59 protein-coding genes and 1 pseudogene (1 of these 60 running past the window's edge) are annotated in these 57,671 nt (G+C 47.2%); 26 read left to right on the forward strand and 34 right to left on the reverse strand.

Features of this window, described 5'->3' with window-relative positions; all coding sequences use genetic code 11:
- Positions 1-302: 302 nt before the first annotated feature.
- From B3K42_RS13265 to B3K42_RS13275, 3 genes are all read right to left on the reverse strand, one after another.
- Positions 303-686: a hypothetical protein gene (locus B3K42_RS13265; RefSeq protein WP_110989690.1), complete on the reverse strand. Its 384-nt coding sequence runs from the start codon at positions 684-686 to the stop codon at positions 303-305.
- A gap of 148 nt (positions 687-834) precedes the next feature.
- Entirely contained in the window at positions 835-1,023 is a 189-nt protein-coding gene (locus tag B3K42_RS13270; RefSeq protein ID WP_258367081.1) for a hypothetical protein, read from the reverse strand.
- A 3-nt stretch (positions 1,024-1,026) separates the two neighbouring features.
- On the reverse strand, positions 1,027-1,269 hold the full coding sequence (locus B3K42_RS13275; RefSeq protein ID WP_258367080.1) for a hypothetical protein: 243 nt from the start codon (positions 1,267-1,269) through the stop codon (positions 1,027-1,029).
- 1,391 nt (positions 1,270-2,660) lie between these two features.
- On the opposite strand from B3K42_RS13275, the gene B3K42_RS13280 reads away from it, so the two are divergent.
- The 7 genes from B3K42_RS13280 (at position 2,661) to B3K42_RS13310 (ending at position 9,140) form a co-directional block, all read left to right on the forward strand.
- On the forward strand, positions 2,661-3,731 hold the full coding sequence (locus B3K42_RS13280; RefSeq protein ID WP_110989688.1) for a LacI family DNA-binding transcriptional regulator: 1,071 nt from the start codon (positions 2,661-2,663) through the stop codon (positions 3,729-3,731).
- Positions 3,732-3,809: 78 nt separating this feature from the next.
- Positions 3,810-4,592 carry a transporter substrate-binding domain-containing protein gene (locus B3K42_RS13285; protein WP_110989687.1) on the forward strand — a complete coding sequence of 261 codons (783 nt, stop codon included), beginning with the start codon at positions 3,810-3,812 and terminating at the stop codon, positions 4,590-4,592.
- Positions 4,593-4,696: 104 nt separating this feature from the next.
- Entirely contained in the window at positions 4,697-5,359 is a 663-nt protein-coding gene (locus B3K42_RS13290) for an amino acid ABC transporter permease (protein ID WP_110989686.1), read from the forward strand.
- A 23-nt stretch (positions 5,360-5,382) separates the two neighbouring features.
- Positions 5,383-6,057, forward strand: coding sequence for an amino acid ABC transporter permease (locus B3K42_RS13295; protein ID WP_110989685.1), 675 nt, complete (start codon positions 5,383-5,385; stop codon positions 6,055-6,057).
- A gap of 11 nt (positions 6,058-6,068) precedes the next feature.
- Positions 6,069-6,788, forward strand: coding sequence for an amino acid ABC transporter ATP-binding protein (locus tag B3K42_RS13300; protein ID WP_110989684.1), 720 nt, complete (start codon positions 6,069-6,071; stop codon positions 6,786-6,788).
- A gap of 41 nt (positions 6,789-6,829) precedes the next feature.
- Entirely contained in the window at positions 6,830-7,717 is an 888-nt protein-coding gene (locus B3K42_RS13305) for an isoaspartyl peptidase/L-asparaginase family protein (RefSeq protein WP_110989683.1), read from the forward strand.
- Positions 7,718-7,745: 28 nt separating this feature from the next.
- On the forward strand, positions 7,746-9,140 hold the full coding sequence (locus B3K42_RS13310; protein WP_110989682.1) for an aminopeptidase P family N-terminal domain-containing protein: 1,395 nt from the start codon (positions 7,746-7,748) through the stop codon (positions 9,138-9,140).
- Positions 9,141-10,041: 901 nt separating this feature from the next.
- On the opposite strand, the gene B3K42_RS13315 is transcribed toward B3K42_RS13310, so the two are convergent.
- From B3K42_RS13315 to B3K42_RS13325, 3 genes are all read right to left on the reverse strand, one after another.
- The gene (locus tag B3K42_RS13315) at positions 10,042-11,574 is read right to left on the reverse strand and encodes a Fic family protein (protein ID WP_181419016.1); all 1,533 of its coding nucleotides are present in this window, start codon (positions 11,572-11,574) and stop codon (positions 10,042-10,044) included.
- 1,061 nt (positions 11,575-12,635) lie between these two features.
- Positions 12,636-12,992 (reverse strand): helix-turn-helix domain-containing protein, encoded by a 357-nt coding sequence (locus B3K42_RS13320; RefSeq protein WP_110989681.1) that lies wholly within the window; start codon positions 12,990-12,992, stop codon positions 12,636-12,638.
- 395 nt (positions 12,993-13,387) lie between these two features.
- Positions 13,388-14,788: an HD domain-containing phosphohydrolase gene (locus tag B3K42_RS13325; protein WP_110989680.1), complete on the reverse strand. Its 1,401-nt coding sequence runs from the start codon at positions 14,786-14,788 to the stop codon at positions 13,388-13,390.
- Positions 14,789-15,016: 228 nt separating this feature from the next.
- On the opposite strand from B3K42_RS13325, the gene B3K42_RS13330 reads away from it, so the two are divergent.
- From B3K42_RS13330 to B3K42_RS13390, 13 genes and pseudogenes are all read left to right on the forward strand, one after another.
- Positions 15,017-17,098: a PAS domain S-box protein gene (locus B3K42_RS13330; RefSeq protein ID WP_110990210.1), complete on the forward strand. Its 2,082-nt coding sequence runs from the start codon at positions 15,017-15,019 to the stop codon at positions 17,096-17,098.
- 35 nt (positions 17,099-17,133) lie between these two features.
- Positions 17,134-17,585, forward strand: a pseudogene (locus B3K42_RS13335) (response regulator).
- A gap of 518 nt (positions 17,586-18,103) precedes the next feature.
- Positions 18,104-19,507: an Asp-tRNA(Asn)/Glu-tRNA(Gln) amidotransferase subunit GatA gene (gene gatA / locus B3K42_RS13340; protein WP_110990209.1), complete on the forward strand. Its 1,404-nt coding sequence runs from the start codon at positions 18,104-18,106 to the stop codon at positions 19,505-19,507.
- Complete coding sequence (gatB, locus tag B3K42_RS13345) at positions 19,504-20,949, forward strand: Asp-tRNA(Asn)/Glu-tRNA(Gln) amidotransferase subunit GatB (RefSeq protein ID WP_181419039.1); 1,446 nt, start codon at positions 19,504-19,506, stop codon at positions 20,947-20,949. The genes gatA and gatB overlap by 4 nt, the downstream gene beginning before the upstream one ends.
- Positions 20,946-21,767: a hypothetical protein gene (locus B3K42_RS13350; protein WP_110990207.1), complete on the forward strand. Its 822-nt coding sequence runs from the start codon at positions 20,946-20,948 to the stop codon at positions 21,765-21,767. Before gatB ends, B3K42_RS13350 begins: the two co-directional genes overlap by 4 nt.
- On the forward strand, positions 21,767-22,906 hold the full coding sequence (gene hemW, locus B3K42_RS13355; RefSeq protein ID WP_110990206.1) for a radical SAM family heme chaperone HemW: 1,140 nt from the start codon (positions 21,767-21,769) through the stop codon (positions 22,904-22,906). Before B3K42_RS13350 ends, hemW begins: the two co-directional genes overlap by 1 nt.
- Positions 22,890-23,339 carry a ferritin family protein gene (locus B3K42_RS13360; RefSeq protein WP_110990205.1) on the forward strand — a complete coding sequence of 150 codons (450 nt, stop codon included), beginning with the start codon at positions 22,890-22,892 and terminating at the stop codon, positions 23,337-23,339. The genes hemW and B3K42_RS13360 overlap by 17 nt, the downstream gene beginning before the upstream one ends.
- Positions 23,339-23,842, forward strand: coding sequence for a deoxycytidylate deaminase (locus B3K42_RS13365; protein ID WP_110990216.1), 504 nt, complete (start codon positions 23,339-23,341; stop codon positions 23,840-23,842). The genes B3K42_RS13360 and B3K42_RS13365 overlap by 1 nt, the downstream gene beginning before the upstream one ends.
- 13 nt (positions 23,843-23,855) lie before the next feature.
- Positions 23,856-24,692, forward strand: coding sequence for a 2-oxoacid:ferredoxin oxidoreductase subunit beta (locus tag B3K42_RS13370; protein ID WP_110990204.1), 837 nt, complete (start codon positions 23,856-23,858; stop codon positions 24,690-24,692).
- A complete protein-coding gene (locus B3K42_RS13375) occupies positions 24,689-25,300 on the forward strand; it encodes a 2-oxoacid:acceptor oxidoreductase family protein (RefSeq protein WP_110990203.1) in 612 nt (203 codons plus the stop codon). The genes B3K42_RS13370 and B3K42_RS13375 overlap by 4 nt, the downstream gene beginning before the upstream one ends.
- The gene (locus B3K42_RS13380; RefSeq protein ID WP_110990202.1) at positions 25,297-25,728 is read left to right on the forward strand and encodes a diacylglycerol kinase family protein; all 432 of its coding nucleotides are present in this window, start codon (positions 25,297-25,299) and stop codon (positions 25,726-25,728) included. Before B3K42_RS13375 ends, B3K42_RS13380 begins: the two co-directional genes overlap by 4 nt.
- Entirely contained in the window at positions 25,725-26,573 is an 849-nt protein-coding gene (locus tag B3K42_RS13385) for a M23 family metallopeptidase (RefSeq protein ID WP_110990201.1), read from the forward strand. Before B3K42_RS13380 ends, B3K42_RS13385 begins: the two co-directional genes overlap by 4 nt.
- Entirely contained in the window at positions 26,570-27,022 is a 453-nt protein-coding gene (locus B3K42_RS13390; RefSeq protein ID WP_110990200.1) for a DUF523 domain-containing protein, read from the forward strand. The genes B3K42_RS13385 and B3K42_RS13390 overlap by 4 nt, the downstream gene beginning before the upstream one ends.
- On the opposite strand, the gene B3K42_RS13395 is transcribed toward B3K42_RS13390, so the two are convergent.
- Genes B3K42_RS13395 through B3K42_RS13425 form a run of 7 tightly spaced genes read right to left on the reverse strand, consistent with a single transcriptional unit; the run spans position 27,006 to position 31,970 of the window.
- On the reverse strand, positions 27,006-27,602 hold the full coding sequence (locus B3K42_RS13395; RefSeq protein WP_110990199.1) for a hypothetical protein: 597 nt from the start codon (positions 27,600-27,602) through the stop codon (positions 27,006-27,008). The two genes, B3K42_RS13390 and B3K42_RS13395, sit on opposite strands and share 17 nt — an antisense overlap.
- 29 nt (positions 27,603-27,631) lie before the next feature.
- Positions 27,632-28,090 (reverse strand): hypothetical protein, encoded by a 459-nt coding sequence (locus B3K42_RS13400; RefSeq protein ID WP_110990198.1) that lies wholly within the window; start codon positions 28,088-28,090, stop codon positions 27,632-27,634.
- Positions 28,091-28,106: 16 nt separating this feature from the next.
- A complete protein-coding gene (locus B3K42_RS13405; RefSeq protein ID WP_110990197.1) occupies positions 28,107-29,207 on the reverse strand; it encodes an NADH:ubiquinone reductase (Na(+)-transporting) subunit F in 1,101 nt (366 codons plus the stop codon).
- Between the two features lie 13 nt (positions 29,208-29,220).
- Complete coding sequence (locus tag B3K42_RS13410; RefSeq protein WP_110990196.1) at positions 29,221-29,814, reverse strand: electron transport complex protein RnfA; 594 nt, start codon at positions 29,812-29,814, stop codon at positions 29,221-29,223.
- Between the two features lie 14 nt (positions 29,815-29,828).
- Complete coding sequence (locus tag B3K42_RS13415; RefSeq protein ID WP_110990195.1) at positions 29,829-30,428, reverse strand: NADH:ubiquinone reductase (Na(+)-transporting) subunit D; 600 nt, start codon at positions 30,426-30,428, stop codon at positions 29,829-29,831.
- Position 30,429: 1 nt separating this feature from the next.
- Positions 30,430-31,050: an FMN-binding protein gene (locus tag B3K42_RS13420; protein ID WP_110990194.1), complete on the reverse strand. Its 621-nt coding sequence runs from the start codon at positions 31,048-31,050 to the stop codon at positions 30,430-30,432.
- A complete protein-coding gene (locus tag B3K42_RS13425; RefSeq protein WP_110990193.1) occupies positions 31,047-31,970 on the reverse strand; it encodes an RnfABCDGE type electron transport complex subunit D in 924 nt (307 codons plus the stop codon). The genes B3K42_RS13420 and B3K42_RS13425 overlap by 4 nt, the downstream gene beginning before the upstream one ends.
- A 64-nt stretch (positions 31,971-32,034) precedes the next feature.
- Between B3K42_RS13425 and B3K42_RS13430 the strand changes: the two genes are divergently transcribed.
- On the forward strand, positions 32,035-32,304 hold the full coding sequence (locus B3K42_RS13430; RefSeq protein WP_292599269.1) for a type II toxin-antitoxin system Phd/YefM family antitoxin: 270 nt from the start codon (positions 32,035-32,037) through the stop codon (positions 32,302-32,304).
- 12 nt (positions 32,305-32,316) lie between these two features.
- Complete coding sequence (locus B3K42_RS13435) at positions 32,317-33,456, forward strand: ABC transporter ATP-binding protein (protein ID WP_110990191.1); 1,140 nt, start codon at positions 32,317-32,319, stop codon at positions 33,454-33,456.
- Positions 33,457-33,515: 59 nt separating this feature from the next.
- Here B3K42_RS13435 and rpsT read toward each other — a convergent pair whose 3' ends face one another.
- From rpsT to speE, 16 genes are all read right to left on the reverse strand, one after another.
- A complete protein-coding gene (gene rpsT, locus B3K42_RS13440; RefSeq protein ID WP_110990190.1) occupies positions 33,516-33,794 on the reverse strand; it encodes a 30S ribosomal protein S20 in 279 nt (92 codons plus the stop codon).
- Between the two features lie 44 nt (positions 33,795-33,838).
- A complete protein-coding gene (metK, locus tag B3K42_RS13445; RefSeq protein ID WP_110990189.1) occupies positions 33,839-35,020 on the reverse strand; it encodes a methionine adenosyltransferase in 1,182 nt (393 codons plus the stop codon).
- Between the two features lie 22 nt (positions 35,021-35,042).
- Entirely contained in the window at positions 35,043-35,348 is a 306-nt protein-coding gene (locus tag B3K42_RS13450; protein ID WP_110990188.1) for a hypothetical protein, read from the reverse strand.
- Between the two features lie 5 nt (positions 35,349-35,353).
- A complete protein-coding gene (locus tag B3K42_RS13455) occupies positions 35,354-36,367 on the reverse strand; it encodes a hypothetical protein (RefSeq protein WP_110990187.1) in 1,014 nt (337 codons plus the stop codon).
- Complete coding sequence (hflX, locus tag B3K42_RS13460; RefSeq protein WP_258367203.1) at positions 36,364-37,611, reverse strand: GTPase HflX; 1,248 nt, start codon at positions 37,609-37,611, stop codon at positions 36,364-36,366. The genes B3K42_RS13455 and hflX overlap by 4 nt, the downstream gene beginning before the upstream one ends.
- A gap of 7 nt (positions 37,612-37,618) precedes the next feature.
- Positions 37,619-37,861 carry an RNA chaperone Hfq gene (gene hfq / locus B3K42_RS13465; RefSeq protein ID WP_110990185.1) on the reverse strand — a complete coding sequence of 81 codons (243 nt, stop codon included), beginning with the start codon at positions 37,859-37,861 and terminating at the stop codon, positions 37,619-37,621.
- Positions 37,845-38,774 (reverse strand): tRNA (adenosine(37)-N6)-dimethylallyltransferase MiaA, encoded by a 930-nt coding sequence (miaA, locus tag B3K42_RS13470; protein WP_110990184.1) that lies wholly within the window; start codon positions 38,772-38,774, stop codon positions 37,845-37,847. Before miaA ends, hfq begins: the two co-directional genes overlap by 17 nt.
- Positions 38,771-39,553 (reverse strand): class I SAM-dependent methyltransferase, encoded by a 783-nt coding sequence (locus B3K42_RS13475; protein WP_110990183.1) that lies wholly within the window; start codon positions 39,551-39,553, stop codon positions 38,771-38,773. The genes miaA and B3K42_RS13475 overlap by 4 nt, the downstream gene beginning before the upstream one ends.
- The gene (locus B3K42_RS13480; protein ID WP_258367196.1) at positions 39,550-39,732 is read right to left on the reverse strand and encodes a hypothetical protein; all 183 of its coding nucleotides are present in this window, start codon (positions 39,730-39,732) and stop codon (positions 39,550-39,552) included. The genes B3K42_RS13475 and B3K42_RS13480 overlap by 4 nt, the downstream gene beginning before the upstream one ends.
- A gap of 56 nt (positions 39,733-39,788) precedes the next feature.
- Positions 39,789-42,200 carry a carbohydrate ABC transporter permease gene (locus B3K42_RS13485; RefSeq protein WP_110990181.1) on the reverse strand — a complete coding sequence of 804 codons (2,412 nt, stop codon included), beginning with the start codon at positions 42,198-42,200 and terminating at the stop codon, positions 39,789-39,791.
- A 9-nt stretch (positions 42,201-42,209) separates the two neighbouring features.
- On the reverse strand, positions 42,210-43,538 hold the full coding sequence (locus B3K42_RS13490; RefSeq protein WP_110990180.1) for a carbohydrate ABC transporter permease: 1,329 nt from the start codon (positions 43,536-43,538) through the stop codon (positions 42,210-42,212).
- Position 43,539: 1 nt separating this feature from the next.
- Complete coding sequence (gene folP / locus B3K42_RS13495) at positions 43,540-44,385, reverse strand: dihydropteroate synthase (RefSeq protein WP_110990179.1); 846 nt, start codon at positions 44,383-44,385, stop codon at positions 43,540-43,542.
- Positions 44,385-45,968 (reverse strand): CTP synthase, encoded by a 1,584-nt coding sequence (locus B3K42_RS13500; RefSeq protein ID WP_110990215.1) that lies wholly within the window; start codon positions 45,966-45,968, stop codon positions 44,385-44,387. The genes folP and B3K42_RS13500 overlap by 1 nt, the downstream gene beginning before the upstream one ends.
- A 16-nt stretch (positions 45,969-45,984) precedes the next feature.
- Positions 45,985-46,836, reverse strand: coding sequence for a deoxyribonuclease IV (locus B3K42_RS13505; RefSeq protein WP_110990178.1), 852 nt, complete (start codon positions 46,834-46,836; stop codon positions 45,985-45,987).
- Between the two features lie 13 nt (positions 46,837-46,849).
- Positions 46,850-48,661: a translation elongation factor 4 gene (gene lepA / locus B3K42_RS13510; RefSeq protein WP_110990177.1), complete on the reverse strand. Its 1,812-nt coding sequence runs from the start codon at positions 48,659-48,661 to the stop codon at positions 46,850-46,852.
- A 170-nt stretch (positions 48,662-48,831) separates the two neighbouring features.
- Complete coding sequence (gene speE / locus B3K42_RS13515; protein WP_110990176.1) at positions 48,832-49,707, reverse strand: polyamine aminopropyltransferase; 876 nt, start codon at positions 49,705-49,707, stop codon at positions 48,832-48,834.
- Between the two features lie 289 nt (positions 49,708-49,996).
- On the opposite strand from speE, the gene B3K42_RS13520 reads away from it, so the two are divergent.
- From B3K42_RS13520 to B3K42_RS13535, 4 genes are read left to right on the forward strand one after another with little or no spacing between them, the layout of a single operon-like run.
- Positions 49,997-51,016 (forward strand): rod shape-determining protein, encoded by a 1,020-nt coding sequence (locus B3K42_RS13520; RefSeq protein ID WP_110990175.1) that lies wholly within the window; start codon positions 49,997-49,999, stop codon positions 51,014-51,016.
- Positions 51,017-51,031: 15 nt separating this feature from the next.
- Positions 51,032-51,730 carry a hypothetical protein gene (locus B3K42_RS13525; RefSeq protein ID WP_110990174.1) on the forward strand — a complete coding sequence of 233 codons (699 nt, stop codon included), beginning with the start codon at positions 51,032-51,034 and terminating at the stop codon, positions 51,728-51,730.
- A complete protein-coding gene (locus B3K42_RS13530) occupies positions 51,727-52,107 on the forward strand; it encodes a hypothetical protein (protein WP_110990173.1) in 381 nt (126 codons plus the stop codon). Before B3K42_RS13525 ends, B3K42_RS13530 begins: the two co-directional genes overlap by 4 nt.
- Positions 52,097-53,758, forward strand: a complete 1,662-nt coding sequence (locus B3K42_RS13535) for a penicillin-binding transpeptidase domain-containing protein (protein WP_110990172.1) — start codon at positions 52,097-52,099, stop codon at positions 53,756-53,758. Before B3K42_RS13530 ends, B3K42_RS13535 begins: the two co-directional genes overlap by 11 nt.
- Positions 53,759-53,760: 2 nt before the next feature.
- Here the strand turns inward: B3K42_RS13535 and B3K42_RS13540 are convergent, their stop codons facing one another.
- The 5 genes in view from B3K42_RS13540 to B3K42_RS13560 are tightly spaced (each overlapping or abutting the next) and all read right to left on the reverse strand, a layout consistent with a single transcriptional unit that may run on beyond the window.
- The gene (locus B3K42_RS13540) at positions 53,761-54,390 is read right to left on the reverse strand and encodes an IMPACT family protein (RefSeq protein ID WP_110990171.1); all 630 of its coding nucleotides are present in this window, start codon (positions 54,388-54,390) and stop codon (positions 53,761-53,763) included.
- The gene (gene hflC, locus B3K42_RS13545) at positions 54,390-55,247 is read right to left on the reverse strand and encodes a protease modulator HflC (RefSeq protein WP_110990170.1); all 858 of its coding nucleotides are present in this window, start codon (positions 55,245-55,247) and stop codon (positions 54,390-54,392) included. Before hflC ends, B3K42_RS13540 begins: the two co-directional genes overlap by 1 nt.
- A complete protein-coding gene (gene hflK, locus B3K42_RS13550) occupies positions 55,247-56,224 on the reverse strand; it encodes an FtsH protease activity modulator HflK (RefSeq protein ID WP_110990169.1) in 978 nt (325 codons plus the stop codon). Before hflK ends, hflC begins: the two co-directional genes overlap by 1 nt.
- Positions 56,217-57,140, reverse strand: a complete 924-nt coding sequence (gene murB, locus B3K42_RS13555) for a UDP-N-acetylmuramate dehydrogenase (protein ID WP_110990168.1) — start codon at positions 57,138-57,140, stop codon at positions 56,217-56,219. The genes hflK and murB overlap by 8 nt, the downstream gene beginning before the upstream one ends.
- Positions 57,122-57,671, reverse strand: the 3' portion of a protein-coding gene (locus B3K42_RS13560) for a HEAT repeat domain-containing protein (RefSeq protein ID WP_110990167.1). 68 nt of this gene lie beyond the right edge of the window; only the last 550 of its 618 coding nucleotides appear in the window; the start codon falls outside the window, past its right edge; the stop codon is at positions 57,122-57,124. The genes murB and B3K42_RS13560 overlap by 19 nt, the downstream gene beginning before the upstream one ends.

The raw sequence follows: 57,671 nt of genomic DNA on the forward strand, positions 1-57,671 counted from the left end.
AGATTTCATGCTGTCAAAGTTGAGTTTAAGAGAAAAAGCGATTACATTCGAGAAGGCCTCGAGAGCCCGTAGAGAATCTGACTCCAATTCTCAAGAAAAAACGCCCGTTCTCTAATAAAGAGCTGCAGAGTACTTAAAATAAACAACGTTCGCCAAAATTGCTATTTCATAGGACTCTGCGTGATGTGATTACAGAATGGATTGTTGAATAGGTCCTGCCCCTCCAATAGGAAACCGTCGGTTCTCACTTTTCCGAGGCAGAAGCAGAATTAAGCGATATGCTTCTTTGCACTTTCCTCTTGTTAGGTTGACGCTCCCATTAACAGAGTAATAACTGCAATTACAGAGCTAATAACTGAGGTAATTACATATCCTCTCCAGGTATTACCTGCTATTCGATTAGAATAGGCAAACGAATAAGCTTCCTCGTATGCAGCGATTGCCTCTGGATCATCTGTGAGGCTGTTGATGTAAGCGACCCTGTTTGCCGGGAGGGATTTTGAACCAGTGTTCACAAATATGGCGGACAGTGTACCCAGTATCACAGCTCCAAAGAAGCCGGCATTATCTGCATCTTTGGATCCGTGATAATTTCCTAGAGCCATTGCATCGTACATAGTAAAGCCTGCCAGCATACTTCCCGTTAGAAGAGTTACTAAAAGTACTACCGAAAGAGCTTTTTTCATTTTGAACCTCCTTGTGCCTTAGAACTTCCCGGCTCTTCTGTGCCATGTTTTGGAGGGTTAGGTAATTAGACGGGATTTTCAGGATTAAACGCCTGGAAATCAAAGCATTTCAGTTGATGTGGAAATAGATGTTTGCATCAAATCTGCACTAGTCGTCATAACCATCCCAATTAGTATCTACCCATCCATAATCAGTATTGTCAATCACGATCCGGTAAGTTCCTCCTGGTGACATTGCACTGGAATAGAATGTGTAATTGCCTGTATAGACTGTGAAGTGGTCAGCAACACTCACCACATTCGAATTAACGAAGTTATTGAACTGAGTCTGAGTCATTATCTATACTTCAAAACCATAACTGGGAGCTTTAGAGCAACTGACAACGATCTTGACATTATCGCAGTAGTAACCTGGGTAGAGCGAATAGGAATAAGTGTAATAATGCTCCGAAAGAATATAATGCTGCCAGTAATCCTTCAGAACCCATTGCCCGAGGTTTACAGGAGAAGTAACTATGCATCCTGATAGTATGATACTAACAACGATAAGTAGTCCAAAAAGTGTCTTAATCCCTTTGCGCAAGACTAACACCCCCCAGTTTCATTGAAATCCCAAACCACCCGTTAAGAAAGTATTTGTTTATACCTTTCAAATTAGATCATATCACCGTTACTTCAAATTACTAATGTCGTCAATATAGTGTTGTTGGATTAAGACTTTAGCAGAGTGGATTTCTGGAATAGATGGGGATTCTGTCTTTACCATCTTGAATTCAGTGTAACAAAGGCAATAGTCTAATCTTGAGAAATAAGATTGCAAAAAACAAAAATGGCATTGTATCAATTGCAGGGCTTTGATTCCAAACGTTCTAAAAGAGGCGTTTTGCTGATGGAATTTGGCCTTACTCTCAAACTGTAGAGCTCATTGATTAGAATGTATGTGGTTGTCTTGATAAAAGAAGAAAACAAAAACGGAGCCTATTTCCTGCTCCGCCCACGGGGACACCCCCATGCAGAAATATTATACCACCATGGTTTACTTGAGTTCAATTCTAAGTATATCGTCAAAAGCGAGATGCTGAAACGAGTTCAGATGATGAAATTAAGAGGGCTCTGGAGTCTGGGGTCTGGGGTCTAGAGCCTAGCAAGAGTGAGATCCCGTATAGGAACATTACGGGATGACAGCCCTTCACAAAGAGTTGTTGTAAGCATCCAAGAGCCAGTCTGCTAACGCAGGTCAGTCAGGCTTCGCCTGGCCAGACTCGCCTTCTCGTGAGTGCAGTAAACGTCTCGACAACGCACTTTCTCGGCTGCTCTTTTCGGCGAACGGGTCCTTGCTCTTGAACGGTCAAAGGATAACGACCATTACAGCGATCAGCGGGTTTTCCGTTTTTTAGCGCACAGCAGTTCCTAGAAACGAGATTCTGGAACAAGTTCAGATGAAGGAATGTAGAGGTTTTTACATTGCAGCTCAGTTTCATTCAGTCCATCTCAGTTTTTCTACATTTTTTTCTAAGACTCCGCATGCGTTAGCAGACTAGAAACGTTATTTCAAATTTGATTATGCAAGCCTAGACTCTTGAGTAATCACTAATGTAATTCCTCAAACAAGTGAAGGTCAAATCAGGCAAAAAACACGAATAATTGTCAATAGTTATGCCCTATCACGTGAGCCCAAAGAAGAGGGTGGTTCTTTAGCTTTGGTGATTGAGTTTGTAACTGTTATCATCTTAAAATGGGTTTGAAATAGATGTCGCCTCTCCTAGTTGTTACTTCGACTCTCAATAATAATTGCAATTACGAATGGTACGTGTGTTTTGAAGAGTATTTAAACCGGTTAAAATCAATGGTTGAATGTTTGGCTATTAGTGAAACCGAGGTTACTGTCTAAAAGAATCCCGAACCATATCAAGATCCAATCTTGTTAATCGCGAAATTTAAACCGGTTTAAAATACCTCTGAAAGGAGTATTCCTTGGAAGAGAAAGCAAAGAGAGTGATAAAAACCAGACTGGAAGATTTAGCAAGGGAAGCAAATGTTTCAAAGGCAACAGTCTCTTTGGCGCTTAACGGCAATCCGAAGGTTGCCGCCAAGACTGTAGAACTCATTACCAAGCTGGCTGCAGAACACAACTACACTCCGAATTCTTTCGCCAGGAGACTCTCAAAAAGAACTAGTGAAACAGTGTCCCTGTTTATGATGGGGAAAGCTACAGAATACTCTGGTTGGTTAATACCTTCTAGCTGGCTCTTCTACAATCCGATATTTAAGGGAGTTAGTTTAACTCTGTCTGAAAAGCATTATCAGTTCTCTTTTGAATTCATTGATCTGGACGGCAAGAAGAGAGAAAACAACATTATTAGCCATGCTCAGAGCAGTAGCGCTGACGGACTGCTGATACTAATAATTGATGAATCAGACTACTCTTTTCTCGAAAGTCTCGACGCCTTCTTGCCAATAATTACGATCAACAAGAAGCTGAGTGATACACTTAGTTCTTTTGAAATAGACAATTACAAGGGAGCAAATGATGTTGTGAATTATCTGGCCACACTTGGTCACAGAAAAATCGCCCACATTGGCGGGCCCTTTCACGCATATAATGCGGTAGATAGATTCAATGGTTATGTTGCTTCTTTGAAAGAAATCGGAGTTATGTTCCGAGAAGATTACGTTGTCGAGGGTGACTGGAATATTGAATCAGGTAGGGAAGGAATGAAAACTCTTCTGAACCTTCCTGAACCACCAACAGCTGTTTTTTGTGCGAATGATCACATGGCAATTGGCGCTATGGAGGCAGTTGAAGAAGCTGGGCTTACTATTCCGAGAGACATCTCTTTGATTGGATATGACGACACAGAAATGTCAAGGGTAGTGAGGCCAAAGCTAACCTCAGTAAGTCAGCCTCTAGAAAAGCTTGGTCGTATGGCCGCGAATGAAATACTAAGGAGAATCACTGCGAGGAGCGCTCCTGACTCGAAAAAGCATGTTGTTCTGCCGCCCTTGCTAGTGAAAAGAGAATCCTGTTGCGAGCCATCCAGATAGCGAGAATTACTGAAAGGAGGCGATAATCTGCTGTCTTGATCGAGTTGCTAACACCAAAAATCCAAGGAGGGGAAAATTGTGAAGAAAGTATTGATTGTATTGTTGATTCTAAGCGTGATTTTTGCAGGTACGATAATGGGTGCGGACAAACTTGACAAGATTCTACAAGAGGGGAAAATTGTTGTTGGGATAGCGCTTGGTGGACCCCCAATAGGCTTCAGGAATGAGAAAAATGAGCCTATGGGCTATGATGTCGATGTTGCCACTCTAATTGCAGAAGCTTTAGGTGTGGAACTAGAAATAGTTGAAGTAACAGGTGCCACAAGAATACCTATGCTGATGTCTGACAAAATTGACCTTGTAATTGCCAACATGACAGCAAATCTCGAGAGGGCAAAGTCGGTAGATTTCTCAATGCCTTATCTTAGAACCGGCATAAAAATCCTTGTTAGAACCGGTAGCGATATCGAGAGCATAGAGGATTTCAATGGGAGAAAGGTCGCAATTGGCAGAGGAACGACAGGTGAAGCGCTTGTAAAAAAGATGGCCCCAGACACCGAATTTGTCTACATTGAAGAGTTTACTAACGCGATTCTTCTGCTAAGGCAGAACAAAGTTGAAGCAGCAATCGAAGATGGAACATTAGTTGACTACATGGCCGGTCAGTATGATGAATTCACCGCGATGCCTAAACTGTACACTTCTGATCCTATAGGTATTGGTGTACAGAAAGGAAATCCTGATCTCTTGAGATGGATAGATATGTTTGTTTCGCAGTTTATTAGCACCGGTCAGCAGGCAGAACTATACAAGAAGTGGTGGGGTGTTCTGCCGACTGCAGAACTCGCTTACATCTGGTAGATCTCGCATTTGTTATTGGCGACTCAACTCCCTCAAGGATTTGCGGGAGTTGAGTCCCAGATTAATGTAAGAGAGCAGATTTGATTTGTATTGGAGGGCTACTGTTGACCTTACATTTCAGAGTTATTTTCAACAATCTTGACTTCTTGCTCGAAGGGCTCAAGATGACGTTCTATATTTCGGTTTTCTCTTTAATAATAGGTTTCTTTATTGGCCTTGTAGTAGCTTTCATGAGGATCTCAAAGAATAAACTCTTTTCAAGCATAGCGATAGCATATGTCGAATTCTTCAGAAACACTCCATTTCTTGTTCAGTTGTTCTTTTTCTACTTCGGACTGCCTGAGTTGGGAATTTCAACAGAGCCGGTGACAACGGCTATTATTGCTTTAGGAATCAACAACGCGGCTTATAACAGTGAAATTATCAGAGCGGGTATTATCTCAATAAATAAGGGATTAGTTGAAGGAGCTGAATCACTAGGATTCACGAAGTTTCAAATTGTACGTCTGATAATCATTCCTAATGCATTAAGAGTGACGTTCAAACCGCTTGGAAGCAATTTTATTAACTTGATACTTACAACTTCCGTTGCTGTGTCAATTACAGCTAACGAACTGATGAGTAATGCGATGACTCTGTCTTCAAATACCTTCAGACCATTTGAAATATACTTGACGATACTAGTTCTGTATTGTGTATTGACGTTCTCTCTCTCCGGACTCATTCATTTTGTAGACAGAAAATTCATAAGCAAGGGAATCTCCTAAGACACAAATCGGAGGGTTGAATTGTGGAACAATATATATTTCCAAAACTAACTAGTTATGACGCTTTGCTTCTTTTGAAGGGGATGGGAATGACAATTACGGTCACCCTTCTGGCAATCGCAATAGGTCTTGTTGTCGGGTTTTTCATTGGATTACTGAGAAGCCTGAAGATACCCGTTCTGAGTAAACTGCTGTTAGTGTACATAGAACCGATAAGGAATTCGCCACTGGTTGCGCAACTCTTCTTTGCTTACTATGGCATTGCGATGGTAACCGATTTCAGCCCATCAGCTTTTCAGGCCGCTGTCTGGACTCTTGGAATAAATACGAGCGCATTTGCTGCAGTAATTGTCGATGCATCCATCAGGTCCGTTGAAAAAGGGCAGTGGGAAGCCGCCTACTCGCTGGGGATGAATTACTGGAAGACATTCAGACTTGTAATTGTTCCTCAAGCCATTCGAGTATTCATTCCTTCCTTTGTAGGGCTTTGCGTCAATCAGTTACAGGTTTCCTCTCTTGTCTCTCTTATTGGTTTCGTTGATCTTACAAGAGTTGGATATATGCTTACTCTCCGAACGTACAGACCATTTCTCATATGGTCGATTGTCGCAGTCCTGTATTTTGCTCTGTCTTTTCCAATATCCAAATTCGCCAGATACGCCGAATCCCGAGTTAAGTCCTATGGAAAGATAGGTTGAGGAGGCAGCACATGATTCAAGTTCGCAATGTCAGCAAATCATTCGGTAGCACAAATGTACTGAATAAATTAAGCATTGATTTTGATAAAGGAGTCACCGTAATAATGGGTCAAAGCGGTGCAGGCAAGAGCACACTTTTACGTTGCATAAATGGTCTTGAGAAAATAGATGGCGGTGATATCGTTGTTGATGGATTATCCATAAACGAAAAGAAGAATGTTAGGGAGATAAGAGAGAAGTGTTCAATGGTTTTTCAGCAGTTCAATCTATTCCCTCATCTTAACGTCCTCGAAAATGTTACGCTGAGCCCCATCCACGTTCTGGGAATTGAGAAAAAGAAAGCGCAGGAGAAAGCAGTGAGATTTCTTGAAATGGTAGGACTCAGCGAGAAGATAAAGAGTTATCCTTCACAACTTTCAGGTGGCCAGCAGCAAAGGGTCGCTATAGCAAGGGCTTTGATCATGGAACCAAGCGCCCTTCTTCTTGATGAAATAACTTCTGCCTTGGACCCGGAGATGACATCCGAAGTCCTGGAAGTTATTGAGCGAATAGCGCGAGAAGGTACGACCATGCTTGTTGTGACTCATGAAGTGTCCTTTGCAAGAAGAGTCGCTGACAGGGTGGTGTTTCTTGAGAATGGGAAAGTCTTGGCTGATCAGAATACTGAGGATTTTTTCAGTTCAAACAACGAAAGAATAATGAGGTTTCTCCAGAAAATCGAATTCAACTGAAGATTAGGTCTCTTCTAGAACACAGGAGGTCACAGTAGAAAATGAAAGCGCTTGTTGTACATGGAGGATGTGATGAGGGGTTCTTACCTGATGAGGAAAAGAGAGCCCGTCTTTCCGGGGTAAGAGATGCGTTTCAGGAAGGTTTGCTGATTCTCAAGGAAATGGACTCTGCTCTCGATGCTGTTGAGCACGTGATAAAAAACTTGGAGGACAATCCTCACTTTGACGCAGGAGTCATTGGCTCTTTCAGCAACATGATTGGGGAGATTGAAATGGATGCTGCAATCATGGATAGCAATGAGTCGGCAGGCGGAGTGATAAGAATCAGGAATATCGCTCATCCTATTAGTGTAGCAAGAAAAGTTATGGAGGAAATGCCACATCTTCTTCTATGTGGTAAAGGCGCGGAGATATTTGCGCGTATTTCGGGTTTTCGTGAAATTAGTCCGGAAGAACAGCACGGAAATGTTGATCAAAGAGAAATCACTAAGCTTCCAGAAGAATTCAGGAATTTCATTTTGGAGTATACAGAAAGGCTCAAAGAACACAAGCTGTTTTCCACTGTAGGGGCCGTTGCTATAGATTCAAAAGGATACATCGTTGCAGGCACTTCAACGGGAGGAATTGCAAAAGCATTTCCTGGAAGAGTGGGTGATTCTGCGATTATTGGTGCAGGGACTTTTGCAACCTTTTATGGAGGTTCCTCAGCAACAGGAATTGGTGAAGGGATTATCAGAGTAGGCGTAACCAGAAAAGTAGTAGACATGGTAGAGAATGGTACACCCATTCAAGAAGCGTGTTCAAAAGTCGTAGATATATGTTCAAGACGGGGATTCCCGTGTGGGGTAATCGCTCTCGACAGAGATGGTAACGCAGGAATATCTCATAACGGTCATTTCATGCCAACACTTAGCATCAAACTCGATTGATTAACAAAAACCGAATGGGGGTAGATTAGTGAAGAAAATAAGAATAGTGGAAATAGAGCTACCAGAGGATAAGACCATCGACAATTATGTTGAAATCACTGCGCTTAAGTATCAGGACAGGCTAAATCTTGTGAGAATTGCCATGGAAGAGAGGAAGCTAGATTTTCTAGTAATTTATGGTGACAGAGAGCATTTTGCAAATCTTCACTATTTAACTGGCTACGACCCGCGTTTCGAAGAGTCTATTCTCGTAGTCCCCAAAAGAGGAACCCCTTATTTGCTTGTTGGAAACGAAGGTCTTGGATATAAAGATATTGCTAAACTTCCGGCTGAAATAGTGCTCTTCCAGACATTCAGTTTGATGGGACAGCCAAGAGACAAAAGCGATTCACTGGAATCTGTCTTAAAAGACACTGGAATTAAAAAGGGTTCGAAGATAGGTCTTGTTGGAACGAAATACTTTGAAGAGAAGGAATTTCATTCCCCGTCATATAAGATAGATGTTCCTAGTTTCATAACCGATGTAGTTAGATCTTTAGCAGGATACGAGAATGTTGTTAATCAGACGGATATATTTATGCACCCGGAAAGGGGGTTGAGGACTTTTCTGAGTGCGGAAGATATAGCCGCATTCGAGAGTGCATCCTGTATCGTTTACTCAGGGGTCCGTAGACTTTTGCTTGGTCTGAGAGAAGGGATCTCAGAATACGAGGCAGCCGGGCTTCTTGCTTACGCAGGGTTTCCGCCATTATCATGCCATATAACAGTTGGCTTCGGGAAGAACGCTCTTCTAGGATTGAGTTCACCCTCACCCTTTAGAAAACTAGACTTGGGTGAATATATAAACTTCGGATACGGAGTATGGGGAGCAAATATTGCAAGAGCCGGTCTCGCTGCGGAAGATGAGAAACACTTTCCATATTCTGCATCGAACATTCTCCAAGAACTTTACTTTCCATATTTTAAGATGATGACAAAATGGTATGAATCTCTGAAAATTGGAACTGATGGAAACTCAGTCTATAATACCGTAAAGGAGTTCGTGGAAAATCCTGACAATGGAGTAAGTCTAAACCCCGGTCATCTAATTCACAACGATGAGTGGCTAAATTCCCCATTCTACGATGGATCTCGGGATATACTGCACTCGGGGATGGCAATTCAATGTGACATCATCTCTGCACCTGGATCACCGCTTTTTGGAGTGCATGTAGAAGATGGTCTTGTGTTGGCAGACGAGTCACTGAGAAACGAGTTAAGAAAGAAATTTCCGAATACGAGCGCTCGTTTTGAGTCAAGAAGAGACTTCATGAAACAAAAGCTTGGGATTGAGATATCAGACGAAGTGCTTCCAATGAGCGATATCCAAGCGTGTCTAGCTCCCTTCATGATGTCCCCGGGAAAAGTGCTCGCCTGGATCTAGATCGTATTAAAAACGGAGTAATACTCCAGTTCAGGGAGCATTTCTTAAAGAGTCTTTTTTATGAGCTGCTCTGTCATCCAGAAATTATCCTGGGATTTCGGTTTCGAATAGAACAGGGTCAGACTCCATTTTTCACACCGAACGAGAAATCGAAGACAAAAACACTGTGAGGGAATTCTTATACACAAAAAGAAAAAAACGGAGCCTATTTCCTGCTCCGCCCACGGGGACACCCCAATGCAGAAATATTATACCACCATGGTTTACTTGAGTTCAATTCCAAGTTTATCGTCAAAAGCGAGATGCTGAAACGAGTTCAGACGAAAAGTGACACTTTCGGGGACCAAAGCGCTGTCATTTCCGTAGCGACTTTTCTGATCTCCCTCACTTTGTCATCCCAAATTTATTTCGGGATCCAGGTGTCGATCTTATCCAAGGACGGGTCCATGATCTGGGAAAGACAACGAGGTCTGCTCTTCACAACGCTCAGCCATCAGCGTCTTCCAATAAGCGGATCATTTAGCGCTCAGCGGGTTCTCCGCTCTTAAGCCCACAGCGGTTCTTATGCTTGCAACTTGGAACTGAGAACTTGCAACTGATCTTAGATCGAGATTCTGAATCAAGTTCAGACGGATTGTTGTGTTCTTCAGTCTCTTTCGGGCGAACAGCCGTTCGCCCCTACAGAATCAACTAAGATTGTCATCCCGTAGTGCTCCTGTACGGGATCTCATCTCCTCCGTCTCGTGCTCTCTCTTTATCTCGTGGCCCTTAACGAATAACCTGGACGCGTAGCGTCGGAACGAAGAACCGTTCTTCTCGAAGGACTGGTCCATGATTTGTGACGAAGGTCTAAGGACCGGCATGCGTGTCGTCTATCGGCAGGAGTTGTGCAGGGGCGCCATCAATCAGCGTTCGAGGTCTTGTCGCCGTAGGCTGCAAGAACCGCCTGCTCCATATGGGCGATTTCCTCGTCCGACAGAAAGTCAAAGTGACTCTTGCGTTTCTGTGCCGAAAGTCTGCCATTGTTTTGCAGGCAGAAGCGAATGAAGAGGTCTATCAACCGGTCGGGCATATCCACGATCTCCTGGATCGCTTTCTTTGTCTCATCGTAATTGGCTAGAAACGCCAATTCTTGGGTGAGTTCCACCTCGATGGTCTGATCGATGAATTTGAAGAGTGCCTCCACCTGGGGCGTCATATCGATATACCGGTACCACTTGGCAGTATCGTTGTGAACGGTCATGCGTCCTTCTTCATCGAGCGAGTATTCCACCAGGGCCATAATATGCCTGGAGAACGCTTCTAGAGAAGCGTCATAGACGTCAGGGTTCTTCAGCATCGATGCCGATATGGGAAACATGACGCCTTTGGGAGTGAAGCCCCGGCGGGCAAGGATGTTGTGGATCAGAAAACGGTGGATTCGACCATTGCCGTCTTGGAAAGGATGCAAGAAAACGAACCCGTAGGAGATAACTGCGGCGTGAACTACGGGCGACACATCGCTCGCGTCCATGCGCTTATGGGCAGTTATTAGACCCTCCATCATGTCAGCCAAATCCTCAGGCTTTGGACACATGAAATGTATCCTTTCCCTCTGCCAGGCGATTGTTTCTCCTACATAGTTCTGGCTCGTCCGGTAATCGTAATCGCGAAATCGTTGATCGACAATGCGATTCTGAAGTTCGATCAAGCGCGGTTTTTCACAAAAGTCTTCCTGCTCGGCCAGCTGAAGTAGAGCCACAAATCGCTCGGTTCTGGTCGATGTGGGCTTAATGTGTTCGATCTCAAAAGAGGATTTTGTCTCCTTGGTGTACAGATAACCGAGTGCCCTCCTCAGTAACTCCGGGGAATAACTGGACACCACCGTTCGGCATCGCCTGGGAAGATTGGCTGCTTCAAAGTTTCGAAGGGTTTCAGTGCGGCGAACCGTTGGACTAAATCTTGGGTCACCCAGCAAATTGTCGTTGATCCGCTGACGACGAATCCGGCGGGCCCTGTTGAGCGCGTAATATTCATCCGGCTCAAGCAGATCAATGTAGTTACCCTGCTTCAAGTCATCGAGAGGAAGCATTTTCCCGGTAAGAAACTCGTAAAGATACCACAACCGCCTGGCATATTTGCCGGTTGGTCTGGAGCGGACATATTGGAGAAAGTCTTCCTCTGCAACTACCTGAAATAGGCTGGCGAGTATCGCGAGATTCGTCCCGTCGTATTTAAGCGCAAATTCAAGATGATCACCCAGTGTATCCCCCGGCCAGTACTTGGGAGGATATACCTCCTCGACTATGCCCTCGCTCGAATCGATCCTGCGGATTCCGCTGGTAGTCACCAGCGATCTGTGCCAATTTAGAATAACATCTAGGTCATATCGCTCGATGAGCGCCGCATACCCTGCGAGTCTTTCAGTCGATCTATCCTGATCGTTTTCAGTCATAGCTGCCTCCGGAAAAATGATTACAATGCAAGAATTATTGTTATATTTTAGCACAAGTCAAGAAAAATAATTACGGACGAACCTCCATGCACCTACTACACCCTACACCGCAGGAAAAACGATTACAAGACAAGAAAACCAGTTACGAAAGCCCTTTGTGCGGGAAATATCGTTACACCAGATTCGTTTATGTTACCAACAACGGTCCACCATTCTCCGAGAAGAGAGCGTATGAGCCGGGTCTAGGGTTGTGGGGTCTAGGGTCTGGCAAGAGCCTTAGGAACTGTTCTTGGAAAGAGCGGTCCTTCTCGAAGGACGGGTTCATGGTCCGAAGGACCAAGGACGGCTCTTCACAGCGCTCAGCGGGTCCTTGATTTTAAGCGCAAAGCGGCTCTTAGGATCGAGATGCTGAAGCAAGTTCAGACGGATTGTTGTGTTCTTCAGTATTACCAGACGCTGCCATCTATTAGAACCTGTAATGAAATGCGTGGCATCACGTTATTGGGTCTCTTTCGGGCGAACAGCCGTTCGCCCCTACAAAAGAATTGCTATTTTCTTTGTTTCTTCGTGACAGACTCGCTTTTTTACACTACGTTAACTATGATCTGCTTATGTAAGCTTTGAAATCGACTAGGCGCTTCTGGAACCGAAGAACGATCCGGGGATTTTCTACGATCTCAGTAAAGTAAACCTTGCGTAGGGCTGATTGAATTTGAATTTTGTTCTATTACGCTTGGTGCTTGCTTGTTTTTCCGGAAGGCTAGACTAGGGGCTTTTCTGGTCCGAATTTCAGTTCACAGACTTGCAGGTGCTCACTGATAGGTTTCACAGTGAGATGACACTTTCCTTCCGCGACAACCAATCCAAATACGCAACCGGGTATTTGCTCTAGAGGTTCACCCTCAACCGTAACTCTTCCTGCAAGATTCCCGTACTGAGATAACCTTTTGAATGAAGGACGGAAAGGGGATCCTGGATTAGTTTCCACAGGTTTTTCAGATCATGGGCGATAAAGGGATTTTCGAATCAGGCGGTTCTGATCGGCACTTTTCCCTCGTATGTTATTCTTGCTCCCTGACGAGGGTCCCGATTCGAATTCCATCTTCATCGAGGATCGCGTACTTTCCTTCGAGAAGCTCTTCAAACTTCGCAGTCTTCCAGCCGGAGTTCCTCATTTCATCCATACGCTTTCTTTTGCTCCCGGTTGAGTTTGGCCCGGATGAATAACCTTCCCCGGATTTCTCTCTCCAGTCGAGCTTCTTCTGTATTGTCCATTCGTCAATGAAGTATCGCTTGCCTAGCTTTGAGGCTTTAAGAGTCCCGTCGTTGATCCATTTTCTAATCGTCCAGGGAGTGCAGTCTAGAATCTCCGAAACTTCTTTAGTGTCGTAATATTTTGTTCCACCCATCTCTACCATTTCTCTTCCCTCCTATTCCAATGAAAGCCAACATATTCTATTATACTCTAACCTATTCTAATTCTGGTGGAGGGTAAATCAGGAGAGAGAATTGCGAATAGCATAATCAATTCTTATTGATCTTTTAATCAACTGGTTTCCACAATGGATTGGTTTTTGGGGTGGCAAATGATATTATAATTTGAACGCCTTTTATTTTCACGAAAGCACCTTCTATTCTTTGCCGCCCATTAGAGGCGGCTTCTATTTTTTCGCTATTGATTCTTGCACATTGCCCTTTACTCCGAACAGAAGACTGAGCCGTGATCTGACGACTTGATTCAAGAATGAATCGATGCAAGAGGTTTTGGAGGAAGCAAAGTTGCGCATTGAATATCCCGCCTATGGAAAGAATCTCAGAATTTGAAACCTGATTCGATTATTGATGTGCAGACTCTCACGACGTCGGAGTCGTAAAGCTTTCCAGCATTCTTATTTATTTCTTCAAGTGCCGCTTCGAAACCCAAGGCAGCCCTGTATGGCCTGTGCGAGCTCATTGCCTCGAAGACATCGGCTACCATAATTATCTTAGCTTCCAGCAGGATCTCTCCATCCTTCAGATGCCTGGGATAACCGGAACCGTCAAGTCGCTCGTGATGCTGATACACTATTTCCGCAACCGGCCAGGGCAGGTCCACCTCATGAAGGATTTCGTATGCCGTTTCGGGGTGTCTCTTTATCATCTCGAACTCAATACTGCTCAAGATTCCGGGCTTAGAGAGTAGCTCCGTGGGGACGATGATTTTTCCAATGTCGTGAACCATTGCCGAGACCCTAATGGATTCAAGTGTAAACTCGTCCAGGCCCATTGCCTTGCCTATTTTCAGGGAAAGCTTTGCCACATTCTTCTCATGGAACTGAGTGTATGGATCCTTAAGATTCAGCATGTCGGAAAGAACATTAACTATTGAATAAAATGCGCCTTTCAGATCCTCACTCGCTTTCTGACGCTCTGTTACGTCCCGGGCAATACCTTCGATCGCGATAAGTTGACCGTTGCCGTCGTAAACAGGTACGTTCATCTGCTCGCACCAGATGACCTCTCCGCTCTTCTTTATCCATCTCAACAGAATTGGAGCTTCATCAACTTGATGCGTAAGAGCATCAAGTTTTTCTCGATCGTCCGGGTGCACCAGCTCGAAACCAAGATTCGGATTCGAGTAATGGTCTTCAGGGGTGTAGCCGGTTATCTTCGTGGCAGAGGGACTCACGTACGAGAATCTCCGCTCCGGATAAAGTTCAATCCTGTAGACAAGGTCGTTGGCCTTCTCCGCTATGAGTCTGAACTTCTTCTCACTTTCTTCCAGAGCCCTTTCCGCTTCGCTCCTCAGCACTGCTTCTTTCTTTCTATTGATCGCCTCTTTGACTGCGAAGGGAAGCCTGGTCATATGCTCTTTTATAACGTAGTCTGCCGCACCGGCCTTCATACAATTTACGGCAGTCTCTTCATTCATAGAACCCGTAAGAATCACTATCGGTGTCTCGGGAGTTCGTTCCAGGGTAAGTGTTATTACTTCCATGCCGTTGAAAAGCGGCATCATGTAATCGGAGATTATCAGGTCCGGCTTGAAGTCCTCGATCGCATCGAGAAAATCCCTCCTGTTATCGACGTTCCGAAATTCCAGCGAATCGCACCAGTCTGCAAGCCCTCTCGAGATCTCGAGCTTCGCAAGTTCGGCATCGCTTTCCAGATCCTCCACGAGAAGTATTTTGATCGTTGCAGAACGGGGCTCATTATCTACCGGAATTCTGGTCATAATCACCTCCAACAACATACTAAATAATAGCACGTCAGACACCTCATTTCGAAAAGGTCTCTTGAGTAGATTTAATTATGATGCATTACGAAGGTAATACTTCTAATTCTTTTGTTAATCGATAAGACACTCCCAGGATATACTTTCTCAGATCGCCCGATTTGAAGAGCGAAAAGAATATACTAATTTTTGGGGCTACTTGAAGGGACTCCTGCTGGAGGAAATTCTATGGGAAGAGAAGTCTTTACCGCTCTGTTGAACAATGCGGCGTTGCTCATCATTCTGGTTGTCGTGTACAGCGTCTTCTATACCAAATCAATTCCAAGCCGACTAACTTCCAGGCAGATTATCTCCGGCCTTCTTCTGGGATTTGTAACCCTGACCGTTATGATGAACTCCTGGCAGCTCTCGCCAGGGGTAGTGTTCGACACGAGAACTGTTGTCCTGGGCCTGGTCGGGCTCTTTTTCGGCTTTCTTCCTTCTGCAATCGCCGCCTCGATGGCTATCGTTCTGCGGCTAATGATGGGGGGCGAAGGTGCCCTTCCTGGAATTGGCACAATTCTCAGTTCGGTTTCTGTGGGTCTTTTCTGGAGATACTTCATTAAGAAGAAGGTCGGAGATCATTCCCTTCTGAAACTGTACCTGCTTGGAGTCGTTGTTCATATCTTCATGTTGATTTGCATGCTGTTCCTGCCTCAGCAGAGCAGAGACGCTTTCTTTTCGATCGCTGCTCTGCCAGTAATGATTATCTATCCTTTCGCTACAATGGTCATCGGATGGGCGATCACCGACCAGATTGCAAGGCAGAGAGGAAAGGCGGTCGAGAAGGAACTCGTTGTAATGAGCGAGAGACTGGCGACGATAGTGAAAACCGGCCCAATTGCTATGGTCACAATCGATCTGGATTACAACGTAACGGGATGGAACGAGGCAGCCGAGAAGATGTTCGGTTGGAAAGAGTCGGAAGTGATCGGAAAACCCTTACCTTATGTAAGTGAGAACCATAGGGAAGAGCATCGGAAGATAAACGAAGAGACTCTCGGCGGACTACCCGTCAGAGGAGCACGACTTGTGAGGCACACGAAGGACGGAAAGGAAGTGGTCGTGAAGCTCTATACCGCTCCGATTCACGACGAAAAGGGAAATCTTGCAGGTCTATTCGCAATCCTTGAGGACGTGACTGAACAGCACAAGATGGAGCTGGCCCTAAATGAAAGCGAGCTTCTTTTCAGACAGCTGTATGAGAATATGAATGTAGGTGTGGCAATCTACAGAGTGGTTAATGACGGCGATGACATTGTTTTTCTAGACATGAATCCGGCAGGTTGCAGGATAACGGGTGTAAGCCGCGAGGAGATACTTGGAAGAAGCGTCAGGGCAGTCTTTCCAGGTGTAACGGAGTTAGGGCTTTATGATCGGATACTTGATGTCTGGAAAAGCGGGTATTCGCAGCATCATCCGGTGAAAGAGTATCACGATGGGAGGCTGACATTTTGGACCGAGAATTTCATCTACAAGCACAAGGCAGATGAGATTGTTGTAGTGTTTGAAGATGTTACTCAGCGAGAAATGACTCTGGAAGAGCTCGAAAGGAGAGTTAGGAAGAGAACTGAGGAGCTCGAGGAAGTAAACCGGGAACTAGAGTCTTTCGCGTACTCGGTTTCGCATGACCTGAAGGCTCCCCTGAGAGCCATAAGAGGATTTTCAAAGATAGTATCCGATCGCTACTCGTCTCTTCTCCCGGAAGAAGGCAGTCGCTATCTCGGATCTATCGTTAAGGCCGGGGAGGACATGTCGGAGCTGATCACCAGGCTTCTCGAATACTCCAGGGTTGGAAAAACGACGCTGAGACTGGAGGAAATGTCTTTACATGATATTGTAAGTGATTGCCTCTCGACGCTGGAAAGCAGGATAGTTGAGGAAGAAGCCGAAGTAAAGGTCCTCTCAGATCTGCCCAATGTCTACGCGGATCGCTCGCTGCTAAGAAGGGCATTGACTAATCTGCTTCAAAATTCGCTCACTTATCACAAGAGTGGAGAGCATCCATCGATAAAAGTCTATTCAGATGAGCAAGACGGTTTTGTGAACCTGACTGTTGAAGACAATGGTATCGGAATAGAGAGCAAGTTTCATGAAAGGATATTCAATATATTCCAGAGATTGCACACCGGCGATGAATATCCCGGGACCGGAATTGGACTGGCAATCGTCAAGAAATCAGTTGCTCTTATGGGGGGAGATGTATCTCTCGAATCGGAGCGAGGGAAAGGCGCAAGATTCACAATTAAAATCAAGGGGGCGAGCACTTGAAAAAAGCCTTAATACTTTTAGTTGAAGATAATTCGATGGATATTGAGTTGACTCTTTCAGACAGGTAGGACTCACGAACCGAGTCGAGATTGCAAAGACCGGAGAAACGGCGCTCGACTATGTGTTTGGCAGGGGGAAATTCGAAGATCGAGAGGCATTCCCTGTGCCTGATCTTGTCTTGCTGGATCTTAAACTGCCGGGGATTTCAGGACACGAGGTCTTGCATGAAATGAAGAGTAATGAACTCACAAGGCGAATTCCCGTTGTTGTTCTCACATCCTCTCGCGAAGAGGGCGACAGAATGATCTGCTATGACTGCGGAGTCAATTCCTATCTTGTCAAACCGGTTGATTTCGATGAATTCCTCGTGGTAGCCAGGGCGATCGGCGACTACTGGCTTACGATCAACGTTGGTCCTCCAGATGTATTGGGAGCGCGAGGGGTAAAAGGTGGCGGCTCGGGTATTGGAAAAAACGAGAGTTCTTAGTCAATGAGCGAGGATCTTTTATTCGTTCTTAGGCTCCACCGTTAGGTGGAAAGAACCGCTTGTTAGGGAACGCTGAACGCTAATGAAAACCACGTTGTCCGTCAACGGTCCACCGTCCTCCGAGAAGGTCAAATGGAACAAATCTTGACCGGAAGCATGAATTCAGCACAGGATTTCGCAACTTGTTCTGTTAAACTCCCTATTTCGTCCCGTTGATGGTTTTCTTTTCGGGCGAACAGCCGTTCGCCCCTACAAAAGAATCACAGTGATTTTTTTGATCCTATCGAAGGACGGCTCTTCATAGCGTACAGCGGATCCTAAGTACGAAAAACTTCTCTTTTGTTTGCCTTGTATAGTCTAGAAGGCAACCACGAGTGCATCTGGCAGCTGCAAAATTCTCACGCGGGTCGACGGCATTCGATTTAAAGAAGGGCGTTTACTCAATTTGAAGTTGCTTTCTGCTGTTAGAAGTCCTCTGAAAATGTTAGAATTGTCGTGAATATCCGGAGGTGGCTTTCGTGACAAAGAATCCCCTGAATCTTAGGCTCTCAGAAATCGTATCTCTTGAAGACACTTTCGAGTTCTATAGAGAGAGAGTAATGAAGTACAACGATGAACTCAAGGCATTCCTTCAGGTAAGCAGCCTGTCAGGCGGCAAGAGACAGGGTTTCCCGTATGCCCTAAAGGACAACATCCTGGCTGTCGGGACCAGAACAACCTGCGGCAGCAGAATACTCGAGAATTACGAATCTCCATACGATGCGACAGTGACCCGAAGGCTCGGCGTTAGGGGAGGAAAGCTTCTCGGAAAGACGAATTTGGACGAATTCGCAATGGGGTCCTCCACAGAGAACTCGGCCTTCGGCCCTTCGAGAAATCCCTGGGATCTTGAGCGGATTCCGGGAGGAAGCAGCGGCGGAAGCGCGGCCGCGGTAGCTGCGGGGCTTGCTCCGTTCGCTCTCGGCAGCGACACTGGCGGTTCTGTAAGACAGCCGGCTTCCATGTGCGGTATAGTCGGCTTCAAACCGACATACGGACTCGTATCCAGATACGGACTCGTCGCATTTGCCTCTTCGCTGGATCAGATCGGGCCGATGACTCGCTGCTCCCAGGATGCCGCAGATGTGATGTCAATGATATCGGGACACGATAGTAATGACTCAAATACTGTCAGAAAAGAGCTATCTTTTGATGTGTCTCTTAAGGGATATCTCAAGGGGCTGAAACTGGCGGTCCCTTCCGAAATGCTGAACTATCCCGGCCTCGATTCCGGAGTGAAGGAGAGATTCCTTTCAATAGTGGAAGATATCAGGCGTTCAGGAGCAGAGGTGGAAGAGATTTCCATTCCTTCGGTCGAGTACGCCGTGGCAACTTACTATCTAATTGCGCCCGCAGAGGCCAGCTCGAATCTAGCCCGCTACGAAGGGATTAGATTCGGACCGAGAGTGCCGTCGGAAGACTATGAAAGCCTCACTAACAAGAATAGGGACATAGGTTTCGGGAAGGAAGTGAAGAGAAGAATTCTTCTTGGAACCTTCACCCTAAGCGCGACTTATTATGACGCCTATTATAGAAAGGCTTTAAAAACGAGAAGCGTCATGGCCGGAGAACTGAACAGAGTGCTAGATGAATACGATTTCATCTTGAATCCCTCTTCTCCCGTGATTGCTCCGAAAATTGGCGAGATTACCGACCCCCTGACGTATTATTTGATGGATATTTACACGATACCGGCGAATGTCGCGGGGCTTCCGTCGATCTCTTTGCCGGCAGGGCTGGTCGATGAAATGCCTGTTGGGGTGCTTCTTACAGGCAGAAGATTTAGCGACGTCTCTCTTCTTGACGCCGCAAAGGGAGTCGAGGATCTCTCTCCCTCTTATAGAAGCGGGCTGGCCGTACTCCCGGAAAGGTGGACGGAGTGATGAACAAAACTGTAATCGGATTGGAAATACACGCTCAACTCAGAACTGATACAAAGGCCTTCTGCAGCTGCAGGGCCGATGTTTTTGATCTTGAACCCAACATGGCGATCTGCCCGGTCTGCACGGGCCAGCCAGGCACTCTGCCCGTTCTCAACAAGAGGGTGGTCGAGTTTGCCATCATGGCCGGCCTGGCAATGAACTGCACTATAAACAAGCAGTCGGTCTTTGACAGAAAGAACTATTTTTACCCCGATCTGCCCAAGGGTTATCAGATAACTCAGTACTTCTTTCCCATCGCCGAAAACGGCTACTTATACCTTGAGGACGGAGACGAAAAGAGAAAGATCAGGATTCGCAGAATACATATCGAAGAGGATGCCGGAAAGATGATTCACCAGGGAACCGATTCTATTACCGGCTCATCTGGAAGCTATGTTGACCTCAATAGATGCGGAGTTCCACTAATTGAAATCGTAACAGAGCCCGATCTTCGCAGTCCCGCAGAAGCCCGCATCTTTATGGAGCTCCTTAGGGATACCGTTAGAGCGCTGGGAGTCTGTTCTGGAGATATGGAGAAAGGCGCCCTGCGATGCGACGCGAATATCTCGATAATCGATGAAGCAGGCAGAAGTTCGAACAGGGTAGAGGTGAAGAACATCAACTCCTTCAAGTTTGTCGAAAAGGCGCTGGAATTCGAGCAGGAGAGAATTTCCAGAACCCTTTCATCCGGAGGCGATGTGGCCAAGGAGACGAGATCGTGGAGCTTCTCATCCAAAGAAACGTTTTCTATGAGATCGAAGGAAGAGGAAAACGACTACCGTTACTTCCCAGAACCGGATCTTCCGAAACTGATTGTCAGTGACGATCTAATCGAAAGGATCGCTGCGAATCTCCCGGAGCTCCCATGGGAAAAGATAGAGAGATTCATGAAGCAATACTCGCTTCCCCGTTACGATGCTACCGTTCTTTCTTCAGACGGCGAAATAGCTTCTTACTTTGAAGAAGTTGCTCAGACTACTCGCAGACCTAAGGAGAGCTCAAACTGGATCATGGGAGAGGTTATGAGACTCATGAACGAAAAGGAGCTCACAGTCGAAGAAGTGAGGGTGAGCCCTGAGCATTTCAAGGAGCTTTTCGAGCTTATCGACGAAGGGAAGATATCGAACAAGATTGCGAAAGATATCTTTCCGTTTGTTGTAGAAGGAAGGAAATCGCCTCTGGAGATAGTCAAAGAGAAGGGGCTTGAACAGATAGACGATGACAGAGTAATCGAGGATGCTTTGCGAAAGGCGATGACCGACAACCCCTCTGCGGTGGAGCAGTTCAGAGACGGGAAGGAAGGCGTTCTTGGATATTTTGTCGGAGCAGTTATGAAGGCTACCAGAGGAAAGGCGAATCCATCGAAAGTGAATGAGATCGCAAGGAGGATGCTTAAAGATTGAAGAAGGGTCTATGCCTGTTCTTACTGTTGATTTCGGTAGTGATTCTTTCTGCCGAAACTCAGATCAAACTGAATAACGCAGGGTGGAGCGTCTCTGCAGACATCAGGGCCTACGAAGATATATACTTGACTCTGGCGTTGGCTTCTGGAACGCCTTACGTAGGCGTGACCTATGTCGACCACTGGGAGGAGTTTTCAACGGGTTTTCTGAAGTTGAAGACCAGGGACGGAGTTTTCAGAGGCTCGATCCTTGCCAGTCACGAAGGCTTATTCATGGGGGTCAGATATGTCACCAACACGAATCAGATCCCGGTCTTCTCGCACACCACCCTCGAACTCGAGCTTTCAACGGTTGGCGATATGAAGTATCTCGTAAGAAACCGGGTGAGGCTTCCCTTGGGTCAGCTAAATGGCGGGCTGAGCGTCTTTCTCTATCGAGAAGACTCCTTCTCGTTCAACGACATCGGCCTGTATCTTTATGCGAAAGAGTATGAGAGAAGTTTGAGGATCAGAAACGCGGAAACAAATGTTGTCGCTACTGTGGACCTGAAGACAAACGACTCCCTGGGAGAGGTCGGATACGGAATTGGCATAGGAATGAATTACCTGTCATTCGACCTTGGATTGGCTTTCGCAGGCAATTTTATTGTTCCCGCCGGTGATCTCAGGCTGATGCTTTCACCGACCGTGATGGTCAGCTTGCGTGGAATTGACGCTCAAATGCTGATCTCGAAACTTGGAAACGATGATTCGATTTTCGCGGGAATTTCCGTCACAAACTTCAGTTTGAACGGGATCTTTATGAGGCTCGTTTTCTGATGGGTGCGGGCGCCTATGTGCATATCCCGTTTTGTGCCAGAAAATGTTCATACTGCGACTTCTGCACCGTTCAGTATGACTCGGCGCTCATAGACGAATATCATCGTTCTTTGAAAAGGGAGATAGAGATGTATTCGATTTCGGATACAGTCGAAACGCTCTATTTCGGAGGTGGCTCCCCGTCGCTTTATCCAGTCGAGTTGTTGAATGATTTGCTCATGCATCTCAAGAGCTCGCTGAGAACGGAGATAAGAGAGGCTACCATAGAGGCCAATCCCTGGGAACTGGAAAGAGAACGTCTCCAAGAATGGAGAAAGATGGGCTTCAACAGAGTATCGGTTGGTGTGCAGTCATCTGAGAAGAGCATTCTCGAAATCTGCGAGAGGCCCGTACCTTCCGATCTGAAACAGAGATTGATCATGTGCAGAGAAATGTTCGACAACTTGAATCTCGATTTCATTTTAGGCCTGCCCGGAGAAGCCGAAAGCAACGTGAGAGCGAATCTGGAACTTATTGGCGCCACCGGACCGGATCATGTTTCATATTACGTCTTCGATTCCGATCACGAAACTAAATTGATGAGTCAGGTGCATGATGCTATCATTGAACTGCCCGACCCTGAAATCCTCGAAAGGCTTCACGACTTGGTTCTTGAATCACTGGGGAAGATGGGCTACAAGAGATATGAGATCTCTTCGTGGGCAGTTGATAATAGAGAATGCCTTCATAATCTCAAGTACTGGCGTAATGAGCAGTACCTGGGCTTTGGGCTTTCGGCGGGCGGCCACTTTGACGGGAAGAGATATGTCAACACCGGTGACCTGCGCCGTTATCATGATCTGATTGGGCGGAATCTGGTGCCTGTCAGCGAATTTATTGAGAACACCGTCATACAGGAATTGTTTGAGACTCTTTTCATGGGGCTTAGATTGGCAGAAGGAGTAGATCTGTCTCGCTCGGGATATCCCGAAGAGCTTCTCGAACTCCTGATTTCTAGAATAGGACTTTACCTGGGAGAGTATCTTTCGCCCGACAACGGAGTTGTGGTGTTGAACGAGACTGGGATGGATTTCTCCAGAAGCGTTTTTCAGAAGCTCTTAGATATTAAGGAGGAGATAGAAATTGCTTTCTCCACATGAGGTGCTCGAAATCGCACTGAGAGTCGAAAATGAAGGAGCGGATTTCTACAGAGACCTGGCCGAGAGCACCAATAGTGAAAATCAGGGCTCTGTCTTTCGTTTTCTTTCTTCTCAGGAGAGAAGACATGCAGAGACTTTCCGAGCTCTCCTGAAGAGATTCGAGGAAGAGGCCGTCGAACTTGTAAATTGGGACGACGCAAGGGCATATATGGAGGACTTGACCAGGGAAGCTGTTTTTTCCGGCAGACTCCACGATGCGATGAGCAGTTCCGATTATGACGAGGCCATAGCCCTGGCAATAGAAGTCGAGAAGAAGAGCATAGCTTTCTACAGGAGTTTTGTGAATAACGTGAAGAGCGAGACTACCGACGCCCTCGAAAAAATCATCGCTGAAGAGAAAAAACACATTGAACTTCTGGAAGGACTGAGATGATGTCTGTAGAAGAACTTTCGGATTTCCTGGATCATTTTTCGGTTCATAAATCCACAAGCCCTACAGAGAGCTGGGATTCGTACTTCATGAAACTTGCGTACCAGGTGAGGGAGAGGTCGAGTTGTCATCACAGAAAGGTGGGAGCCTTGATCGTAAGAGAGAATCGAATTCTCGCCACGGGCTATAACCAGCCGCCCTCTGGATTTCCTCACTGCGACGAGACAGAGTGCATCAGGGACGCTCTGAAAATACCTTCAGGTCAGAATCAGGAGATCTGTTACGCGGCTCACGCCGAACAGAACGCCCTGTCTCAAGCTGCGAAATTCGGAATTTTGACAAACGGGTCGACGATCTACGTAACCCACCGTCCCTGCTCCATTTGCGCCAGACTGATAATAAATGCTGGCATTAAGCGGGTCGTCTTCTCTGAAGGCTATCCCGATCCACTTACTGAGTTCATGTTCGATAAGACGGGTGTCGTCATGACGCATTTTATAGAGTGAATGGGAGGAAATCATGGCTATCGCAAGGCTAACCAAGTATCTTAGGCAAGACAGGATGCCTCACGTTTGGTGTCCCGGCTGCGGAAACGGCGTTATTATGAAGGCCTTCATTGACGCAGTCGACAAGGGCGCCCTTGATCCCGACAGAGTCGCCGTAATATCCGGCATTGGATGCTCTTCCAGAGTCACAGGATACCTTAACTTCAACACTATGCACACTCTTCACGGAAGGGCAATAGCGTTCGCTACAGGCGTTAAACTGGCACGACCGGAATTCAACGTTGTTGTAATGGGCGGGGACGGAGACATGATGGCAATTGGCGGAAATCACTTCATCCATGCCTGCAGAAGAAACATGGATCTTACCGTGATAGTTTTCAATAATAATATATACGGAATGACGGGCGGACAGTATTCGCCGACAACGCCTCATGAGAAGATCGCTTCGACTTCTCCTTACGGAAATGTTGAGAACTCGTTCGACATAGTGAATCTCGCAGTCGCCTCCGGTGCGACCTATGTCGCCAGGACGACAGTCTTTCATTATGCCCAGATGGTGCAGTTCATCCAGAAGGCCCTGAATCACAAAGGTATGGGAGTGGTGGAGATAATGACCAATTGTCACACATACTACGGAAGATACAATGCAATGTCCAAACCGGAAGATCTGCTGACGCATTTCAAAAAGAACACGGTGCAGATCAAGAAAGCAAAAACAATGTCTCCCGAGGAATTATCGGACAAGATAGTTGCCGGCGAGTTTGTCAATATAGAAGCGGAAACTTACAGCGACAGATACAGGATTATGAGCGAACGGATAATCGCTGCCGAGAGAGGTGACGAAGCATGAAGCACACGGTTTCGGAACCTCATTCAGTAAGGATTTCCGGTATCGGTGGCCAGGGAAATGTCTTGATGGGTATCATTCTAGCTGAAGCGCTCCTTATTCAGGGAAGCTGGGTCGTTCAGACTCAATCATTCGGCGCGCAGGTGAGGGGCGGGCTCTCTTATTGTGATGTCCTTTTCAACAGCGAGCCGATCGACTACCCAAAAGCCCATTCCTTTGAACTTATCTACTCCATGCACCAGACGGCCGTTAATGCTCACGTTCCCCTGATTCATATGAACGGCGTCCTTATAGTAGATTCGACTCTCGTCAAATCCATTCCGAAAGAAGGAATAAGAATGACGAGAAAGATTATTTCCAAGCCGGTAACGGAACTCACAGAGAATAAATTCGGAAGCACGCTTCCCGCTAATATGGTGGGGTTGGGACTGATTGCCAGAGCCGGGAATTTCGTCACCACTCAGTCACTTAAGGAGGCCATGGTCAAGCACATTAAAGCAAAGTACGTTGAAATGAACTCCCGGGCTATTGATTTCGGTTACTCACTAATTGAGAAATCTTACAATATTAGAAGTGAAAGAATCGATTCTGTCGGCCGGGGATTTGAATGAAGAAGTTTGTCAGAAGTCTAGGCAACGCCACAAACGGAATAAAGCATCTCTTGAAGGAACGGAACTTCAGAATCCAGCTCGTTTTCGGAGCAGTAATTCTTACTCTTGGCGCTCTGCTAGGCCTTGACAAGAATGATTATTATTGGCTTCTTTTCTGTACGTTTATGGTATTACTTCTCGAGGGAATTAACACGGTGGTGGAGAAGATGGCCGATATTCTGCGTCCCTACTATGACGATAGAGTGCGTGTACTAAAGGATACAGCAGCCTCAGTAGTACTTATAGGGACTGCAGTATCTATCCTTATAGGATTATCCATTATTTTACAATCAATTTTTGGTTTGCATTTTGCCATCGGACTGCTTTTTGGTATAATGATCTTGGTAATCTTCTTCTTCTTGGGGCTTTTTGGAGGTGGCAGGGAATGAACCGTCGGGTCATTCTGTTATTCTTAGTTATGTCTTTGTTTTTGATGACTCGCAGTTTTGCGTATTTCCTCGTTACGTACGTGGTTAGATCGGGAGACTCGATTCACACTATTTCCAGGGATTTGGATGTTTGCATTTCGACAATTATCGATTTCAACAACCTGAAGAATCCTAGCAGTATCAAGGCAGGAGATACGCTCCGGATGCCTCAGCCCGATGGTCTGATCTACGAGGTTCAATCCGGCGATACCTTCGATTACATAGCAAAGCTTTTCTTCGCACCTGTCGAAGAGTTGATAGCAGCGAACAACCTTCGGCCTGATTCGATTATCAACCCTGGACAGAGAGTCTTCATTCCCATGTCCCTGATAAACTTGTATCAGTATGTTCCGCAGAGTTCCCCATTCAGGTGGCCCATTTATGGGGTCATATCTTCCAATTACGGTTGGAGAACTCATCCTGTAAGCGGGCAGCCCTCATTCCATTCGGGACTTGACCTTGCGGCTCCCGAAGGAACACCGATCTTTGCAGGTTCGAGGGGAACAGTAGTCTTTGCCGGAATGAACGGCGGTTATGGGAATATGGTTGAAATACAGCACGACAATGGTTACGTTACCCGTTATGGCCACATGAGCAGAATCAGTGTTTATATAGGTCAAAGAGTGGAGACCGGTTCGTTGATCGGCCGGGTCGGAACCACAGGGATCTCGACGGGTCCTCACGTGCATTTCGAAGTCAGAGATCCGAAGACCAACACGATGAATCCCCTTTCGATGCTCCCCACACGTGACCTCATGTACGTGATAAGAAGAGAGGACGACGGCACCGCTGCCGGTGGTAAATGACAAAGATCCTGGTTAGCGCTTGCCTCATCGGTGTCAACTGTACGTATCGCGGAGATAACAACCTGTCTTTGAAGCTTCTTGAGCTGGTGGACAGGTTTATTCTTTTACCTGTCTGTCCTGAGCAGCTCGGAGGACTTCCGACACCGCGTCCCAGGGCAGAAATAACTACTTCATGCGACTGGCGGGCAGCAAGGATAGTTATCGATCAGTTTGGGAAGGATGTTACTCAGAACTACACACGAGGAGCCGAAGAGGTGTTGAAAATAGCAAAGCTTTCCGGAACCAGTATCGCTCTCCTCAGGTCGAGGAGTCCTTCTTGCGGGTGCAAAGGCATCTACGACGGTACTTTCAGCGGGGTGATGATCGACGGAATGGGAATAACAGCGGAGCTTCTCATGAAGAACGCTATTGAAGTCTATTCCGAAGAAGAGATCAACTTCTTATACTAGGGTCGAATAGCTCAGTTAGAATCTGTCTCTCCTCTTCTGTTTCCATTGTGAATCCCGGACTCTTGGCCAGTACCACCCAATTTCCTTTCTGCCAGATGAGAGCCTGGTCTTTGCCACCGAACCTTACCACTTTTGCATAGCAGTAATCTGCCTTCTTTATCCTGCCCATGTCTCTCGTTAGTACCGAACCTTCCACAAGGAAGAGCGTCTCCCAGGTTCTTCTTGCGGAGTCTGCGGAATCCAGCTTCCAGATATACACATTTATCACCCTCGAGTTCAGCTCGAACTGCAAGCTCCTGACTGAGTCGTCTTCGGGCGGGTATAATACCCGGATTACCTCACCATCGTCCTGCTCTACAGAAACTCCGATAGCAAGACCCTGATCCGGCGGAAAAGGAGCTTCACCAAGAAGGGAGAAGACGCCGTTGTTGAAGGTCAGCTCATCCAGTTCGATCTCACTGGCAGGGACAACCACTTCCATCTTGTGTCCAAAGGCGTAATATGAAGCAAATGCAATCAACGCAATTACGAAGAAGAACGTGAAAAGCGCCCTGTTTCTTGAACTATACTTTTTGACCATTTTCGATCACACCAGGCAAATTCATCTGGTCAGATCAACTCCAGAATCTTTGCAACCTTTTCGGGATCGAGCCTGTAGGTCGAACCTTTTCCCTGATAGAAACCGTGCTCTCGTATAAGATGAATGGAAATCGGTGAATAGTCTATCTCTTCCTTCAGGGCGATATTTCTCACATTGACGTTTACTTTTTTTGAAAGATGTCCGTGTCGAAAGGGGCAGGGTATGTAACCGCGACTCTCCTCAACGATTACGACGAAGCGATCATCGACTCTGACAGGCGAGCCGAATCCTTTTCCACCTTGCTTCATGAGCATTTCCAGCTTGTCAGCGATTATTTCGTTCGTCAAGCCCAATTCCTTCACCTTCGACTCATCCTCGCTAATAATATCCAGCAGGTTTCTTTCGTCATCGCCAAGAAAGCCCGGACCTGTGATGCTGCCGGCTCTCATGTTTTCCTGAATCCTATCGAAGTCCGGAGTCTGTTTCATAATCTCACCTCCAAAACTATCCGAATTTGTCGTAGTAGATCTTTTCTTCCGGTACGTTGTGCTTTTTCAATACGCTTATACAGGCATTTATCATCCCGGGACTACCGCAGAGATAACCCTCTCTGGAAGGCTCATCTCCCTGCCCGGCAAGGTACCTGTCAACCACATCCGTTATCAGTCCCACTTCGCCTTCCCAGCCGTCTTCGGGCAGGGGGTCGGACAAAGCCGGTATGAAATGGAAGTTAGGCATTTTGCTTTCGATCTCCTTCATTTCCTCAAGATAGAAGAGATCCTTCTTGCTCCTTGCTCCAAAGAAGTAATACGCATTTCTTTCTACGCCCTTTTCCATCATGTCAAGTACTATCGACCTGATCGGAGCCATCCCCGAACCACCGGCAATGAATATTATATCCGAATCGGTCTCTCTGAGAAAGAAGTCTCCAAACGGTCCAAGGATTCTTATCCTGTCTCCCACTCTAAGCATCGTGTGGACGTAAGTTGTCACAATTCCATTAGGAACCAGCCTTATAAGCAGTTCAACTCCGTTCCTCACGGAGGGCGGAGATGACATAGAATAGGCTCTCATTGTCTCTCCCTTTATATCTCCATAAGCAGGCACGATCAGTTGAACATATTGACCGGCTTTGAACCTTATCTCTTCTTCGAGATCGAAGAAGACTTCCTTGATATCATGAGTGACATTCTCTATGGATGAGACGGTTGAAAGGTACTCTCGTATGTTGAAAAGCTCTTCGGGAATTTCGATAGATATGTCGCTTTTCACTTTCACCTGGCATGAGAGCCTGATATTGTCCTTTTTCTCTTTGGGTAAGAGATAAGGCAGTTCCGTGGGAAGAATGGGCCCGATATCACTCAGGACCTTCACCTTGCACAGTCCGCAACTGCCCTTGCCTCCGCATGCCGAGGGGATGAAGATCTTCTCTCCCGCGAGAGTGGAAAGTAGAGTCGATCCGCCCTTTACCTTGTAGCTCTTGGATTCATTTACCTTGATATTCACTTCTCCGTAGTTGTTAACCAGGGCATCTGCGATTGTAAGAACCGCAGCGAGTACTGCGGAGATCCCTCCAACGACCAGAGCAGAGATGACTATTTCCAAGCCAAACACCACCTTACTGAACGGGCAGCATGCCCGAGAAGCCCATAAAAGCGAGGGCCATAATGCCGATGATTATCATGGTTATCCCGGGTCCCACCAACTGAGGGGGAAGATCCTTTTCTCTAAGTCTCATTCTCATCGCAGACAGCGCGACTATTGCCAGCCACCAGCCCGCTCCGGATCCAAACCCAAAGAACAGCGACTGTATCAGATTGTATTCTCTGATGATCATGAACAAAACGCCGCCAAGGATCGCACAGTTCACGGTGATTAGAGGCAAGAAGATTCCCAGATTGATATAGAGTGCCGGAGAGAACCTGTCGATAACCATCTCCAGAAACTGGACAAATGCAGCAATTACTACGATGAATACGATGTACCGGAGATAGACCAGATTCAGTGGAACAAGAATATAGTAGTAGACTATGTAATTCAGGACCGATGTCAGTGTCAGGACGAAGGTTACTGCCATTCCAAGGCCGTTGGCCGTCTTTATATCTCTCGAAACGGAGATGAACGAGCACATCCCGAGAAAGTTGCTCAGAACCATGTTGCTCGTAAGTGCCGCAGCGATCATTATGACAAAAGGATTAAGCGGAACTCCCATCTACATCTCCCCCCTCATTTCTTCTTTACGATAGGTGTGCGTGCGATCCAGATTATGGCGCCAAGTATGAAGAAGGCGCTGGGTGCCATAATCATGATCACCCAGGGAGTGAAGCTCTCCGGCATGACTCTCAATCCAAACAAAGTTCCGAAGCCAAGCAGCTCCCTGATGAAGGCCACTGCCAGAAGAATCAGCGAATAGCCTATTCCGGCTGAGATTCCGTCAATGAATGAAAGAACCGGCCCGTGTGACTGCGCAAAGGCCTCGGCTCTGCCCATGATTATGCAGTTAGTGATAATCAAACCGACATAAGGACCGAGGGCCTTGCTTATGGAAGGAAGATAAGCCTTCAGAACAATATCCAGGATTATTACGTAAGTAGCGATTATCAGAACCTGAACCATCATACGCACATTCTTGGGAATATGCCTTCTAAGAGCCGAAATTGTGAGCGAAGAGAATGCCGTAGTAAAAATAAGGCCTATGCTCATTATCAGTGTGTTTGTGAGATTGTTCGTTACGGCCAGGGCCGAACAAATCCCGAGTATCTGCACAATTACAGGGTTGTTCTTCCAGATATTCGCGAGGAAGATCGTCTTCTTCGATTCAGCCATACTAATCCACCACCTCAAGAACTACCGGGAGAACCGTGTTAACCGCCTTATTCAATAAGGTCTGGATCGATTCCGAAGTTCTCGTCGCTCCAGTAATTGCATCGACCTTTGAGTCGTCTCTAGAACCGGTGTCCTGACCCGAAACCACGGCTACTCTTGCAGAAGAATCAGAGGAGATCAGTTCTCCCCTGAACTGCTCCTTAAACGACTCTTCATCTATTCTTCCGCCAAGTCCGGGAGTTTCCGAGTGGTTGATGAAATCTATTCCCGTTATTCTTGATCCGCTCTCATCTACCGCTACAAGAGCCGTAATAGTCCCCCAGAGCCCGGCGCTTTGCACAGTAAAGGCAAACTCTCTCGTTCCGTCTTTCTCGACTACATAGACAGTCTGTGCTCCCTCGAGCTCTTTGATTCTGCTTGAATAGAGCTTCTGAACTTCCTCATCCGGCGGGGAATCGGCTCCCTCCCAAAGCTCGAATACATAAATCAACGATCTCTGAAACTCGAGCCGCTCATTTCTTTCGATCGTACCGGAAGCCAGTGCGTTTATGCCTGCGAGACACAGGACAAATACCGTTGTTAGAATGAAAACAAACAATACAGAGTAAAGCTTTTCGTTCACGCCTTCACCTTCTTCGGGGTGCTGAGATAATCAAGAAGAGAGGCAAATGTGTTTGCGATAAGGACAGCGAACATCAAACCGGCTCCGAACAATGAGAATGTACCTATTATGACTGCAAGAGATCCGATCATAGCCCCGTAGATCCATTTGGCTCTATCTTTCTTCGGCGCGCTGATCGGGTCTGTTGCCATGAAGACGGCCCCAAACATGATACTGCCTCCGATCATCCAATGGAATGGGTTCATTCTTGAAGGGTCAAAAATGAAGATTATTCCCGACATCACAAATGCCGACACCAGAGTTGATACAATGATCTTCCAGGAAGCCGCCTTGGTCATGATCAGATACACCGCAGCGGCTGCAATCAACCATTTCGCCGTTTCGCCGGAAGAACCGGCTATGTTTCCGAAGATCATCCGCCATGCACTAACCTCTCCGCCGCCCCTGATGACATTGGCCGGAGTGGCCATAGTGACAATATCCGAGCTGATCCAGCGCGTAAAGCCCTGTCCCCAGCTCTGAACTGCCGGAGTCCAGCTTTGCTGTACGGCGGCAGGAAAACTCACATAAACGAAGGCCCTGCCAACTAATGCAGGGTTGTAAAGGTTCCTGGCAAACCCTCCAAAGGCCATCTTGGCGAAGACTATTGCAAAGGAGCTTGAAACTATAACTATCCAGAAGGGAACGGCAGGAGGCAGAATCAATCCAATTAGGAACCCGGTAACAATTGCAGCTTCACTCACGGACTTCCCCTTTTTGCTTTCGAATAGCCATTCAACAAAAACCGAGACAACTATCGAAAGAAAAACCTTGGAAAAGACCACCCAGCCAAAATTTCCAACAGCGAAGACCAAAATTGGAAGGAGAGCGTAGATAACCTTTCTCATCATTGGCTGTTTCAGAAAAAACTTCTTCGCCATCTTTGGCACCTCCGAAAACTAAAGCTTGACTATAATTGTGGTCATAATGTATAATAGTCCTGAGGTGGTTCTCTTGTCTAGGTTACATGAGCTCTCTTTTTTTTCACTGGCCGAAGCGAAAGCTCACTTTTCAAAGGTCGTTGACGACTGCGAGAAGGCCGATATTATTATAACAAAAAACGGGCTCCCAAAGGCCGTCGTGATGGACTATGACAAGTATGTACTCCTCAACAGGTTCCTGGAAAGAGTCCACGATCTCTATTTGATGGACGCCGGGGATGAAGCGATGGATGTTGAGATAGAGGATCTTATTGTTGAAGTTGATGATGATTGACGGAGGTGCAAGATGGCAGAAGTTACTCTCGAGAAGGTAGGCAAAACTTATCCGAACGGAGTCAAGGCCGTTCTCGATGCGAATCTCGAAGTGAAGGACAAGGAGTTTCTCGTTCTCCTGGGTCCGTCGGGCTGTGGAAAGACCACGACATTGAGAATGATTGCCGGTTTGGAAGAGATTACGGAAGGAACGATCAAGATTGGCGGCAAAGTCGTCAACGATGTCGAACCTAAGGATAGAGACATCGCCATGGTCTTCCAGAACTACGCTCTTTATCCGCACATGTCGGTTTACGAAAACATGGCATTCGGACTGAAACTGCGAAAGACGCCGAAGCCGGAGATCGAAGAGAGAGTCATGGAAGCGGCGAGAATACTTGGAATAGAACAGTTGCTTGACCGTAAGCCAAAGCAGCTCTCGGGTGGTCAGAGACAGAGAGTCGCAGTTGGAAGAGCGATAGTTAGAAAACCAAAGGTCTTCCTTTTTGACGAACCTCTCTCCAACCTCGACGCCAAACTAAGGGTTCAGATGAGAGCCGAACTCAAGAGACTGCACCAGAATCTTCAGGCGACGATAATATACGTTACTCACGACCAGGTCGAGGCAATGACCATGGCCGACAAGATCGTAATCATGAAAGACGGAATAATCCAGCAGATCGGGGACCCTTACTCCGTCTACTTTGAGCCGAAAAACAAGTTCGTTGCTGGATTCATCGGCACTCCCGCAATGAACTTCATCAGTGCGAAGCTTGTCTCTGAAGGAGGAAAAGTCTGGGTAGTAAAGGAAGACATGAAACTTCTTGTTCCTGAAGACAAGGTTGAAAGGCTCGAACACCTGGTAGGTAAAGACACCACATTCGGTATAAGGCCGGAAGACATCTACGACAAAATGTACTCGGTTGCGCCGAAAGAAGAGTTCATAGTCAAGGGCGACGTGGAGGTTGTCGAGCCTCTCGGAAGTGAGACTCTTATCCACGCAAATATTCACGGCGATGATATCGTGGCCAAGGTCGATCCCAAGAGTAGAGCATCTTCAGGAGACAAGATGGATCTGGTCTTCGATATGTCTATGATGCACCTGTTTGACCCCGAGACGGAGGAAAACGTCCTTGCGGGGACTCACAAGGATGCAGCTCCGGACAATCTTTGATAACTCTTATCTACAACAAAAAAGGTGGCTCAGGCCACCTTTTTTATTTTTTCGTTCAATCAACCTCTCGCTTCGACATATGTCTTGACTTTGGCGGTCAATCTTGCCTTCTTACGTGAAGCCGTATTCCTGTGAATAGTTCCGGACTTCGCCGCCCTGTCGAGAGTAGAATATACTTCGCTAAGCATGGAAGACACGGCCTGTGGATCTTCCCCCTCTTCCATCGCCTTATAGAGCTTCTTGGAAGCATTCCTGAATTTCGTCCTCGCGGCCCTGTTCATAACTGTTCTCTTGGCCGTCTGTTTCACTCTCTTCTTTGCTGATGCATTGTTAGGCACTTATCACTTCTCCTCCTTTCAAGATTTACCCGTTAATTGTATCATCAATCCACTGCTTTCTTCAATTGGTCAACGGCATCGGTCTCTTCCCACGGCAGTCTAATATCTATCCTGCCGAAATGTCCGTAGGCAGCCGTCTGCCTGTATATAGGCCGTTTCAGGTTAAGCCGGTCGATGATCGCGGCCGGTCTGAAGTCAAAAACCTTCAGGACGGCTTTTCTAAGCTTTTCGAGATCGACCTTCTCCGTATCGTGAGCATCTATCATAAAGGACACGGGTTTTGCAACTCCAATGGCATATGCTAGCTGAAGAGTGACACGTTCTGCAAGCCCGGCCGCCACTATATTCTTTGCCGCATATCTTGCCATGTAATGAGCCGATCTATCGACTTTCGTGGGATCCTTTCCGCTGAAGGCTCCTCCGCCGTGAGGCGTCCAGCCTCCGTAAGTATCGACGATGATCTTCCTGCCTGTCAAGCCAGTATCGGCCGAAGGACCGCCCCTGACAAATCGACCCGTAGGATTCACGAAGATTTCCACCCCTTCAAGAAGTAGTTCGTGGTCTATTTCTGGCGCAACTACGTTGTCAACCACAAGTCTTTCGATCTCCTCCGCAGTCAAGTCAGGATCATGCTGAGTCGATACCACGATAGCTGTTACTCCGACAGGCTTGCCATCCTGATACTTGACAGTAACCTGGGTCTTTCCGTCAGGCCTGAAGCCATGAACACTCTCGTCTTTTCTCACTCTACTGAGCCTTCGAGCCAGTCTGTGAGCAAGAACTATCGGCAACGGCATCATTTCTGGAGTCTCGTTCGTCGCATAGCCAAACATCATGCCCTGATCTCCCGCTCCAATGAGGGCATATCTATCGGAATCGTTTTTCTTCGCTTCTAAGGATTTGTTTACCCCTAGAGCTATATCCGAGGACTGCTCGTCAATACTTGTGAGAACGGCGCAGGTCTCCCCGTCAAAGCCGTACTTCGCCCTGTTGTATCCGATATCGAGAATCGTGTCCCTAACTACTCTGGGAATATCTACGTAAGCTTTGGTACTTACCTCTCCGGCAACTACGACAACTCCCGTTGCAAGAAGAGTCTCAACTGCAACTCGCGAATCTTCATCCTGAGTCAACATCGCATCGAGAATCGAATCGGAAATCTGATCTGCCATTTTGTCCGGATGGCCTTCGGTAACGCTTTCACTGGTAAACAACCAAGTCTTCATGACTGCCTCCTATAAACTGAATCTATTCTTCGTACTCTTCCTTAGACAAGAATCTACCACCGATTATTTCGAAGGACAAGGGCCTGAACGCTCTGTTGAACTCAGCCATGATCTGAATCTTGTTCTGGCATTTGCTCCCGATGAACTCTTTATCGAGCCTGTAGACTCCCTTTCCCTTTCCATAATTTACGCTGACATCGTAGTACTTTCTAAGATGGCTGCGGAATTTCTCTCCGCACTTACTGCATTCAAAGTGGACAACAACCGTATTGCCACTGTCGTAAAAGGGATTCTTCCCTATATCTCGCGGCTTCTTCTTGAAAAACATCCGAATTACCTCCTCATGACTATTCTGAAGTCTTTCGAAGCCTCGTTTCCCCAGTGGTCCCGAACCACTACCCTGGCATCTCTCGGATTCGTCCAGTCGATATCATCCCAAATGTTTATTGGCAGAACGCTGAGCGATATCCTCGCATTGAGATTGAACCAGTAATCAGACTCCGTTGAAGGCGAAGAGTATATCTCGTGGACCTCGTCTAATTCGTCTACCTCGAAAGAAACAAAATCGATCTGATAGACGAGGCTGTTCTCAACATACAACTCTATGGTCTTTGGGCTTACGGGATGTCTCAACTGAACCTTGGCGTGAAGATCGAGAGGGGTAGTAGCGCTCATCTCGATCGTCGGCTTTCCCTGAGCAAACGAGTAAGTCTTTCCTCCTGCCCTAATGTCCAGTATTTCGACTGCCGATGTCGGATTGCCTGTATCAAAGTAGAAGCCGGGATTGATTATGGTCTCCATTGTCGAATCTCTCACTTCGATGTGAAGATGAGGTGGGACATTTCCGCTGTTTCCCGATTTGGCAACGACATCGCTCTTTCTGAAGGGAAGTTCTCTGGGATCGAAGGTGACTTCAACATATTGATCACCAAACTCGGAAATCAGTTGATGGTAGATGTCGTTAAGCTTTCTTCCCGCCAGAGAAGAAGTATCTCCGATTTCATTTACGTGAGCGAATATTACATTGATACCCTTTTCATTAGTGAGAATATTGGTAACTTCGGGAAGTGTGAGGGCAATTCCTATCCCGTATATGGGATGGTTTATGTAAATCTGGTGTAAGTATGAGTCATCCGGGGAAAGAAGATCGAGACCGACTACGCTCCCGGTCGAGTAATCCATTCCCATGTGAAAATGCTCTGGATAGTTTATGTTTCTTGAATTTCCTCGATACTCGCCAAAGTAACCCGTTATTTCCGGCGCCCTCTTCAGTGGAAAAAGGAGCGATGCCGAAAACAACATGCAGCTGATCACTAGCGCCAGTACGACCGATAATAATCTCTTCATTTCCTTCCCTCCTCGCTAATAGAAGAAATGAGCCTTTCATTTATCTCATCGGAGGATACATATTCGACCTCGATAAGCTCCCTTTCGTAGCATTCAGAAAGCACCTCAAGCGAGCCTCTGAATCTCATGAAACTCGAGAACTCGGTCGGGGTTAGCCTGAGCTTTCTCCTTGATCTTTCGCCAAAAAGGCTTCGACTGATTTCGCTCAAAATGCCTTCTATATTGAAGCTTTTTGAGGCACTCACCATTATTGCTCCTGGGAAGATACTCCCGAGTTCACGAAGTCTTTCATTTGTACAGAGATCGATCTTGTTTAAAACATGTATTCTCTTGATTTCACCTGCGCCGATTTCACGAAGAGTGCGATCGACAATCGAATACTTCTCCCTGACTGCCATATCGGACGCATCGGAAACCACTACCAACAGATCTGAGTACTTCACCTCGTCAAGCGTAGATCTAAAACTCTCCATCAGCTCATGGGGCAACTCTCTAATAAACCCTACGGTATCGGAAACGAGTACCTGCATGCCGGCCGGCAACTTCGCCTTCCTTACCCGCGTATCGAGCGTTGCAAACAGCTTGTCCTCGACCAGAAGCTCGTCGCTGCTTATTTCCGAAACCAGCGATGACTTCCCGACATTTGTATAACCCACAAAGGAAACAAGAGGAACAGAGGATGCCTGCCTCTTCTTTCTGGAGATTTCCCTGCGCTTGCCAAGCTCATCGATATCCTTTCGCAGGCGCGATATCCTGTCCTGAGCCTGGCGCCTGTCTGTCTCCAGCTTCTTTTCTCCCGGGCCTCTCGTACCTATACCCGCTCCTGTCTGAGAAAGCGCTCTGCCAAGCCCTTTGAGCCTGGGCAACTGATACTTAAGACTGGCCAGTTCGACTTCGAGTTTGCCTTCCTTTGTCGTGGCGTGGTCTCCGAAGATTTTCAGAATCAGCTGTGTTCTGTCCATCACAGGTATCTCCAATAGCTTTTCGAGATTCATCGCCTGAGACGGAGAGAGTTCATGACGGGTAATCGCAAGAGTGGCGCCGAAGGCACCTACCATCCTTTTTGCAAAATCCACTTTTCCCTTTCCAAGATAATGCCTGGGGTCCGGGTAGTCTAGATTCTGAACGACGGTCTCGACAATATTATAGCCACCAGTTCGGGCGAGCTCGCGAAGCTCGCCCTGTATTTCTGTCTTCATATTCTGTTCTTCAGACGAAAAAACAGCGACAAGTAAAGTATTTATGCTCTATTCAATCCTCCTTCTTGCCTGTCGTATTCGTCAATTTCACGTACTTCTGAGGAACCATCATCTTGATCGCGTGCTTGTAGACAAGAGTCTGCTCCTGCCCATCTTCCAGCAGTACGGTGAAATTGTCGAACGACTTAACCATCCCCTTCGTCTGGAATCCTCCTTCGAGGTACATCTTGACTTCGATTCTGTTTACCCTAAGAAGATTCAGAAAGCGATCTTGCAAATTAAACTTTTCGGCCATTCTTACCCCCCCAAACTGAGAGAATTGCGTTCTCAAGAACCCGAACTGCCTCTTTATCGAGGACGGACAGGTCAATTCTCAAAGCTTCACTATATCTTCTGAACCAAATAATCTGACGACGAGCGTATCTTCTTGTATTCGTAAGCATCCGTTCCTTACTTTCCGAAAGGGACACTCCGCACTTTATATATTGTACCATCTCGGCGTAGCCTATTGTCTTCATCGAGTTAAGTCTCGTTGTATAGCCTTTGTCGAGAAGCCTCTTCGTCTCATCTATCAGACCGTTTCGGATCATCTCGTCCATGCGTCTCTCGATTCTCTGATGAAGCTCTTCTCTCTCTCGTTCAAGAACTACGATACCGAACTCGTCAGAACTCTCGCTCTCTCCGTGCAGTTCCGTCAAGGGCCTTCCTGTCTTGAAGAAGACCTCGAGATATCTGATTATTCGTTTGAGATCGTTCTCGTGCAGCAAATCGAATGCCTTGCTATCCACCTTTTTGAGTATTCTTCTCAGCGAGCCTTTGCTCTGAGACTCAATCTCGAGGAGGGCCCGCCTTACTTGCTCATCTCTTGGAGGAAGATCGGTAAGACCCTTGATGAGCGATTCTGCGTAGAGGCCCGTTCCGCCTGCCAGTACCGGGATCTTTCCTCTCGATACTATGTCGGAAATGGATTGAAGGGCGAGTTTTCTGAACTCCATAACATCAAAATCCTCGTCCGGATCGCGAATGTCTATAAGCCAGTGTTTAAGCAAAGCCTGTTCTCTCTTTGTCGGCTTGGCGGTTCCTATGTCCATGAAACGGTATATTTGTCTGGAATCAACGGAGATCACTTCTATGGGAAGTCTTCTGGCCATCTCCAGCAGGAGCGAAGTCTTTCCGACCGCAGTCGGTCCGAGAAGTAATGGAATCATCTCTTCTCAACTACCCCGTAAAGCACTCCGCTCTTCTTGCTTCCGCAAACCTTGTCGAACTGGAGGCCTAACTCTTCGAAGAGAGTATCTCGCGTTCTGCTCTTGATGATGAATCTCTTTGAGGAAATCCTGATCATCTCGTCTACGTCGGCCCTGCTGATTCTCTCATACATTGCAAATGGCCTGAGAGGATTTATTGAGTTAGAACTCATCTGCGGTCTGTCAAACATCGGGTCGCAGTAGACTATGTCGTAAGAAGCGTCGGGACACTCCTTCACGAAATCTCGAAGATCCCTGTTGTGAAGCTCGATCCTGGTCGACGCTTCTCTTATCCATTCATAAGTGTACAGATAGTTGCGAAGTCCATGAGAAACTACCCTGTATATGTGTTCGGAGGCCTCAAGGCCCACCACCTTTCCTTCAGGCAGAAAGTGAGCAATCAGAAGCGCCTCGTTCCCGAGCCCGAATGTCGTATCGAGAACGGTTTCGTCTCCGGAAAGCTCCATGCTCTTGATTAGATAGTCTGAGTCCTGAAGCTTTATATTCTTATACCTGACCTTCGACATGCCCGGGTGAAAGAAGAAAACCGAATCCCCGGTCCTGATCGACAGCTGGCCATTCTTGTCGAAGACGTAGTAGAAATCGATCGGGTATTCCTTCTCGAAATCCTTCAACCGGCCTCTTGAAACGTATTTGACTCCAAGCTCATCGGCAAGGCCTCTTGCACTCAAAACTTCTTCTTTCGTCGGTTTATGAGAGGTTGTGACTACAAATCTCATCTATTGCCTCCATCATTGTTTCCCGGTACCAGTTTTCTGAGCAGTTCCAGTTCGGATTCTTTGATCTCTATTTCTCTCTCCAGTGCATCGTACTCCTTCTGCAGGTTATCCAATCTTCTCTGGACTTGCCTGTAATTGAGAACGGCATCGATATTCGTAATCAAAAGAAGCGAAATCAAAAGAGCCAGAAAGATGAACAATCCGAGAGGAAATTTGGCTTTGCTCTTCTTGCTTTTTATTTGAGACCACTCCTGGCAATTCCAGCTATGAAGTACTTCTGAGTAATCAGAAAGAGAATAACGACCGGAATTATCGAAAAAGTAGCCGCGGCCATCAGAAGGTGATAGTCACTACCTGTCGCCGAGCTGAAATTCTGAAGCCCCACCGGGAGAGTCCTGATTTCCGGGCTCTTGGTCACTATGAGAACCCAGAGGAAGGAATTCCAGCTGCCGACGAATTTTAACAGCGCTCCTGTAATTACAGCAGGCTTCGAAAGCGGAACCAGAATCGTCCAGAGAAAGCGCCATTTCGTCAGACCGTCGATCATGGCGGCATCGTAAAGCTCGTTAGGAATCGTCATAAAGTGCTGTCTAAGCAGAAATATCGCAAAGACAGAGACTACCCAGGGAACAATGAGGGCGTAATATGAGTCGATCCAGCCGAGGGCTGTCAGGGTTATGTAATTGGGAACCAGCAGCACTTCTCCGGGGACCATCATCGTTGCCAGGAAGAGCGTGAACAGAAAGTTCTTCCCAAAGAACTCCATCTTTGCAAACGCGAATGCCGCCATCGCAGCAAAAATTATCTCCACGAAAGTCGTTACCATCGCAACAAACACTGTGTTGAAATAGTATCTGCCAAAAGGTGCAGCATTCCATGCAGTTATGTAGTTCTGGAAGAAATTCTTGAAGGTTTCCCCGAATGTGAAATTGACTTTGCCGGCCGGTATGTCGTCCTTGAACCAGACGGCTGGAATGCCTTTAAGCTTAATGTCGAATGACTTTGCGCCCGATGGCGAAATTATACCTCTGTAGTAGACTCTTTCAACTTCGACAGGCTTGAGTGAAAGATCAAGTTCACTGAATATATCCGAATGTACCCTTGAGAAAGTCCCAACCATTGTCGTCTCTTTCCATCTTCGCCTAATTAAGTCTGCAAATGCATCCTGGCCGCCAATAGCAGCCTGTCTGTCAAGACCTGCAACGACTCCTCCGACGCCTATAGTCTGACCGGCGGCCGAAGCCACTTCTCTGATAAGCGACGTGAGGTCGGAGTATGACGTTTTCTCTTCCATCGCATTGCGAACTTTCGTGTCCATCTCGGAACTCGAAGCGATCAGCAGGGATGTTCTGAGAAAATTCATGGCGTCATTTATCACTTCAAGAGGGGTCTGAGTATCTAAAAAATATTGAGATAGAGTATCTTTGAAATTCCGATCCAGGTAGTTCAGGAGTATCGTTACTGCGTCTCGCACATTGGAAGGCGTGATCGCTGAGAGCAAATAGCTTCTGGCTTTCTCTTCAACGTCCCATCCCCTTACAAACTCCGAGAGCAGGGAATGGACTTCTGCGTCTGAGCGTATCTTTCCAACTATTGAGGTGCTCGATAGGGTCTTGTCTTGAGAATCGTTGTAGAAGACCCTTATGTCTGAATAGAGGTCGAGCAGTTCGGCCCACTGAACCAACCCCTCTGGAACGGTCTCTAGCGAGCGCTCAAGCTGCCGGACAGAGAGAGACATTCTGGAGTCGGCGCCGGCTATTGTCCCGGATAGAGAGACGATTTCCGCGCCCACGTCCCGAATGAGATCGACACTGCTTCTAAGATCCCCGATTATTGTTTCCAGTTCGACCAGATCCGTGACCCCCGTCTCCCCCATTCTAAAAGACTCGAGAGTCTGCATTGAAGCCGTCAGATCCGCAATCGGAGTTTCAAGAAGCCTGCCGGACTCTTCTCTGATCTTCGCCTTCATTTCCTTGCTTTCGTCAGTGTCTATAGGCAACTCCTTCATTGCAGTTTCAACGCTCTGAGAGAGTCTATCGATCGCTTTTGAGTACTGAGCTTTGAGAGAGCTGACGAGAACTACTCTTCTCACAAATCCGCCGTCACTGTATACTGCAGCGTTGAAGAAACTGTCCATAAACCGGCCCGCACTGTCCGTGGGAAGGTCCTTCAGGACACTCGAAAAGGAAACGGGAACGTCTGCCTCAAGCGCCGAATACCTGTCGACTAGTGCGGCGAACCGTTCTTCATCGACTTCTGTAGCGTAATCTGCCGGAGTTCCGTCGCCTTTAAGCAACTGGATCTCGATTTCGCCTCTTCTAATTGGATCATCGTCCAGAGTGACAGTGACAGTATCTAAACTTGCCGACTCTTCCATAAGGGCAGCAAAGTTTCTGAACTCACTGAGACTAAGAGTTGAGAGATCAACGGAGGCACCGGAGCTTTTCTGCTTTATCTGTGTCTTGAAAGTAAAGGAACTGGCAGCGTTCTTGGTCGTCCAAACAGGCGGCCAGCTTGAGACTTCGCTGGGCGCCTTGAAGGAGGTTGCGACCATCCAGCCGAATGGAATCAACATCAGAAAGGCCCCGCCAATTATAACTACATAGAGAAGAATCTTCGAGATTATCTTTGTCGACGATGTAGTCATCTGAACACCTCAACCCTCATAGTGGACACGCTTCTTGCCCACGTTTAGCTGCACTATTGTCAAGACCAGAATTATCATGAAGAGAACGTATGCGGCGGCACTGGCCACTCCCATTCTCTGCTGGTTGTAGAAGGCGTCAAATACGTAATAGACCAGTGTCAGTCCGCTCTTATTGACCGGTCCAGGAAGACCCTGGTATAGAATGAAGATCTGAGAGAAAACCTTGAACGCACCAATCATCGTAATTATCATTATGAAGAAGGTTGTGCCCGAAAGCAGCGGCCAGGTGATGAACTTGAATTTCTGCCAGCCGCTTGCGCCATCGACATCGGCAGCTTCGTAATATGATCTGTCTATATTCTGAAGGCCGGCGAGAAAGATGACGGTGGTGTAACCAACGTGCTGCCATACAGAGACTATGGCTATCGTCGGAATCGTCCACGCCTCTTCTTTCAGCCAGGCGATTCTAGGCAAGTTGAAGATCGAGAGAATATAGTTGAGCAATCCAAACTGGTCGTTGAACATCCACTGCCATACCAGTGAAACGGCAACCACCGATGTGACAAAGGGTATGAAGTACGCAGTCCTGAATAGAGAGCGCAGCTTGATGTTCTTGTTTAGAAGCATCGCTATGATCAGCGCCAGCCCTATTTGCGTCGGAACGGACAGAAGAACATAATAAACCGTGTTGTAGATCGATTTAAGAAAGTCGGAACTTTCTTTGGCGAGCGTGAAGTACTGCACAAAATCCGCGCTCTGCCTCAAAATGAGATACGCTAGGGCGTAGTAGACGGCCGCGAACAGAAGCAGAGTCAACCACTGACTGGACTTCATTTTCTTCCACTGAACACTCTTTCTCCTGCGCATCAGTATGAAAAGGCCGAGACCCATCAACCCCAGACCGGCAAACAAACCTGCTGCCGTCAAATCAGCCGAAGAATTGCGAAGAAATACATAACCGGCGACGGCCGCAACATAGATCGCATACAGAAACGAGTGACTCTTCTCTGTCTTGTCGTACTTGCTCATCAGACCGAAAACATGGTACAGAGCCTGCACGATAACTAGAACAACCACAATGTAGACGGCGGTGTTTATCAACGAATTGACAAAGCTCAGCGAAACAGGATACGTGAGTCTGAAGAGCTCCTTATAGTTATCGAATCCAATGAAGTAACGAGTGGTCGAAGTGTAATCCCATTTGAAGAAACTGAGTACAAGTGAAAATCCGATGGGCCAGAAAACAAAGACACCTAAGATTACAATCGAAGGCAGCAGGAAAAGATATGCTTGCCAGGTTTCCTTCCAGTACTTCTTCGAGCGTCTACTGTAGGGCAAATCATTCCCTCCCATTTTCTCCGTATGGGTTTAGTATCTTAAGTATACCAAAGATTCGGCTGTGCTCCAGAACATCGTGGACGCGAATTATGTCCACTCCTTTAAGGTACAGGTAAGTCGAAATCGAGAGGGTTTCTTCCAGCCTATTTTCAACAGCGCTTCCCGTGAGCTTTGCGATGAAACTCTTTCTGGAATGGCCAACCAGTAGGGGAAAGCCCAGTTGCAAGAAGCGCTCGACGTTTCTAAGTATTTCTATGCTCTGTTCCGCCGTTTTGGCGAAACCTATCCCCGGGTCGAGAATTATTCTGTCTCTCCTTATTCCTGATTCGATCGCCCTCTGCGCTCTTTCGACGAGCCAGGACGAGACCTCCTCGACTACATCGCCGTAATCTGTCATCTGACTCATTGTCGAAGGATCTCCCCTCATGTGCATTATGATAACCGCTGCATTGCTTTGCGAAACAACTTCAACCATTTCTTCCGACCTGAGCCCGGTAATGTCGTTGACGATATCTGCACCGGCTGCGAGGGCCACTCCCGCGGTCACACTATTGCAGGTGTCTATCGAGATAACCGCGTGGGGCTTCTTTTCCCGTATTTGCTCTATTATGGGAACAACTCTGGCGATCTCCTCTTCCACCGAGATCTTTTCTGCCCCCGGTCTCGAGGATTCACCGCCGACATCGACGATCGCTGCCCCGCCGTCAAGCATTCTGATCGCAGCGTCGACAGCCGCGATAGTATCGCTGAACCTGCTTTCCGGAAAGAAGGAGTCTGGAGTCGCATTGACTATCCCCATGATGACCGGTTCGGAAAGATCAAGCACTCTACCGCTACTGAAGACCACTACTGATTCCTTCTCTTCTCTCTGACGCGTTTGACGAAGAGCTCGAAGACCGGATTTGGATTGCCAACCTTGGAGCGGAATTCCGGATGATACTGAACTCCGAGGAAGAATCGCTTCTCCGGCAGCTCTATTGCCTCAACAAAGGTCGCCAAGGAGGAAATGGTCAATCTGTTTTCATCCTTTTCTCCCGGATTTCTGAAGAGGTCGGGGAAGCGCTCCAGATTGACTTCGTATCTGTGTCTGTGCCTCTCGAATGCTATCTTCTCATTGTATGCATCCATCAGCAACGTGCCTTCTTCAATCGGAGTCTCCTGCGCCCCGAGCCTCATAGTGCCTCCGAGCTTCATAATTGCCTTCTGCTCTTCCATGATGTCAATTACCGGATAGGGAGTCGAAGGGTCGAATTCCGTTGAGTTGGCGTTTTCATAATGGGAAACGTTTCTTGCAAACTCGATAACCATCAGCTGCATTCCGAGACAGATACCGAGGATAGGGATGTCTTCCTCTCTTGCCGCCTTAATTACAGCTATCTTTCCTTCAATGCCTCGCTTGCCGAAACCACCTGGGATGATGATTCCGTCGTATTTTCGAAGCTCATTCTTAATCTGCTCTTCCGTCATCTCTTCGAAGCACTCCGAGTCGATGACGTCGGGTTTGCTGGCACCGCAAAGCGTAATGCTTTCCGAAATGCTCTTATAGGCATCGTCCGTTCCAAGATATTTTCCCACTATGACTATTCTGGTCGGAACGAATGTTCTCGGATAATTCCAGTCGAACCGCTCCTCAATTTCGAGGTTGAGCCATGCGGCAATCTTTCTGTGAATCCCGTATGAATATACGATTCGTGGAACATCGTAGACGTTCTCGGAGTCGGGAAGGTTATAGACCATCTGTCTATTGAGACCGCCGAAAAGTGCGATCTTGCCGAGCTCGTTCTCCTCAATTGGCAACTCTGATCTGACGGCAATCATCTGAGGCTGGATACCGATTCTTCTCAGCAGCTGAACGGATTGTTGTGTAGGCTTCGTCTTGAACTCATTAGTGACCCGCAGATATGGAACATAGGTCACATGGATGAACAAGAAGTTTTCAGGGCCCTCTTCGACCCACAGTTCCCTCACCGCTTCAAGAAATATCTCGCCTTCGATGTCCCCGACAGTACCGCCTATTTCTATCATTATCAGGTCTCCGGGGACTTTCTTGATCCTCGACTTTATCTCATCCGTGACGTGAGGGACCATCTGCACTGTTGCTCCCAGATAGTCACCCTTTCTCTCCTTGTCAATTATCGACTTGAATACCTGGCCTGCGGTCATGTTGTTCTCTCTTCTCATGTCCTTCCCGAGAAATCTCTCGTAATGACCAAGATCGAGATCGGCTTCGTATCCGTCTTCGGTAACGAACACTTCTCCATGCTGGTTCGGGTTCATAGTTCCGGCATCCAGATTCAGATACGGATCTATTTTAAGAGTGTTTACCTCGACTCCGCATTCCTTCATAACCCTCGCTATTGAGGCGGAGAGGATCCCCTTGCCGATCCCACTGATTACGCCTCCAGTTACAACTACGTACTTCTTCTTCATCATCCGCTGTCCTCCACTATCCGAGAAGTTCTCTTATGTACTTTATTTCCAGAGCGTGATCCGCATCGTCTCCCGGTGTCTCCAGCAACCATGGTTTCTCCTGAATTCTTTCATTTGAGAGAAACTCTCTGAATCCGTCCTCCTTGCCGATGTAGCCTTTGCCTATTATTTCGTGTCGATCCTTTGCGGCCCCGAGTGGAAATTTGCTATCGTTAAGATGTATCATCTTCAACTTTTCATAGCCAATCTTAGAGTCTATTTCATCGATCAGCTTCAGGACTCCGTCCCTGGTTCTTATCTCAAACCCGGAATCAAAACCATGGCAGGTGTCGTATGTTATTCCGATCCTCTCAGGTTCTGCCGAACCCTCGATTATCATCTTCAGCTCGTCAAAGCTGCTCCCTATGTGATTCCCTTTCGCCGCTACATTCTCGAGAAGAAGCATCACATCGCTTTCCTGATTCTCACCAAGCACTATTTCGAGACCTTTCAGTATTCTCTCCACTCCTTCGTGCAGCCCGTCTCCAAGATGGCTTCCAGGATGGAAATTCAGATACTTTAGACCCAAGGCCGCTGTTATCTTCATCTCAAGGGAAAGCAGTTTCACAGATTTTTCCCAGACCTCTTCAGCGGGAGAGGCGATGTTCACCAGGTAACCGGAATGAACCATGCAATCAAATGGATCAAGCGACTTCTCTTTCATCTCATCGATGAAGCTGTATGCCATCTCCTCCTTTGGAAGAGAGGCTCTCCACATCCTGGGACTGTGCGGGAAGATCTGAAAGGTGTTTCCACCGATTGCCAACGTGTCTTTAGGGACTTTGTCAAAACCCTTTGAAGTCGACATGTGTGCTCCAAGTCTTATCATCCACTTCACCCCGTCATTTTTCTTCGCCAATTCTCAGAATTGCCAGGAAGGCGTTCTGCGGAATCGTTACCTGACCGATCTCCCGCATTCTCTTCTTTCCCTCTTTCTGCTTTTCCAAGAGCTTCATCTTCCTTGTCACATCTCCGCCATAGCACTTCGCCAAAACGTCTTTCCGGAGGGCCTTTATGTCGCTTCTCGCGATTATCCTTCCTCTGGATTTTGCCTGTATGGGAATCTGGAACTGATGTGGAGGGATCAATTCGCTCAACTTGTCAACGACTTTCTTTGCAACTTGATACTCTTTATCCACGTGAACGATAAACGAAAGCGAATCGACGGTCTCTTTGTTGACGAGAATAGTGACTTTCACCAGATCCGATTCACGGTAGCCAAGTATTTCGTAATCCATGGAGGCATACCCTCGAGAAATAGCCTTCATCCTGTCAAAGAAATCAAACATTATCTCTGACAAGGGCGCCTCAAAACGCATCACGACACGGTTCTTTCCGGCGTTTTCGACCGCCTTGAAGTCTCCTCTCTTCTCGGAAGTGATGAAGCCAATCAAGTTCCCCATATATTCCGAAGGTGTGATTATCGAGAGATCTACGAAGGGCTCCTCGACTTTGGAGAACTCTCCGGGCTCAGGGAAACTTGCAGGATTTGTTATCTCAATAATATTCCCGTTCTGAGACGTTACTCTGTAGACAACGTTTGGAGCTGTCAGAATACAGGCTATTTCAAACTCTCTTTCAAGCCTCTCCCTTACGACATCCATATGAAGCAGGCCGAGAAAACCCACCCTGAAGCCAAAACCCAACGCCGGAGAGTTTTCTGGCTCGAAAACCAGTGCGGCGTCGTTCAATTTGAACTTGTCGAGCGCCTTTCTCAGCTCGTCGTAGTACTCGGGCATCCCAGGGAACATACCGGCGTAGACCATCGGCTTCGCCTCTTTGTAGCCTGGAAGAGCTTCACTCGTCGGATTAATTGCAGAAGTGATCGTGTCGCCGATCTTCGCGCTCGATACGTCCTTTATAACTGCAACGATGTAGCCCACCTCACCTGCATCGAGTGAATCGGTCTTTTCCATTTGAGGAAGGAAGTATCCCACTTCAACAACTTCGAAGGTTTCACCGGAGGCCATCATCTGTATCTTGTCTCCCTCTTTGACACTTCCGTCAAAGATCCTTACGTGCACTACGACTCCTCTGTACTTGTCGTAGATCGCGTCGAAAATCAAGGCCTTGAGAGGAGCTTCCAATGTGCCCGAAGGAGCCGAAACCTTCTTCACCACCGATTCCAGAATCTCTCTTACACCCTGCCCGGTCTTCGCACTGGCCTGAAGGCAGTCTTCAGGTGTATAGCCGATTAAATCGACGATTTCCGCTAGAGTCTCTTCGATGTTTGCATTCGGAATGTCGATCTTGTTCAGAACGGGGATAAGCTCCAGATCATTCTCTATCGCGAGATATGTGTTCCCCACCGTCTGAGCCTCGACTCCCTGAGAGGCATCCACCAGAAGTATTGCGCCCTCGCAAGCTGCAAGGCTTCTCGATACTTCGTAGTTGAAGTCGACGTGGCCCGGCGTATCTATGATATTGATTTCGTAAGCAAGACCGTCTTCTGCAAGATAATTCAGCTTCACGGACTTCGATTTGATCGTTATCCCTCTTTCTCTCTCGATATCCATTGAATCCATGAACTGATCCTGCTTGTGTCTCCTGTCGACGGTGTCGGTTATATCCAGTAGTCGATCCACGAGAGTTGTCTTGCCGTGGTCGATATGAGCAATTATCGATATGTTCCTTATGCGATCTCTGTTATACATTAGAACTCCCTCCTGCCGATCAAGGATGATTCTATCACGGCGTAGGTTAAGCAAGTTGAATTAAACAGAAAGGAATGAGAACATCTCCAGAAAGAATGCTGGATGTGTCCTCTCAACTTCGGAAAATCTAGTTTAGTCTATCACTGAAAGCGAAGTCATTCGCCCCAACGTCAAAACTGGCCTGTAAGCTCTTTCAAGAACGTCGGGAGAGCAAACGAGGCCCTGTGAATCTCAGTATTGTAATACCTCAACGGCGCCTCGAAATCAAGCACTCTATCTTCATCGTAATCTTCCAGTGGGTCAACCTCTTTCGAACCGATGGTGTAGGTCCACATTCCGGAGGGATAGGTAGTCATGAAGCCAGTGTACATCTTCGAGACAGGGAAGACCGAGGAAATTCTATTATAGGCAATAGCCACCCATCCCTTGTCGTAGAAAGGGTCCTCGGTTTCGGCACAGAAGATCCCATCTTTTCTCAGAGCCTTGTAACAGTTTGAATAGAACTCTTTGGTGAAGAGATGACCTCCTTCACCGGCCGTCGGATCGGTAGAATCGACAATAATTACATCAAAGTAATCCTTGTTCTCTATCACAAAGTCGGCACCGTTTTCATTTATTATCGATGCCTTCGGGTTGTCTAATTCGACAGACATTTCCTTTAGGTGAAGCTTCGCAGCATCGATTACATAGGGGTCTACTTCACAGAGGATCGCTTCCTCTACCGAGGGGTGTTTGAGAACCTCCCTCAGGCTTCCCCCATCGCCGCCTCCGATTATCAAGACCCTCTTCGGGTCGGGATGAGAGAAGAGCGGTACGTGAACCAGCATCTCGTGATACATGAATTCATCAGCTTCAGTGAACATCGTTATGCCATCTAAAACAAGAACCATTCCAAACTCGGGATGCTCGAAAATATCTATCCTTTGAAATGGACTCTGAAATGAATAGACGAGTCTCTTCATTTTCATGAAAAGTCCTGCGTTTCCTCCCGTGTAATACTCCATGTACATAAGATGATTCAGTGTTCTCAGCTCTCTATCTTCCATTTCTTCACCTCCGAATTATCAGCACAATTATTACATCGATCTCGAACAGCACACTGTTTATTCAATCCTACCCCTTGTCTTCAGTCATCGAATGCCATCCAGAGCCGGACTATCCGAGCAATGAGGCCAAATGATTCTATCACTTTGATTAAGGAAGAGTCAAACTTGTGTAATACCATTTCCAGAGGCTCATTTGACAACTGTGTTGATTTTCCACACTCTTCGTCATTCGGTCGCATCCTGATGGTAGAATTGGAAGTAAAGACTTTCCCTGACAGGAGGCCTTCGAATGTTCTTAAGGCAAGACATGGGTATTGATTTGGGAACTGCCAACACTCTGGTTTACGTAAGAGGCCAGGGCGTAGTGACAAATGAACCCTCAGTTGTTGCAATTGATGTGAATTCCGGAAAGATCCTTCAGGTTGGCCTGGAGGCAAAAAGAATGGTGGGGAAAACGCCAGCCAGTATCGTTGCTACTCGCCCGCTGAAGGACGGAGTAATTGCAGACTATGATATTGCACTTACCATGCTGAAGTATTTCATGGGGAGAGCGACTGGAAGGCGGAGCTTTGTCAAGCCGAGAATAGTCATCGGAGTGCCTTCGGGAGCAACAGAAGTTGAGAGAAAGGCAATAGTCGATGCAGGAATGGAAGCCGGAGCAAAAAAAGTCTTTCTCATCGAAGAACCGATGGCAAGTTCAATCGGCGCCGGCCTTAATGTTGAAGAACCGACCGGCAATATGATAGTTGACATCGGCGGAGGGACAACCGAGATAGCCGTGATCTCTCTAGGAAGCATAGTCTTGAGTCAATCAATAAGGGTCGGCGGAGATGAAATGGATGACTATATCATCCAATACATCAAAGAGAAGTACAGACTCATGATCGGCGAAAAGACGGCGGAGCGAATCAAAATGGAGATCGGAAACGTTGTCGAAACCGAGGAAGCCGATAGCTCTTACGCTGAGATTGTGGGGCTTGATCTCAATTCGGGACTGCCAAGAAAGATATCTGTTTCAGGCGCAGAGGTCCGCGAAGCGATTGTCGAGCCGGTTGCTAGAATCGTAGAAGCGGTTAAGCTCACGGTGGAGAACACACCTCCCGAACTCATTTCAGATATCGTTCAAGGCGGCATAGTCGTCGCCGGCGGTGGTTCTCTCCTCAACGGAATGCAGGAATTGATCCAGAGAGAAACCGGTATTACGGTTGTGATCGCCGACGATCCCTTAACCTGTGTGGCTAGGGGAGCCGGTCAGGTTCTGGAGAGAGTTTCTATACTTGAAAGACTTGAAAAAGGCAACTTGAGATAGGAAGAGGCTTCTCAGGTGAAGTTCGATGAAGCGGCGGTAGTAATCCTAATGGTTTTTCTTATCCTTTTATCATTGCTGGAAGTAACGGGAATGAACAGAAAGGCGTCCGAAATATTCGATGGTGCGGCCTTGCCCTTGATAAACGTAAGGGTAGACGTCGAAAATTTCTTTAGAGCCGTCTTTCAAACAAGGAGCATCGATCGGGTCATCAGGGATCTCAATAGATACGCAGCTTCTTTCGCCGACAGGTTCGAATTTCCGATACCAATGAGAGTCGCCTTCTTCAGCTTCGAGAGAAACAGCATGGCCATCATGACAACCGACAGGAGAGCGTCTCAGGGCATTCCCGTTGCCTCTATTTTTTCGTCAACAATCTATGGCATAGTGAAGAGCTCGAACGAAGGTTATCTACTTGTTTCACCCTTGACATCTGCCGGCGTAAGGATTTCAGCCTTAGTTGACAGAGAGGGAAAGGTTGTCGAAGGGGCGGTCTACTCTAGCGCGGGCAGACTTTATTTCTCGACTTTCGATCCTTACTATCTTAACGAAGGCGATCCTGTAAGAATCGCCCCTACGGTTCCGGGATATGGATACTACAAGGCCATGAACCTTGATATGATCGGCGAAATCGCCGGTCCTCACGGAAGCGATTATCTTGTGAAGTCCCCCAATGTCTTCGGCGATTACTTCGTCTATCTAGAGTGGCTGGAATGATCTGGCTTTTTCTGATAATTCCGGCTCTTTACCTGGATCTTGGATTCGGAGATCTACTCCCTCTGTACCCGGCTTATCTAACGTTGCTCGTCTTTCTTCCGACGAGGAATATCCCCTTTGCCCTTTCACTTGCTCTGCTCCTGTCCTGGATAGTCGGGATGGCTCTTTCCGGGATCAGTATGGTTATTGCCCTTGCAGTTATCGTTACCTTTTCCACGATGGCGATCCATGGCCGCTACAGGACACCGAGTTTCGGTACCCTCACATCGGCTTTGCTGGGACTTGCAGGAGTCTTTTTCGCAGGCACGGGCTTTGGCGTTCTAATTCCTTTTTTCATAACATTTCTTGTCCTTAGGAGGTTGAGTATTGAGGAGTAAGAGATTCGACCTTTTCTTCGTTCTTTTTCTTCTCACGATCGGTTTTTTCATATACAAACTCTACGACTACCAGATAGTCAATTCCGAGAAGTATGCCGCACAGGTCGAAAGTATAAGCCGCCGGTCGATTTCAATACTGCCCCCAAGAGGGATGATTCTTGATCGAAACGGAATTCCTATTGCATGGGATGCGTCCTACTATAAAATAAAGAAGAAAGTGGTCTTTCTTCCGGAGGATCTGAAGAGAATGATAATCGACTCATTCGACAGCAGGGAAAAAGCGGAAACCCTCATTAAGCGGCTTGAGATCTTCGGCAGTGTTGAGACAAGTCTTCCCGCTGCAGTAGCAGAAAGCCTCAAGAACTACCCTGAACTGGAGGTCTCCGAGAGAGTAATCAGGTATTATCAGGACAATCCAGGGATAGCACATGTTGCTGGCTATATTAAATCTGACGGAGAGCCGGTTATGGGAATCGAGAAGCATTACAATGATCTTCTGAGAGGAACTCCAGGCGAGAAGCTGATACGTGTCGATGCACTGGGAACACAGATTAGTCTTGAGGGCGAAAGACCACCCGTTGCTGGAGAAGATCTGAAAATCACGATTGACTCCCAACTCAGCAGGTACATTTACGATCTAATAGACGAAACGGGAAAGAGCGGCGCTGCAGTCGTTATGAAAACCGACGGAGAGGTTCTCGCTCTCGTCTCGGTGCCCAGCTTCGAGAACATGTTTTTCACTAGGGGAATTTCAACCAGAGATTGGGAACGGCTTAATTTAGATCCTTCGAGACCCCTGGTCAATAGGGCTCTGACTCCCTTCTCGCCGGGCTCCGTGATCAAGCCATTCATTGCCATGGTGGCCCTGGCTGAAGGAACAGACAGCACAAAAGAGATCGACTGCGGAGGCATCTTCCAGTACAAAGACAGCCAAGGAGTGGTTCAGGGAGTCTACAGAGATTGGAACCTTTATGGACATGGAAAGACCGATCTCGCGAAGGCCATTACCGTTTCCTGTAACGTCTATTTCTACCAGCTTGGACTGGAACTTGGAATCGAGGCTCTCGACAGATACGCTAAAATCTGGGAAGTCTTTGAACCTACCGGCATCGATCTGCCTGAAGAATCGGTGGGACTAATGCCGTCGCCCTCGTGGAAGCGCGAGCACCTTGGAGAGAGCTGGTTCCCCGGAGACACGATCCAGATCTCAATAGGACAGGGATATCTCAGCATCACTCCTCTGCAGCTGGCGAAAATGACCGGGGAGATCGCGATGAGGGGCAAAGAAATCATCCCCTTTATCGGTTCAAGGCAAGAGAGTAGCAGAGTGCCAATCAAGCTGGGAGACAGCGACTGGGACCTTATCATCGACGCAATGGGAGATGTCATAAGCAAGGGAGGAAGTTCGGCCGATGCGGGAACCGCTTATTCTTCTTTCAGAGATTTCGCAGAAACGGCCGCGGGAAAGACCGGAACCGCCGAGCAGGGAGGTTCAAAGCCTACCCACTCCTGGTTCACAGGGTTCATGCCGCTTCAAGAACCTGAGATCGTTGTTACGGTATTTGTTCATGAGGGGGGTTACGGATCGGGATTGGCCACTCAGATATCGAGAAAGATCATGGATTACTATATCGAAGAATATACCCGGTAGAATCATTCTACCGGGCTAACAAAATTCAATTCGTCTCCAAGTCTGAAGGAAATCCTTTTCTCTTCAAAGAAGCCGGCGATTCTTTCGACTTCATCTTTCTTAACGGCGATTACACAGACAACTCTGTCGGAATAATCGACCTTCTGCAAAGAGAAGTCTCTGTCCTCCCGAAAGAGTCTGCTGAAATCGTTCCACTGGCTGTAAGCCATCTCTGCAATCAACTCAAGACCCGGGCAGAAAATAACAGGTTTTGCAGCCTTGAGAGCCTCCAGCGCAGTCCCGCCATAAGCATCTATCAGACCTCTTATTCCCAGCTTTACACCACCGAAGTATCTCGTGACGACTACTACTACATCCGTAAGTTCTAGACGATCGATGGCTCCCAGAATCGGTTGCCCAGCAGATCCGTGAGGCTCTCCTGCATCCGAGTAGTTGGCGACTTCCCTTCCAGGAAGCGAAATGCGATAGGCCCAACAGGAATGGCTGGCACTTGCATGCTCCTGAGATACAGTCCTAATGAAAGACTTCGCCTCTTCTTCACTCTCGCATCTCCGGCTGTTGCCAATAAACCGTGATCTCTTGACATTGATCTCAAAGCTTCCCGTTTCGAGAATAGACTTACTACAACCCATTATTCTCCTCTAGACAGCTTGTCTATGAAATCCATAGCCGGTCCAAGAATATAATTGGCATCGGCCAGAGTCTTCTCGTACACTTCCAGCCTCTTCATGAACTCATAGAAATCGGGATCTCTGTTGTACGCATCGGCATAGACCGCCAGAGCCTGAGCGTCTCCGGTTCCAATTATGATATCCGCTTCCTTCTGAGCAGTAGCAATCATTATCTGGGCTTCTTTATCAGCCTCGGCCCTCAGTTTCTGAGCCTCCCTGTTTCCTTCGGCTCTAATGAGAGAAGCCTCCTGGATTCTCTCGGACTTCATTCTTTCGAAGACCGCGTTTCTGTTCTCGTCCGGCAAGTCGGCCCTTTTGACGCGTACAGATATTATCTCAATCCCGAAGTCCTTCATATCGTTGGCGGAAAGCCTGGTTATCTCGTCTAGAACATCGGTTCTTTGGCCGGAGATAATATCATCGTAATCCAGTTTCCCAAAAGTATTCCTTACGTGAGAGTACACAACGTCGTCTATTCGTGTTAGAGCGATCTGCTCTGACTTCATTGTCTCTATGAAGTTCCTGGGATCTACTATCCTCCAGAGCGCGAAAGTATCGGTGAGGATTGTCTTCTTGTCTTTTGAGTAGATCCTTTCGGCATCGACATCGTAAATCTGTATTCGCTTATCGAATTTTCTTACGTTGTCAATGAAAGGAGTCTTTGTGTACAGGCCGGCTTCTGTGACCGATTTCTGTATCTCTCCAAATCGCAAAACAACCGCCTGCTCAGTCTCATCAATTATGAAGAAGAAACTTGGCAGAAGAATCAACGCTATTACCACGACGATCGCTACAGGAATAAGGAATTTGTACTTCATTATCTCACGCTCCCTTCAAGTTCAAGGAGTTTAAGAACGCTGCTCTGGTCAAGAACAACAGTCTTACTAGCTTCTCCAAGTACTTTGCTCAGCGTCTCCAGATACATTCTGGTTCTAGTGACATCCGGTGCCTTTTCGTACTCCTCGAGAATCGAAAGAAATCTCTCGGCTTCACCCTCGGCATTGAGAATCCTCTCCTGAGCATAGCCTTCGGCGTCTCGAGTCATCTGGGCCGCTTCGCCTTCGGCTTTGGGAATAAGGTCGTTCTTGTATTTCTCGGCTTCATATATGAGTTTCTCCTTGTCCTGCTTGGCGCTGTTCACATCGTCAAAGGCTGTGATTACCTGCTTTGGAGGTGCTACCTCTTGCAGGAACACGTTTTTCACCATTATTCCTGTGCCAAGCCTTTCAAGCTCGGCCTGGACTTTCTCTGCCGTTCTAATTGAGATTGTATCTCTCTCGGTTGTAAGAATTGAGTCTATAGTGCTGGAAGCAACTTCTTCTCTAAGCACTGACTCCGTTGTGAACTTTACTATGTCACCGTCATCCACGATGTTGAAGGCAAGTTTTGCAGGATCCCCAACATAGTACTGGATAACCATTTCTACCGAGACGATGTTTCCGTCTCCTGTAAGCATAAGAGATTCATTTGCCAGAGTCTGGTAAGTACCCGTCCTTATGGTTCTAAAACCGATTTCCTGCTTTCTCAAATTCGAGGTATCAACAACGACTACACTCTCAAACGGAAACGGCAGATGGTATCCAAGACCTGGACCCACGGTGTTTGTGTACTTACCGAATCTCTTGATCAAGCCGACCTGATCGGGTCCAACCAAGAAAAACCCGCTCAAGAAATACACGGCAACGATCGCGGCAATGACCAGCAAAACAAAAAGACCGGACCATAGAAAGCTCTTTCTGGGGCCTCCGCTGCCGGGAATATTATCTTCAGGCTCTTCGATTCTTACATCAACCATTATTTACCTCCTTCCAGATTTCTATCTCGGTTCTTAGATCTACGCCAGTAGCCTCCTTAACTCTATTCTTTACGATTTCAACGAGAGTCAAGACATCGCTCTGACTGGCGTTTTGCTTGTTCACAATGAAACCGGCATGTTTTGACGATACTTCAGCCCCTCCAACCCTCAAAGACTTCAGGCCGAGCCTTTCAATGGTGGACCCGACATAGAAATCTGGCCTCGGTCTCATAAAGACACTGCCGGCACTCGGTTCCTCGAGCGGCTGTTTATCCAACCTTTTGCCGAGTATCTCCGTCATTCTTCTTCTGATTTCAGACTTTTCTCCCCTTTTCAGAGAGAACTCCGAACCGACCACTATTCCATCTCCGGATCTAAAGATGCTGTTCCTGTAGGAAAACCCGGCGGACTTGCCGTCGATTTCGATTATTCTACTCTTATCATCAAGATAGAGGAGCTTCGTTACCCGCTCTCCGATCTCCCCGCCAAAGGCACCGGCGTTCATCAAGACCGCTCCTCCTATGGAGCCAGGCAGACCGGTCAGGAACTCCATACCAGTAAGTCCTTTCGACAAACAATGCCACAGCAGAGAATTGACACTGGCTCCGGCCTCAACGAAAATTCTCTCTCCGGCCGATTTGACCAAATTCAGATTTCTTGTCGAAACTATTACCCCTTCATAGCGATCAGGACAGACGACATTCGAGCCTCCGCCGATGATCCTGTACGGAATTCTCTCCGACCTCACAAAGCCAATAATCTCTGAAAGTGATTCACAGGAGTACGGCGAGACGAAAACGCTGGCAGGGCCGCCGATCCTGATCGTTGTGTGCCATTTCAGAGGCTCGTTAAGCCTTACGTCAGCCCCCCGCATGTAGAGTGAGCCGAAGTAGTCAATCAGTTCTCTTTTTGCCATTGATAAAGCCTTTCGGCAATCTCCTTGCCATTGTGTAGACTCAGGAGGTGATTCTTCAGTTCATGTCTCTTCGAGAGAATCGAGTGAATACCCTCCAGAACGAAGGCTTTCGTCGACTTGTCAGTCATCTTATCTCCATAGAATCTTGCAAGCGCTTTCACCGCAACCGAAGAATTCGTGCTGCTGAGGGCCATTATTACCTGATCCCGCAGTTCGGAATCACTGTTCTCATCTAGAAGCAAGACCAGAACGTCCACGACCTTCTCTCCTTCTCCCAAGCGTGCCAGCGCTTCGTAGATGACTATTTGCGATCTCTCGTCGCTGTAATCCCTCAACATTTCGTAAAGATACGACACTGCCCTTCTGTCTCCAATCTCACCCGCGAGATCTGCGAGATACAGTCTAGAGACTGGATCGATTTCCTTCGATCTCATTTTCTCCAACAAGAGAGGAACAACGGCCTCACCCATCTGAAGCAATGCTTCAAAACAGATCTGCGCTGTCTCGCTATCCTCGCTTACCAGAAGCTCA

It is taken from the genome of Mesotoga sp. UBA6090 (genome assembly GCF_002435945.1).
GTDB lineage: Bacteria > Thermotogota > Thermotogae > Petrotogales > Kosmotogaceae > Mesotoga.

Excerpts from the sequence above, each read along its gene's own strand:
- B3K42_RS13330 (WP_110990210.1), top strand. The coding sequence starts at position 15,017 with ATGGGAAGAGAAGTCTTTACCGCTCTGTTGAACAATGCGGCGTTGCTC.
- B3K42_RS13270 (WP_258367081.1), bottom strand. The coding sequence starts at position 1,023 with ATGACTCAGACTCAGTTCAATAACTTCGTTAATTCGAATGTGGTGAGT.
- B3K42_RS13410 (WP_110990196.1), bottom strand. The coding sequence starts at position 29,814 with ATGGGAGTTCCGCTTAATCCTTTTGTCATAATGATCGCTGCGGCACTT.
- B3K42_RS13450 (WP_110990188.1), bottom strand. The coding sequence starts at position 35,348 with ATGTTTTTCAAGAAGAAGCCGCGAGATATAGGGAAGAATCCCTTTTAC.
- miaA (WP_110990184.1), bottom strand. The coding sequence starts at position 38,774 with ATGATTCCATTACTTCTCGGACCGACTGCGGTCGGAAAGACTTCGCTC.
- B3K42_RS13390 (WP_110990200.1), top strand. The coding sequence starts at position 26,570 with ATGACAAAGATCCTGGTTAGCGCTTGCCTCATCGGTGTCAACTGTACG.
- B3K42_RS13505 (WP_110990178.1), bottom strand. The coding sequence starts at position 46,836 with ATGATAAGACTTGGAGCACACATGTCGACTTCAAAGGGTTTTGACAAA.
- B3K42_RS13425 (WP_110990193.1), bottom strand. The coding sequence starts at position 31,970 with ATGGCGAAGAAGTTTTTTCTGAAACAGCCAATGATGAGAAAGGTTATC.
- hflK (WP_110990169.1), bottom strand. The coding sequence starts at position 56,224 with ATGGTTGATGTAAGAATCGAAGAGCCTGAAGATAATATTCCCGGCAGC.
- B3K42_RS13485 (WP_110990181.1), bottom strand. The coding sequence starts at position 42,200 with ATGACTACATCGTCGACAAAGATAATCTCGAAGATTCTTCTCTATGTA.
- B3K42_RS13435 (WP_110990191.1), top strand. The coding sequence starts at position 32,317 with ATGGCAGAAGTTACTCTCGAGAAGGTAGGCAAAACTTATCCGAACGGA.
- hflC (WP_110990170.1), bottom strand. The coding sequence starts at position 55,247 with ATGAAGTACAAATTCCTTATTCCTGTAGCGATCGTCGTGGTAATAGCG.
- B3K42_RS13265 (WP_110989690.1), bottom strand. The coding sequence starts at position 686 with ATGAAAAAAGCTCTTTCGGTAGTACTTTTAGTAACTCTTCTAACGGGA.
- hfq (WP_110990185.1), bottom strand. The coding sequence starts at position 37,861 with ATGGCCGAAAAGTTTAATTTGCAAGATCGCTTTCTGAATCTTCTTAGG.
- B3K42_RS13540 (WP_110990171.1), bottom strand. The coding sequence starts at position 54,390 with ATGGGTTGTAGTAAGTCTATTCTCGAAACGGGAAGCTTTGAGATCAAT.
- metK (WP_110990189.1), bottom strand. The coding sequence starts at position 35,020 with ATGAAGACTTGGTTGTTTACCAGTGAAAGCGTTACCGAAGGCCATCCG.
- B3K42_RS13325 (WP_110989680.1), bottom strand. The coding sequence starts at position 14,788 with ATGACCAGAATTCCGGTAGATAATGAGCCCCGTTCTGCAACGATCAAA.
- B3K42_RS13530 (WP_110990173.1), top strand. The coding sequence starts at position 51,727 with ATGATCTGGCTTTTTCTGATAATTCCGGCTCTTTACCTGGATCTTGGA.
- B3K42_RS13455 (WP_110990187.1), bottom strand. The coding sequence starts at position 36,367 with ATGAAGAGATTATTATCGGTCGTACTGGCGCTAGTGATCAGCTGCATG.
- B3K42_RS13370 (WP_110990204.1), top strand. The coding sequence starts at position 23,856 with ATGGCTATCGCAAGGCTAACCAAGTATCTTAGGCAAGACAGGATGCCT.
- B3K42_RS13500 (WP_110990215.1), bottom strand. The coding sequence starts at position 45,968 with ATGAAGAAGAAGTACGTAGTTGTAACTGGAGGCGTAATCAGTGGGATC.
- B3K42_RS13400 (WP_110990198.1), bottom strand. The coding sequence starts at position 28,090 with ATGAAACAGACTCCGGACTTCGATAGGATTCAGGAAAACATGAGAGCC.
- B3K42_RS13385 (WP_110990201.1), top strand. The coding sequence starts at position 25,725 with ATGAACCGTCGGGTCATTCTGTTATTCTTAGTTATGTCTTTGTTTTTG.
- murB (WP_110990168.1), bottom strand. The coding sequence starts at position 57,140 with ATGGCAAAAAGAGAACTGATTGACTACTTCGGCTCACTCTACATGCGG.
- B3K42_RS13475 (WP_110990183.1), bottom strand. The coding sequence starts at position 39,553 with ATGAGATTTGTAGTCACAACCTCTCATAAACCGACGAAAGAAGAAGTT.
- B3K42_RS13365 (WP_110990216.1), top strand. The coding sequence starts at position 23,339 with ATGTCTGTAGAAGAACTTTCGGATTTCCTGGATCATTTTTCGGTTCAT.
- B3K42_RS13395 (WP_110990199.1), bottom strand. The coding sequence starts at position 27,602 with ATGGTCAAAAAGTATAGTTCAAGAAACAGGGCGCTTTTCACGTTCTTC.
- B3K42_RS13320 (WP_110989681.1), bottom strand. The coding sequence starts at position 12,992 with ATGGTAGAGATGGGTGGAACAAAATATTACGACACTAAAGAAGTTTCG.
- hemW (WP_110990206.1), top strand. The coding sequence starts at position 21,767 with ATGGGTGCGGGCGCCTATGTGCATATCCCGTTTTGTGCCAGAAAATGT.
- B3K42_RS13520 (WP_110990175.1), top strand. The coding sequence starts at position 49,997 with ATGTTCTTAAGGCAAGACATGGGTATTGATTTGGGAACTGCCAACACT.
- B3K42_RS13415 (WP_110990195.1), bottom strand. The coding sequence starts at position 30,428 with ATGGCTGAATCGAAGAAGACGATCTTCCTCGCGAATATCTGGAAGAAC.
- B3K42_RS13300 (WP_110989684.1), top strand. The coding sequence starts at position 6,069 with ATGATTCAAGTTCGCAATGTCAGCAAATCATTCGGTAGCACAAATGTA.
- B3K42_RS13315 (WP_181419016.1), bottom strand. The coding sequence starts at position 11,574 with ATGACTGAAAACGATCAGGATAGATCGACTGAAAGACTCGCAGGGTAT.
- lepA (WP_110990177.1), bottom strand. The coding sequence starts at position 48,661 with ATGTATAACAGAGATCGCATAAGGAACATATCGATAATTGCTCATATC.
- speE (WP_110990176.1), bottom strand. The coding sequence starts at position 49,707 with ATGGAAGATAGAGAGCTGAGAACACTGAATCATCTTATGTACATGGAG.
- B3K42_RS13380 (WP_110990202.1), top strand. The coding sequence starts at position 25,297 with ATGAAGAAGTTTGTCAGAAGTCTAGGCAACGCCACAAACGGAATAAAG.
- B3K42_RS13305 (WP_110989683.1), top strand. The coding sequence starts at position 6,830 with ATGAAAGCGCTTGTTGTACATGGAGGATGTGATGAGGGGTTCTTACCT.
- B3K42_RS13375 (WP_110990203.1), top strand. The coding sequence starts at position 24,689 with ATGAAGCACACGGTTTCGGAACCTCATTCAGTAAGGATTTCCGGTATC.